58 protein-coding genes (2 of these 58 only partly in view) are annotated in these 56,512 nt (G+C 71.7%); 28 read left to right on the forward strand and 30 right to left on the reverse strand.

Going from position 1 to position 56,512, the window contains the following annotated elements; genetic code table 11:
* Positions 1-818, forward strand: partial view of an alpha/beta hydrolase gene (locus ACFHWU_RS14735; RefSeq protein ID WP_416555713.1) — the 3' portion only. 739 nt of this gene lie to the left of the window's left edge; 818 of the gene's 1,557 nt are visible here — the last part of the coding sequence; its start codon lies off the left edge, out of view; its stop codon occupies positions 816-818.
* Positions 819-855: 37 nt separating this feature from the next.
* Here ACFHWU_RS14735 and ligD read toward each other — a convergent pair whose 3' ends face one another.
* Entirely contained in the window at positions 856-1,893 is a 1,038-nt protein-coding gene (gene ligD, locus ACFHWU_RS14740; RefSeq protein ID WP_416555714.1) for a non-homologous end-joining DNA ligase, read from the reverse strand.
* 69 nt (positions 1,894-1,962) lie between these two features.
* On the opposite strand from ligD, the gene msrB reads away from it, so the two are divergent.
* The 3 genes from msrB to ACFHWU_RS14755 all read left to right on the forward strand — a co-directional run bounded on the left by msrB (position 1,963) and on the right by ACFHWU_RS14755 (position 3,298).
* Positions 1,963-2,385 (forward strand): peptide-methionine (R)-S-oxide reductase MsrB, encoded by a 423-nt coding sequence (gene msrB / locus ACFHWU_RS14745; protein ID WP_416555715.1) that lies wholly within the window; start codon positions 1,963-1,965, stop codon positions 2,383-2,385.
* 122 nt (positions 2,386-2,507) lie between these two features.
* Entirely contained in the window at positions 2,508-2,768 is a 261-nt protein-coding gene (locus ACFHWU_RS14750) for a Prokaryotic metallothionein (protein WP_278168181.1), read from the forward strand.
* 20 nt (positions 2,769-2,788) lie between these two features.
* A complete protein-coding gene (locus ACFHWU_RS14755; RefSeq protein ID WP_416555716.1) occupies positions 2,789-3,298 on the forward strand; it encodes a GNAT family N-acetyltransferase in 510 nt (169 codons plus the stop codon).
* A gap of 105 nt (positions 3,299-3,403) precedes the next feature.
* Here ACFHWU_RS14755 and ACFHWU_RS14760 read toward each other — a convergent pair whose 3' ends face one another.
* The 4 genes from ACFHWU_RS14760 to hemE all read right to left on the reverse strand — a co-directional run bounded on the left by ACFHWU_RS14760 (position 3,404) and on the right by hemE (position 7,219).
* Positions 3,404-3,784: a hypothetical protein gene (locus ACFHWU_RS14760; protein WP_416555717.1), complete on the reverse strand. Its 381-nt coding sequence runs from the start codon at positions 3,782-3,784 to the stop codon at positions 3,404-3,406.
* A gap of 115 nt (positions 3,785-3,899) precedes the next feature.
* A complete protein-coding gene (gene hemQ / locus ACFHWU_RS14765) occupies positions 3,900-4,607 on the reverse strand; it encodes a hydrogen peroxide-dependent heme synthase (RefSeq protein ID WP_416555718.1) in 708 nt (235 codons plus the stop codon).
* Positions 4,604-6,034, reverse strand: coding sequence for a protoporphyrinogen oxidase (hemG, locus tag ACFHWU_RS14770; RefSeq protein WP_416590805.1), 1,431 nt, complete (start codon positions 6,032-6,034; stop codon positions 4,604-4,606). The genes hemQ and hemG overlap by 4 nt, the downstream gene beginning before the upstream one ends.
* Positions 6,035-6,097: 63 nt before the next feature.
* Positions 6,098-7,219: a uroporphyrinogen decarboxylase gene (gene hemE / locus ACFHWU_RS14775; RefSeq protein WP_416590806.1), complete on the reverse strand. Its 1,122-nt coding sequence runs from the start codon at positions 7,217-7,219 to the stop codon at positions 6,098-6,100.
* A 170-nt stretch (positions 7,220-7,389) separates the two neighbouring features.
* Here hemE and ACFHWU_RS14780 point away from each other — a divergent pair, with 170 nt between their 5' ends.
* Positions 7,390-7,965 carry a DUF3000 domain-containing protein gene (locus ACFHWU_RS14780; RefSeq protein ID WP_416555721.1) on the forward strand — a complete coding sequence of 192 codons (576 nt, stop codon included), beginning with the start codon at positions 7,390-7,392 and terminating at the stop codon, positions 7,963-7,965.
* Between the two features lie 5 nt (positions 7,966-7,970).
* On the opposite strand, the gene ACFHWU_RS14785 is transcribed toward ACFHWU_RS14780, so the two are convergent.
* Entirely contained in the window at positions 7,971-9,002 is a 1,032-nt protein-coding gene (locus ACFHWU_RS14785) for a S1C family serine protease (protein WP_416568394.1), read from the reverse strand.
* Between the two features lie 229 nt (positions 9,003-9,231).
* On the opposite strand from ACFHWU_RS14785, the gene ACFHWU_RS14790 reads away from it, so the two are divergent.
* On the forward strand, positions 9,232-10,554 hold the full coding sequence (locus ACFHWU_RS14790; protein ID WP_416555723.1) for an HRDC domain-containing protein: 1,323 nt from the start codon (positions 9,232-9,234) through the stop codon (positions 10,552-10,554).
* 66 nt (positions 10,555-10,620) lie between these two features.
* Here ACFHWU_RS14790 and galE read toward each other — a convergent pair whose 3' ends face one another.
* Positions 10,621-11,622 (reverse strand): UDP-glucose 4-epimerase GalE, encoded by a 1,002-nt coding sequence (gene galE / locus ACFHWU_RS14795; protein WP_416555724.1) that lies wholly within the window; start codon positions 11,620-11,622, stop codon positions 10,621-10,623.
* A gap of 263 nt (positions 11,623-11,885) precedes the next feature.
* Here galE and ACFHWU_RS14800 point away from each other — a divergent pair, with 263 nt between their 5' ends.
* Both ACFHWU_RS14800 and ACFHWU_RS14805 read left to right on the forward strand, forming a co-directional pair.
* Positions 11,886-13,097 carry a thiolase family protein gene (locus ACFHWU_RS14800; RefSeq protein WP_416568395.1) on the forward strand — a complete coding sequence of 404 codons (1,212 nt, stop codon included), beginning with the start codon at positions 11,886-11,888 and terminating at the stop codon, positions 13,095-13,097.
* The gene (locus ACFHWU_RS14805; protein ID WP_416590807.1) at positions 13,097-15,163 is read left to right on the forward strand and encodes a 3-hydroxyacyl-CoA dehydrogenase NAD-binding domain-containing protein; all 2,067 of its coding nucleotides are present in this window, start codon (positions 13,097-13,099) and stop codon (positions 15,161-15,163) included. The genes ACFHWU_RS14800 and ACFHWU_RS14805 overlap by 1 nt, the downstream gene beginning before the upstream one ends.
* 95 nt (positions 15,164-15,258) lie before the next feature.
* Here the strand turns inward: ACFHWU_RS14805 and ACFHWU_RS14810 are convergent, their stop codons facing one another.
* The 4 genes from ACFHWU_RS14810 to ACFHWU_RS14825 form a co-directional block, all read right to left on the reverse strand.
* Complete coding sequence (locus ACFHWU_RS14810) at positions 15,259-15,561, reverse strand: DUF6342 family protein (protein WP_416555727.1); 303 nt, start codon at positions 15,559-15,561, stop codon at positions 15,259-15,261.
* 410 nt (positions 15,562-15,971) lie between these two features.
* The gene (locus ACFHWU_RS14815; protein WP_416555765.1) at positions 15,972-17,147 is read right to left on the reverse strand and encodes a sensor histidine kinase; all 1,176 of its coding nucleotides are present in this window, start codon (positions 17,145-17,147) and stop codon (positions 15,972-15,974) included.
* 68 nt (positions 17,148-17,215) lie between these two features.
* Positions 17,216-17,902 (reverse strand): response regulator transcription factor, encoded by a 687-nt coding sequence (locus tag ACFHWU_RS14820; protein WP_282230021.1) that lies wholly within the window; start codon positions 17,900-17,902, stop codon positions 17,216-17,218.
* A gap of 135 nt (positions 17,903-18,037) precedes the next feature.
* Positions 18,038-18,214 (reverse strand): substrate-binding domain-containing protein, encoded by a 177-nt coding sequence (locus ACFHWU_RS14825; protein ID WP_416590808.1) that lies wholly within the window; start codon positions 18,212-18,214, stop codon positions 18,038-18,040.
* Between the two features lie 7 nt (positions 18,215-18,221).
* On the opposite strand from ACFHWU_RS14825, the gene ACFHWU_RS14830 reads away from it, so the two are divergent.
* Positions 18,222-18,602, forward strand: a complete 381-nt coding sequence (locus ACFHWU_RS14830; protein WP_416590826.1) for a hypothetical protein — start codon at positions 18,222-18,224, stop codon at positions 18,600-18,602.
* Positions 18,603-18,727: 125 nt separating this feature from the next.
* On the opposite strand, the gene dxs is transcribed toward ACFHWU_RS14830, so the two are convergent.
* From dxs to ACFHWU_RS14845, 3 genes are all read right to left on the reverse strand, one after another.
* A complete protein-coding gene (dxs, locus tag ACFHWU_RS14835) occupies positions 18,728-20,719 on the reverse strand; it encodes a 1-deoxy-D-xylulose-5-phosphate synthase (protein ID WP_416555729.1) in 1,992 nt (663 codons plus the stop codon).
* Positions 20,720-20,909: 190 nt separating this feature from the next.
* The gene (locus tag ACFHWU_RS14840) at positions 20,910-22,235 is read right to left on the reverse strand and encodes a class I SAM-dependent RNA methyltransferase (RefSeq protein ID WP_416555730.1); all 1,326 of its coding nucleotides are present in this window, start codon (positions 22,233-22,235) and stop codon (positions 20,910-20,912) included.
* A gap of 4 nt (positions 22,236-22,239) precedes the next feature.
* Positions 22,240-24,366 carry an APC family permease gene (locus ACFHWU_RS14845; protein WP_416555731.1) on the reverse strand — a complete coding sequence of 709 codons (2,127 nt, stop codon included), beginning with the start codon at positions 24,364-24,366 and terminating at the stop codon, positions 22,240-22,242.
* A 175-nt stretch (positions 24,367-24,541) separates the two neighbouring features.
* On the opposite strand from ACFHWU_RS14845, the gene ACFHWU_RS14850 reads away from it, so the two are divergent.
* Positions 24,542-25,207, forward strand: coding sequence for a potassium channel family protein (locus tag ACFHWU_RS14850; protein WP_278168158.1), 666 nt, complete (start codon positions 24,542-24,544; stop codon positions 25,205-25,207).
* Positions 25,207-25,941 carry a potassium channel family protein gene (locus ACFHWU_RS14855; protein WP_416555732.1) on the forward strand — a complete coding sequence of 245 codons (735 nt, stop codon included), beginning with the start codon at positions 25,207-25,209 and terminating at the stop codon, positions 25,939-25,941. Before ACFHWU_RS14850 ends, ACFHWU_RS14855 begins: the two co-directional genes overlap by 1 nt.
* 29 nt (positions 25,942-25,970) lie before the next feature.
* Here the strand turns inward: ACFHWU_RS14855 and ACFHWU_RS14860 are convergent, their stop codons facing one another.
* From ACFHWU_RS14860 to dut, 4 genes are all read right to left on the reverse strand, one after another.
* Positions 25,971-26,651, reverse strand: a complete 681-nt coding sequence (locus ACFHWU_RS14860) for a DUF3159 domain-containing protein (RefSeq protein WP_416568396.1) — start codon at positions 26,649-26,651, stop codon at positions 25,971-25,973.
* Between the two features lie 49 nt (positions 26,652-26,700).
* The gene (locus ACFHWU_RS14865; protein WP_416590809.1) at positions 26,701-27,081 is read right to left on the reverse strand and encodes an OB-fold nucleic acid binding domain-containing protein; all 381 of its coding nucleotides are present in this window, start codon (positions 27,079-27,081) and stop codon (positions 26,701-26,703) included.
* 163 nt (positions 27,082-27,244) lie between these two features.
* Positions 27,245-27,883 (reverse strand): DUF3710 domain-containing protein, encoded by a 639-nt coding sequence (locus ACFHWU_RS14870; RefSeq protein ID WP_416555734.1) that lies wholly within the window; start codon positions 27,881-27,883, stop codon positions 27,245-27,247.
* Between the two features lie 31 nt (positions 27,884-27,914).
* Entirely contained in the window at positions 27,915-28,412 is a 498-nt protein-coding gene (gene dut / locus ACFHWU_RS14875) for a dUTP diphosphatase (RefSeq protein ID WP_278168153.1), read from the reverse strand.
* A 97-nt stretch (positions 28,413-28,509) separates the two neighbouring features.
* Here dut and ACFHWU_RS14880 point away from each other — a divergent pair, with 97 nt between their 5' ends.
* Positions 28,510-29,067, forward strand: coding sequence for a DUF3093 domain-containing protein (locus tag ACFHWU_RS14880; RefSeq protein WP_416555735.1), 558 nt, complete (start codon positions 28,510-28,512; stop codon positions 29,065-29,067).
* A 10-nt stretch (positions 29,068-29,077) separates the two neighbouring features.
* Here ACFHWU_RS14880 and ACFHWU_RS14885 read toward each other — a convergent pair whose 3' ends face one another.
* Together ACFHWU_RS14885 and ACFHWU_RS14890 are read right to left on the reverse strand one after the other, a co-directional pair.
* Entirely contained in the window at positions 29,078-29,902 is an 825-nt protein-coding gene (locus tag ACFHWU_RS14885; RefSeq protein ID WP_416590810.1) for a hypothetical protein, read from the reverse strand.
* Positions 29,903-29,997: 95 nt separating this feature from the next.
* The gene (locus ACFHWU_RS14890; protein ID WP_123600728.1) at positions 29,998-30,294 is read right to left on the reverse strand and encodes a DUF4193 domain-containing protein; all 297 of its coding nucleotides are present in this window, start codon (positions 30,292-30,294) and stop codon (positions 29,998-30,000) included.
* Positions 30,295-30,729: 435 nt separating this feature from the next.
* Between ACFHWU_RS14890 and ACFHWU_RS14895 the strand changes: the two genes are divergently transcribed.
* Entirely contained in the window at positions 30,730-31,248 is a 519-nt protein-coding gene (locus tag ACFHWU_RS14895) for a LytR C-terminal domain-containing protein (protein ID WP_416555767.1), read from the forward strand.
* 11 nt (positions 31,249-31,259) lie between these two features.
* On the opposite strand, the gene ACFHWU_RS14900 is transcribed toward ACFHWU_RS14895, so the two are convergent.
* Positions 31,260-32,072, reverse strand: a complete 813-nt coding sequence (locus tag ACFHWU_RS14900) for an inositol monophosphatase family protein (protein WP_416590823.1) — start codon at positions 32,070-32,072, stop codon at positions 31,260-31,262.
* 360 nt (positions 32,073-32,432) lie between these two features.
* Between ACFHWU_RS14900 and ACFHWU_RS14905 the strand changes: the two genes are divergently transcribed.
* The 3 genes from ACFHWU_RS14905 to ACFHWU_RS14915 all read left to right on the forward strand — a co-directional run bounded on the left by ACFHWU_RS14905 (position 32,433) and on the right by ACFHWU_RS14915 (position 34,978).
* Positions 32,433-34,121: an RNA polymerase sigma factor gene (locus ACFHWU_RS14905; protein WP_416568398.1), complete on the forward strand. Its 1,689-nt coding sequence runs from the start codon at positions 32,433-32,435 to the stop codon at positions 34,119-34,121.
* A gap of 242 nt (positions 34,122-34,363) precedes the next feature.
* Complete coding sequence (locus tag ACFHWU_RS14910) at positions 34,364-34,594, forward strand: DUF7455 domain-containing protein (RefSeq protein WP_123604458.1); 231 nt, start codon at positions 34,364-34,366, stop codon at positions 34,592-34,594.
* A gap of 177 nt (positions 34,595-34,771) precedes the next feature.
* Positions 34,772-34,978, forward strand: coding sequence for a hypothetical protein (locus tag ACFHWU_RS14915; RefSeq protein ID WP_416590811.1), 207 nt, complete (start codon positions 34,772-34,774; stop codon positions 34,976-34,978).
* A 16-nt stretch (positions 34,979-34,994) separates the two neighbouring features.
* Here the strand turns inward: ACFHWU_RS14915 and ACFHWU_RS14920 are convergent, their stop codons facing one another.
* Positions 34,995-36,707 (reverse strand): DEAD/DEAH box helicase, encoded by a 1,713-nt coding sequence (locus ACFHWU_RS14920; protein ID WP_416555769.1) that lies wholly within the window; start codon positions 36,705-36,707, stop codon positions 34,995-34,997.
* A 162-nt stretch (positions 36,708-36,869) separates the two neighbouring features.
* Positions 36,870-37,094 carry a DUF3039 domain-containing protein gene (locus ACFHWU_RS14925; protein ID WP_416555739.1) on the reverse strand — a complete coding sequence of 75 codons (225 nt, stop codon included), beginning with the start codon at positions 37,092-37,094 and terminating at the stop codon, positions 36,870-36,872.
* A gap of 90 nt (positions 37,095-37,184) precedes the next feature.
* Between ACFHWU_RS14925 and ACFHWU_RS14930 the strand changes: the two genes are divergently transcribed.
* A complete protein-coding gene (locus ACFHWU_RS14930; RefSeq protein WP_416555740.1) occupies positions 37,185-38,186 on the forward strand; it encodes a pseudouridine-5'-phosphate glycosidase in 1,002 nt (333 codons plus the stop codon).
* Positions 38,183-39,145: a carbohydrate kinase family protein gene (locus ACFHWU_RS14935; protein ID WP_416568399.1), complete on the forward strand. Its 963-nt coding sequence runs from the start codon at positions 38,183-38,185 to the stop codon at positions 39,143-39,145. Before ACFHWU_RS14930 ends, ACFHWU_RS14935 begins: the two co-directional genes overlap by 4 nt.
* Here the strand turns inward: ACFHWU_RS14935 and ACFHWU_RS14940 are convergent.
* Entirely contained in the window at positions 39,113-39,475 is a 363-nt protein-coding gene (locus ACFHWU_RS14940; protein ID WP_416555742.1) for a DUF3099 domain-containing protein, read from the reverse strand. The two genes, ACFHWU_RS14935 and ACFHWU_RS14940, sit on opposite strands and share 33 nt — an antisense overlap.
* 156 nt (positions 39,476-39,631) lie before the next feature.
* Positions 39,632-40,207 (reverse strand): HhH-GPD-type base excision DNA repair protein, encoded by a 576-nt coding sequence (locus ACFHWU_RS14945; protein WP_416555743.1) that lies wholly within the window; start codon positions 40,205-40,207, stop codon positions 39,632-39,634.
* Positions 40,208-40,318: 111 nt separating this feature from the next.
* On the opposite strand from ACFHWU_RS14945, the gene ACFHWU_RS14950 reads away from it, so the two are divergent.
* The 3 genes from ACFHWU_RS14950 to sigB all read left to right on the forward strand — a co-directional run bounded on the left by ACFHWU_RS14950 (position 40,319) and on the right by sigB (position 43,477).
* A complete protein-coding gene (locus ACFHWU_RS14950; protein ID WP_416590824.1) occupies positions 40,319-41,803 on the forward strand; it encodes a methyltransferase in 1,485 nt (494 codons plus the stop codon).
* Positions 41,804-41,857: 54 nt separating this feature from the next.
* Complete coding sequence (dtd, locus tag ACFHWU_RS14955) at positions 41,858-42,304, forward strand: D-aminoacyl-tRNA deacylase (protein WP_416555744.1); 447 nt, start codon at positions 41,858-41,860, stop codon at positions 42,302-42,304.
* A gap of 195 nt (positions 42,305-42,499) precedes the next feature.
* The gene (sigB, locus tag ACFHWU_RS14960) at positions 42,500-43,477 is read left to right on the forward strand and encodes an RNA polymerase sigma factor SigB (RefSeq protein ID WP_416568411.1); all 978 of its coding nucleotides are present in this window, start codon (positions 42,500-42,502) and stop codon (positions 43,475-43,477) included.
* A gap of 106 nt (positions 43,478-43,583) precedes the next feature.
* On the opposite strand, the gene ACFHWU_RS14965 is transcribed toward sigB, so the two are convergent.
* The 3 genes from ACFHWU_RS14965 to ACFHWU_RS14975 all read right to left on the reverse strand — a co-directional run bounded on the left by ACFHWU_RS14965 (position 43,584) and on the right by ACFHWU_RS14975 (position 48,342).
* Positions 43,584-46,130 (reverse strand): GNAT family N-acetyltransferase, encoded by a 2,547-nt coding sequence (locus tag ACFHWU_RS14965; protein WP_416555745.1) that lies wholly within the window; start codon positions 46,128-46,130, stop codon positions 43,584-43,586.
* 2 nt (positions 46,131-46,132) lie between these two features.
* The gene (locus ACFHWU_RS14970) at positions 46,133-47,350 is read right to left on the reverse strand and encodes an acetoin utilization protein AcuC (protein ID WP_416590812.1); all 1,218 of its coding nucleotides are present in this window, start codon (positions 47,348-47,350) and stop codon (positions 46,133-46,135) included.
* A gap of 137 nt (positions 47,351-47,487) precedes the next feature.
* Positions 47,488-48,342, reverse strand: a complete 855-nt coding sequence (locus tag ACFHWU_RS14975) for a sulfurtransferase (protein WP_416590825.1) — start codon at positions 48,340-48,342, stop codon at positions 47,488-47,490.
* Positions 48,343-48,449: 107 nt separating this feature from the next.
* Between ACFHWU_RS14975 and ACFHWU_RS14980 the strand changes: the two genes are divergently transcribed.
* Positions 48,450-49,175 (forward strand): metal-dependent transcriptional regulator, encoded by a 726-nt coding sequence (locus tag ACFHWU_RS14980; protein WP_416555748.1) that lies wholly within the window; start codon positions 48,450-48,452, stop codon positions 49,173-49,175.
* A gap of 76 nt (positions 49,176-49,251) precedes the next feature.
* On the opposite strand, the gene ACFHWU_RS14985 is transcribed toward ACFHWU_RS14980, so the two are convergent.
* Positions 49,252-49,863, reverse strand: a complete 612-nt coding sequence (locus ACFHWU_RS14985; protein WP_416555749.1) for a hypothetical protein — start codon at positions 49,861-49,863, stop codon at positions 49,252-49,254.
* Between the two features lie 124 nt (positions 49,864-49,987).
* The gene (locus ACFHWU_RS14990; RefSeq protein WP_416555750.1) at positions 49,988-50,236 is read right to left on the reverse strand and encodes a DUF5522 domain-containing protein; all 249 of its coding nucleotides are present in this window, start codon (positions 50,234-50,236) and stop codon (positions 49,988-49,990) included.
* Between the two features lie 79 nt (positions 50,237-50,315).
* Between ACFHWU_RS14990 and ACFHWU_RS14995 the strand changes: the two genes are divergently transcribed.
* The 6 genes from ACFHWU_RS14995 to ACFHWU_RS15020 all read left to right on the forward strand — a co-directional run.
* Complete coding sequence (locus tag ACFHWU_RS14995; RefSeq protein ID WP_416590813.1) at positions 50,316-51,416, forward strand: TRM11 family SAM-dependent methyltransferase; 1,101 nt, start codon at positions 50,316-50,318, stop codon at positions 51,414-51,416.
* A 267-nt stretch (positions 51,417-51,683) separates the two neighbouring features.
* A complete protein-coding gene (locus ACFHWU_RS15000) occupies positions 51,684-52,352 on the forward strand; it encodes a class I SAM-dependent methyltransferase (RefSeq protein ID WP_416590814.1) in 669 nt (222 codons plus the stop codon).
* Positions 52,349-53,839 carry a class I adenylate-forming enzyme family protein gene (locus tag ACFHWU_RS15005; RefSeq protein WP_416590815.1) on the forward strand — a complete coding sequence of 497 codons (1,491 nt, stop codon included), beginning with the start codon at positions 52,349-52,351 and terminating at the stop codon, positions 53,837-53,839. The genes ACFHWU_RS15000 and ACFHWU_RS15005 overlap by 4 nt, the downstream gene beginning before the upstream one ends.
* Positions 53,836-54,660, forward strand: coding sequence for an alpha/beta fold hydrolase (locus ACFHWU_RS15010; RefSeq protein ID WP_416555754.1), 825 nt, complete (start codon positions 53,836-53,838; stop codon positions 54,658-54,660). The genes ACFHWU_RS15005 and ACFHWU_RS15010 overlap by 4 nt, the downstream gene beginning before the upstream one ends.
* A 73-nt stretch (positions 54,661-54,733) precedes the next feature.
* Entirely contained in the window at positions 54,734-55,759 is a 1,026-nt protein-coding gene (locus ACFHWU_RS15015; RefSeq protein ID WP_416555755.1) for an ATP-grasp domain-containing protein, read from the forward strand.
* Positions 55,756-56,512, forward strand: the 5' portion of a protein-coding gene (locus tag ACFHWU_RS15020; RefSeq protein ID WP_416590817.1) for an AMP-binding protein. 407 nt of this gene lie beyond the right edge of the window; the window shows 757 of its 1,164 coding nt (coding positions 1-757); the start codon lies at positions 55,756-55,758; its stop codon lies beyond the right edge, outside the window. Before ACFHWU_RS15015 ends, ACFHWU_RS15020 begins: the two co-directional genes overlap by 4 nt.

The raw sequence follows: 56,512 nt of genomic DNA on the forward strand, positions 1-56,512 counted from the left end.
CGCACCTGTTCCCGCACCGGGTCCGCGCGCTGGTGCTCGACGGCGCGATCGACCCGGGGCAGGACCCGGTCGCCGGGTCACTGAGCCAGGCCGCCGGCTTCGAACGGGCGTTCGCCGCCTTCGGGCGGTGGTGTTCCGGCGCACCGGCGGACTGCCCGATCAGCGCCGACCCGGCCGGCACGCTGGCCGCGGCGATGGACCGGGCCCGGCAGGGCCCGGTCACCGGGGCGGACGGCCGGGCGGCCACCGCCGGCTGGATCTTCTACGCCGTGGTCGCCTCGCTGTACGACCGCAGCGGCTGGCCACGGCTGGGCCGGGCGCTGGCTGAGCTGGGCGACGGCGACCCGGGCCCGGTGTTCGACCTCGCCGACGGCTACACCGGTCGCGGCGACGACGGCCGGTACGGCAACCTGTTCACCGCCAACCTTGCGGTCAACTGCGCCGACGCCGCTGTGCCGCTGGGCACCGACGAGATCCGGCAGCTGCAGCAGCAGTGGCGCCGGCAGCATCCGACGTTCGGTCCGGCGCTCGCCGTCGGCCTGCTGGCCTGCGCCAACTGGCCGGTCGCGGCCGACCCGTACCCGGTCGGTCTTGCGGTCGGTGCCGCGCCGATCCTCGTCGTCGGCACCACCGGTGATCCGGCCACCCCGTACGAGCAGGCACCACGGCTGGCCGAGTCGCTCGGCACCGGCGTGCTGGTGACCCACGAGGGCGACGGGCACACGGCGTACCCGCACGTGGCTTGCGTGGCCGACGTGGTGGACGCGTACCTGATCGATCTGACGGTGCCCGACGACGGCCTGAAATGCTCGTCCTGACCTCAGACCCGGGCGGACGTGGCCGGACCTGGGCGGGTCAGCCGCCGGGCACCGGGCGGGCCCGGGACGGCTGCACCCGCATCGGCTCGCCGGGCATCTTCGGATGGTCCGGCGGGTACGGCAGGTCACCGGCGCCGTCGCGGTCGTCCCGGTCGGCCCACTCCAGCAGCGGGGTGATGTCCCACGGCGAGTCGTCGATCCCGGCGTGCGGGTCACCGACGGCGGCCAGCCGCGGCGGTACGGTGCGCAGGTCGAAGTCGTCCGGCTCGGCCCGGGTCAACTCGTCCCAGGTGACCGGGGTGGAGACGGTGGCGCGGGGGTTCGCCCGCAGTGAGTAGGCACAGGCGATGGTCCGGTCCCGGGCCATCTGGTTGTAGTCGATGAAGACCTTCCGCCCTCGCTCCTCCTTCCACCAGGACGTGGTGACCAGGTCGGGCCGACGGCGCTGCACCTCGCGGGCGAACGCGATCACCGCCCGACGGACCTCGGTGAACAGCCAGCGCGGCTGGATCCGCAGGTAGACGTGCACCCCGCGGCCGCCGGAGGTCTTCGGGTACCCGGTGGCACCGAGCTCGTCGAGGATCGCCCGGACCTCGCCCGCCGCCGCCACCGCGTCGGCGAAGTCGGTACCCGGCTGCGGGTCCAGATCGATCCGCAGCTCGTCCGGCCGGTCCACGTCACCGGACCGGACCGGCCAGGGGTGGAACACCACGGTGCCCATCTGCGCGGCCCAGGCGACGTGGGCCAGATCCGCCGGGCAGAGTTCGTCGGCGGTACGGCCACTGGGAAACTTGATCTCGGCGGTACGCAGCCACGGCGGCACGCCCCGGGCCGGCACGCGCTTCTGGAAGAACATCTCGCCGTCGACGCCGTCCGGGAACCGCTGCAGCGTGGTGGGACGGTCGCGCAGCGCGCGCAGGATGCCGTCGCCGACGGCCAGGTAGTAGTCGAACACGTCCCGCTTGGTGTACCCCGGCCCGGGGAAGCACACCCGGTCCGGGCTACTCAGCCGCACCTGGTGGCCGGCCACTTCGACGGTGGTCGCGGCCCGGAAACTCCGGCTCTGCCCTGTCACCCCTCGACCTTAGGCCAGCCGGCCGGTGATCGGCGGCCGGCGGTGCCGTACCGCCGTACCGTAGTGACCATGACAGACGAGATGACGTCCCTGCCCCGTACCGACGAGCAGTGGCGGGCGCGGCTCAACCCCGAGGAGTTCCGGGTGCTGCGTCAGGCCGGCACCGAGGCACCCTGGTCCGGCGAGTACGTCGAGACCACGACGGTCGGCACGTACCACTGCCGGGCCTGCGACACGCCGCTGTTCACCAGTGACACCAAGTTCGACTCGCACTGTGGCTGGCCGAGCTTCGACGAGGCGCTGCCCGGGTCGGTGCGCTACATCGAGGACCGCTCGCACGGCATGGTCCGCACCGAGGTGCGCTGCGCCACCTGCGACTCGCACCTCGGGCACCGGTTCGACGGCGAGCGGTACACCCCCCGCAACGCCCGCTACTGCATGAACTCGGTAGCGCTGCGGCTGGAGCCGGCGACCGACGCCACCCGGAGTTGACGGCCCACCCCGCTCCCTCGCGCATGTCCCAGCATTTCGGTCACAGCATTTCGGCGATTCGCCCGTTCCGGGCCTCCCCGATGCCGCACCCTGCGAATGAGGCTGACGTTGGGAGGAGCACGATGGCGACCTGTGAGGTCTGCGGCAACGACTACTGGCTGGCGTTCGACATTCGGACGGTCAGCGGGGACACCTACACCTTTGACTCGTTCGAGTGCGCGATCCAACTGCTCGCGCCGATCTGCGAGCACTGCCAGTGCAAGATTGTCGGGCACGGGGTCGAGGTGTCCGGACGGTTCTTCTGCTGCGCCCACTGTGCCCGGGCAGTTGACCAGGAGCAGGGTGCCGAGGTCCGCGACGCGGTCGGCAGCCGGCCGGGCTGAGCCGCGTATCATCCGTCGGCGTGCCCCCCAAAACTGGCCTGACGCAGCACGTCGCGCACACCGCCGAACTGCCGCCGTTGGTGCTGTACCAGCTGCTCAAGCTACGGGTCGACGTGTTCGTGGTGGAGCAGCGGTGCGCGTACCCGGAGCTGGACGGCCGCGACATCGAGCCGGACGCCCGCCAACTGTGGCTGTCCCGGGGTGACACGGTGGTGGCCTGCCTACGGCTGCTCGACGAACCAGGCGGCGGCGCGGAGCCCACGGCCAGGATCGGCCGGGTGGCCGTCGCCGCGACCGAACGCGGCCGGGGTCACGCCGGTCGGCTCGTCGAGGCGGCGTTGCGGCTCGCCGCCGGACGGCCCTGCGTGCTCGACGCCCAGGCCCACCTGACCGGGCTGTACGCGCGGTACGGGTTCGTCGTCGTCGGACCGGAGTACCTCGAGGACGGCATCTGGCACGCACCGATGCGCCGTGCGGCAGATCCGGTCGGTGCGGTGCACTCGGCGGGACCTGACCGACGCGGGACCTGACCGACCGGGCGGTCCACGCGAAGACCGGCGACCGGATGGACGTGTCCACCGCGGCCGCCGGCCCGGTCCGCCATACCCGTCACCGGGTCGGCGGCCCTGCACGGGTCAGCGCTGTCGCTCACCCGAGTTCCGCCAGGCGCTGCCGGCCTTGGCCAGCCCTCGGCTGACCACGTAACCGATGGTCAGCAGCGCGACGTACAGCCATGCGGTGCTGGCCGGGAAGGGGTCCCCGCCACCGGCGGTACCCTGCACGCCATCGATGTCCGGGTTGATCACCTGGGAGGCCAGCAGTACGCCGGCGACCGCGATCAGGTAGACGTAGAACTCGGTGCTGCGGAACGCCGACTTCGTCTCGGTGCCCGGGGTGATCGCCGGGCGCGTCCCGGCGTTCATGTCCATCTGGTGTGCCTGGCCGTCGGCCATCGGCTGCCCGGTCATCGGCCGGTTCACGGCGGTGGTGTTGCGGGTCGGAGCTTGCGTACTCATCACACCCTCCTCCGGATCAGATGAGTGGTCCTTCTCCGGTCCGGTCGACCCGGTCGGCTGACCGGGCAACCTCGGGGGGCAGTTGATAGGTACCCGGGCCGGCCCCCGGGAAACGTCAGGGCAGATTTGCGACCAGGTCGGCGACGGTACGGTTCCGTCCGGTGAAGAACGGCACCTCCGCGCGGACGTGCCGCCGCGCCGACGAGGCCCGCAGGTCGCGCATCAGATCGACGATCCGGTGTAGTTCGTCGGCTTCGAAGGCGAGTATCCACTCGTAGTCGCCGAGTGCGAAGGATGCGACGGTGTTCGCCCGGACGTCCGGATACGGCCGGGCCATCTGCCCGTGCTCGGCCAGCATCGCTCGCCGCTCCGCCTCCGGCAGCAGGTACCACTCGTACGAGCGAACGAACGGGTACACGCAGATGTACGCCCGGGCCGGCTCGCCCCCCAGGAACGCCGGCACATGACTCTTGTTGAACTCGGCCGGGCGGTGCAGCGCCAGCTGGGACCAGACCGGAGCGAGGTGGCGGCCCAACGCCGTACGGCGCAACCGCCCGTACGCGTCCTGCAGCTCGTCGCTGTCCGCCGCGTGCCACCAGATCATGATGTCGGCGTCGGCCCGCAGCCCGGCGACGTCGTAGGTGCCCCGGACCGTGACGTCCTTGGCGGTCAGCTCGCCGATCAGCGACTCGACCTCACCGATCATGTCGCCGCGCAGCGCCGGCAGCCGCTCGGCGACCCGGAACACCGACCACATGGTGTACCGGATCGTCGAGTTCAGCTCACGCAACCGTGCCGCATTGGTCTGCTCGTCGCCGCTCATCGGCGTTCCCCTTCCAATTTAGTCAGGATCTCATCGGCGGCGTTCTCGCCGGACCGCACGCACACCGGGATGCCGATACCGTCGTACGCCGCGCCGGCCAACGCCAGCCGGTGCCCGGCGGACCGCAGCGACCGACGGGCCGCAGCCACCCGGCTCGGGTGTCCCGGCGGGTACTGCGGCAGCGCGCCACCCCACCGCTGCACGTGCGACTGCACGGAGGCCGGCTGCCGGACACCGGTGAGCCGGGTCAGCTCCGCACGCACGGCGTCGACCAGTTCGTCGTCGGAGCGTTGCAGTAGCCGCTCGTCGCCGTGGCGGCCGACCGAGGCACGGACCACGGCCAGCCCGTCCGACCGTCGCAGCTGGGCCCACTTGGTGCTGAACAGGGTGACGGCCTTGGTAATGGTCCGCTCGGTCGCCGGCACCAGGAAGCCGGAGATCTCCGGCAGCTGCAGCTGCGGCACCGCCAGGGTGACCAGGGCGATGCTGGCGTACTCGAGCGCACCGACCCGGACCGCCGCGGCGGCGTCCACCGCAGCGAGCAGCCGGGCCGCCGGCCGGGCCGGCACCGCCAGCACCACCGCATCGACGTCCACCCGCTCGGCGCCGCGGGTCGGCCCGACCGTCAACCGCCAGCCGGCCGCCGAGGCGGCCAACTCCCGTACCACCGCCGAGGTCCGCAACCGGACCTCGGCTGCCCCGTCGGCGGCCGACAACGCGGCCCGAACCGCCGCCACCAGCCGGCTCAGCCCGCCGTCGACGGTGGCGAACACCGGCGCGCCGGCCGCCGGTGGCCGGGCGGCCAGCGCCGCCCGGACCGCCGCGACCAGGGTGTGTTCCGTGCGGGCCGCCGTCGCCAGTCCGGGGATGGTGGTGGCCAACGACAAGGTGTCGGCCCGACCCGCGTACACCCCGCCGAGCATCGGGTCGACCAGTTGCTCGACGACCTCGTCACCCAGCCGCCGACGGACCAGCTCACCGACGGCGACGTCCTCGTCCGGCTGCAGCAACGGCCGGCCCTGGTCGGCGTCGCGCTCCGGTTCGGCGCGGGCCACCCGGGCCACCGCCGCGAGGTCGCCGGGCACGCCGATCAGCGTCCCGGCGGGTAGCGGAACGAACCGTCCGTCCCGGGCCAGCGCCGCCTGGCCGACCGCCGGGTGCCGCAGGTGGCCGCCGAGGCCGACCCGGCGGGCAAGCGCGACCGCGGCGGAGTCGCCGCCGGCCGGATCCCGCATCAGGAACGCCTCGGCGCCGCGTTCCACCGGCAGCCCGGCGAATTCACTGGTACGCAGCTTGCCGCCCAGCTCGTCGGACTGCTCGTAGACCGTGATCCGGGTCCCGGCGGGTGCCCGGTCGCGCAGCCGCAACGCCGCGGCCAGCCCGGCGATCCCGCCACCCACCACGGCGATCCGCCACGGTTGCTGCATACCGTCACCTTGCCACCCGGGCGGTCGGGCCCGCCGGCCGGGCCTACCCGGGTGTGACGCGGGTCAGCGCTGCGACGTCTCGTGCACCAGGTCGACGACCCTGGTCAGCACGTCGGGGTCGGTCTCCGGCAGCACCCCGTGACCGAGGTTGAACACGTGTCCGGGGGCGGCGAGCCCGTCGGCCAGTACCCGCCGGACCTCGGTGCGCACCACCGGCCACGGCGCTAGCAGCAGACACGGGTCGAGGTTGCCCTGCACGGCACGGTCCGGGCCGATCCGCGCGGTCGCAGCGTCCAGCGGGGTACGCCAGTCCACCCCGACCACGTCCGCGCCGGCCTCGCCCATCGCTTTGAGCAGTTCGGCGGTCCCCACTCCGAAATGGATCCGGGGCACTCCGGCGTCGGCCAGGCCGTGCAGCACCGCCGCGGAGTGCGGCAGGACGTGCCGACGGTAGTCGGCCTCGGAGAGCGTCCCGGCCCAGGAGTCGAACAGCTGGATCGCGGCGACGCCCGCCGCGACCTGCACCCGGAGAAACTCCAGGGTGATCTCGGCGAGCCGGGCGCAGAGCGCGTGCCAGGTCTTCGGATCGCCGTACATCAGGGCCTTGGTCCGCCCGTGGGTACGTGACGGTCCGCCTTCGACCAGGTAGCTGGCCAGGGTGAACGGCGCACCCGCGAACCCGATCAGCGGAGTCTCACCGAGCGCGGCGACGAGCAGCCGAACCGCCTCGTCGACGAAGCCGATGTCATCCGGGGTGATCCGACGAAGCCGACCGACGTCGGCGGCGCTGCGGACCGGTTCGGCGATGACCGGCCCGGTGCCGGCGACGATCTCCAACTCTACGCCGGCCGCCGCCACCGGGACGACGATGTCGCTGAACAGGATCGCGGCGTCCACGCCGTGCCGCCGTACTGGCTGCATGGTGATCTCGGCGACCAGGTCCGGCCGCCGGCAGGACTCCAGCATGCCGATGCCGCTGCGCAGCTGGCGGTACTCGGGCAGCGAACGACCGGCCTGGCGCATGAACCACACCGGCGTGTGCGGCACCGGTTCCCGGCGGCAGGCCCGGACGAAGGCGGAGGTGGCCAGCGGTCCCGCCGGGTTCGGGGCCCGCGCGGGTGTGTCCCGCGCGGGTGTGTCGGGTGTCGCGTCGTGGGCGGCGTTGCCCGGCGTCGTCGTGGTCATCGGCGCCTATGGTGTCACGGCTGCACGGCTGTTTTGCAGCCGCCGCCCCGATCCGGTCCGGCCGCCCCGATCCGGTCCTTGGCCGGCGAAACGCTGTCGTCGCGGTCACCGCCACTGGACCCCGGCGCGCCGATCCCCATCTGGTGGGAGCGCGGCCTAGGCTTTTGGCCATGGCCCCCCTTACCGCGTTGCCCGAGGCGTTCCACCGCGCCGTCGCCGGACTGCGCGCGGTGACCCCCCGGGAGGAAATCCAGATCGAGGAGGTCGGCGCCCCCCAGCGGCTGGCCCCCTACGCGTTCGCGTTGAGCGCCACGGTGCTACGTGGCTCGGACGAGGTGGCCACCGGGCGGTTGGTCCTGCTGCACGACCCGGACGGACACGACGCCTGGCAGGGCACTCTGCGCCTGGTGACCTACGTCACCGCGGACTTGGAGGTTGACCTGGTCGCGGACCCGCTGCTGCCGACCGTCGGCTGGACCTGGTTGACCGATGCGTTGGAGGTCCACGGGGCGGCCTACGGCGCGCTGGGCGGCACGGTCACCCAGACCTGCTCCACCCGGTTCGGCGAGCTGGCCGGCCCGCCTGCGGGTGGCGACATCGAGATCCGCGCCTCGTGGACGCCGTCGACCACTGGGCTCGATGCCCATCTGAGGGCCTGGTGTGCCCTACTGGCGTCGACCGCCGGTCTGCCACCGCCGGGGGTGACGGTGCTGCCGGGCCGGCGGCGGTCGGCCGGCACGGCCTGACCCGGTCAGCAGATCTCGAACACGTCGCAGGCGGTACTGATAGGCACAGCCAGTCCGATCCCCTCTGCGTCGCGGGCCTTCGCGGTGGCGATGCCCACCACCTGCTTGCCGCTGTTGATCACCGGCCCGCCCGAGTTGCCGGGGTTGATCGGAGCGTCGAACTGGATGACCGGGCCGGTGCTGTCGTCGGCGTCCCGCAACGCGCTGACCACCCCGGTGGTCACCGAGTCGACGAGCCCGAGCGGGGCCCCGACGACCACGATCTGCTGACCGGACTTGACCTCGTCGGGAGCTGGCGGCAGGCCGGGGAAGGAACGGTCGGTCCGCAGCTGCGCCACGTCGCTGTCCTCGTCCACCGCGACGACCGCGGCCTCAATTCGTTCACCGTCGCGCTCCAGGAAGACCCGCCGGTTGCCGGCCAGATAGCTGGGCTCGACGACGTGATAGTTGGTCAGCAGATTGGTGCCGCCGTCGGCTGACTCGCCCACTGCGAAGGCCGTGCCGGTGAACCGCCCGGCGCTGACCCGGAAGACGCTGGGCAGCACCGCCGTGGCGATCGCCTCGGGGTCGAAGGCCGCGCCGACCTGCCGTTCCAGCTCGGCGGCGCGCGCCTCGACCAGATCGAAGCGGTCGGCGTCGGCTCCCTGCGCCCGGGTCAGCCGCTGGTCGACCTCGGCGAGTCGGGTGGTCAACTGGCGGATCTGGTACGTCTGGAAACCCGCCAGGCCGGCCAGGAGCAGGACCAGCAGCAGCGCGGTCGCCCCTGGCCATCCCCGCCGGGCCGAGGTGACCCGGCGGAGCTGGTCGGCCGGCGGCGCCCACGAGCCCGGGCGGTCCGAGGTCGCGCCGGCCGGCGACCAAGACATCGACGCCTCGGGAGCGGATGGCGGCTCGCCGGCGGCAGGAGCCTTCTCGGCGACGTAGGCGTCCTCGACGGTGCGGGCCGCCGGCGGCGTATGCGCCTCCGGCGCGGCATGTCGCGGGCCCGCGTCGTCGGGGACAGCGACGGAGCGTGGATCGTCGTACCCACTGGTCATATCGTGGCAGCCTCTCCTTCACCGCGGCAGCCGGCCCACCTGCCGCTGAGCGGCGATACGACCGTACCGGGCAGTACGGTGTTTGTCGTCACCTCTCGCCCGGTGATACACGATTGCCATCCGCTGGACACCTCACCGGGGTGTCGCCGGTCAACTCGGCCCGGCTCGGAGCCGACGCGCCGGTGACACCTCGTGCGGCCGGCGGCAGGCCGGGCACTAGGGTTGTCAGGTGACCGACGAATCCCCCCTGCGCCGTCGGACCGCGCAACGCCCAGCAGGGAGCGAGCCGCACCACCCGCTGGCGCAGCCGCCGGCGTCCGATGGCGGGGGGTCCGACTCCTCGCCCGGCGGGCCCGTTGCGCTGACCGCTCCCCGCGACGGCACCCCTGCACCGGTGGCCGACGACGACGCTCTCGCCGAGGCCGTTGCCCGGTTCGCTGCCGGCTCCGGTCCGGTCGCCATCGACGCCGAGCGCGCCTCCGGATACCGATACACCCAACGCGCCTATCTGCTGCAGCTACGCCGGGCGGGTGCCGGTACGGCGCTGATCGACCCGCTGCCGCTGCCTGAGCTGGGCGTGCTCGACGCCGCGATCGCCGATGCCGAATGGGTGCTGCACGCCGCCAGCCAGGATCTGCCCTGCCTGGCCGATGTCGGGTTGCGCCCACGCCGGTTGTTCGACACCGAGTTGGCCGCCCGGCTGGCCGGCTACGAGCGGGTGGGGTTGGCCGCGCTGACCGAGGCGCTGCTCGGCTTCTCGTTGGAGAAGCATCACTCCGCCGCCGACTGGTCGACCCGCCCGCTTCCGGAGTCGTGGCTGACCTACGCGGCGCTCGACGTCGAACTGCTGGTCGAGCTGCGGGACGTACTCGCCCTGGAGTTGGAACGCCAGGGCAAGCAGCAGTGGGCGGCCGAGGAGTTCGCCGCCCTGGTCGCCTGGGGCAGCCAGCCGACCCGGGTGCGGCCGGAGCCGTGGCGGCGGACCTCCGGCATCCACCGGGTGCGCGGAGCGCGGGCCCAGGCCCGGGTACGCGCGTTGTGGCAGGCTCGGGACAACGTCGCCGCCCGCCGCGATTCGGCACCGGGCCGGGTGCTGCCGGATTCGGCGATCATCGCGGCGGCCGAACTCGACCCCCGGGACGAGCGGGCCCTGCTGGCGTTGCCTGGCTTCAACGGCCGCTCGGTCCGGCGGTTGGCGGGGATCTGGCTGGACGCGCTGGACGTCGCCCGCGCCCTGCCCGACGACGCCCTGCCGACCACGCCCCCGCTCGACGGCCCTCCCCCGCCGCACCGCTGGGCGGAACGGGATCCGGCGGCCGCGGCACGGCTGGCCCGTTGCCGGGAGGTGGTGATCCGCACGGCCGCGGCGAACCTGCTACCGCCGGAGAACCTGATCGCGCCGGACTCGGTCCGCCGGCTCGCCTGGACTCCGCCAGAGGAGATCAGCGACGAGTCGGTGGCGGCGACGTTGCAGGGGTTCGGTGCCCGCACCTGGCAGGTGTCGCTGATCGTGGCGGAGCTGAGCGCCGCGCTGCGGGACCCGCCGCGGTAGGCCGCCGCGGCGGGTCGCCAGGAACGTCACGATTAAGGTCGCTGTCGACGCGGCCGGACGCCGTGCTCAGTCGTCGAGCACCTGGTCCCGCCGCGCCGACCAGGCCAACGAGTGCCGGATGCCGTCGGCGATGGACAGCTCGGGCTTCCAGTCGAGCAGCCGACGCGCCCGTACGCTGCGGGTGTACGAGCCGGCGGCGTCCCCGGGGCGGGGCCCGGTCTCCCGGACCCGCAGCGGCTGGTCGACCACTGAGCGGAAGGCCTCGACGAACTCACGCACCGTGGTGCCGTCGCCGGTGCCGAGGTTGAGCACCTCGTAGCGGCGGTCGGCGCCGACCGGCAGAATCTCGTCGAAATGGCGCAACGCCTGCACGTGCGCCCGGGCCAGGTCCCAGACGTGGATGTAGTCGCGGATTCCCGAGCCGTCACGGGTGGGCCAGTCGACCCCGGTGATGGTGAACTCGGCCCCGGTCTGCACGGCGGTGATCAGCTTGCCGAGGACGTGGGTGGGCTGGCGGATCTGCAGGCCGGTGCGCAGCTGCGGGTCAGCGCCGATCGGGTTGAAGTAGCGCAGCGACAGCGCCCGCAGCGGCATGGCGGCGGCGCAGTCGGCGAGCAGCATCTCCATCACCGCCTTGGTCCGCGCGTACGGGCTGGTCGGCTCGAGCGGCGAGGACTCGTCGACGGAGAAGTCCGCACCCGGCCGGTAGATCGACGCCGAGGAGCTGAACAGGTACCGCTCGGCTCCGTTGCGGGCCACGTGCTCGATGAAGTCGATCGACTTCGCGACGTTCTCCCGGTAGTAGCGCAGCGGTTCGGCGACCGATTCGGGCACCACGATCAGCGCCGCGGCGTGCACCACCGCACGGATGTCCGGGTGTTCGGCGAAGATCCGGTCGATCAGGGCACCGTCGGCGATGTCGCCCTGGTAGAAGATCCGGTCGCGGGTGAACTCGATTCGCCCGGTGCTCAGGTTGTCCAGCACCACCGGCTCGATGCCGTCGTCAAGGCACGCGGAGGCGATCGTACTGCCGATGAAGCCCGCGCCTCCGGCGATCAGAACCTTCACCGTGTCTCCTCTGTTGGATTGTCGTCCGTCTGGGGTTGGTCGTCCGTCGCCCGTCCGGCGGGTCGCGAATGTCCGGTGCGGGCGGTGGCACACGATTGACAATCACGGTACCGGAGCCGGATCGGACCGATCCGCCGGAGGAGACTCCCGACCGGTGCCCCTGGTGTGGCCCGGGCCACACCAGGGGCACCGGTCGACATTTGTTACCGACAAGTAGCATGGAGGTCTGCCCCGCGTATCCAGGCCGGCAAGGAGGCCCCATCGTGCCGCGTGAAGTCCGGGACGTCGTCTTCGTCGACGGCGTCCGTACCCCGTTCGGCAAAGCCGGCGGGATGTACGCCCACACCCGCGCCGACGATCTCGTCATCCGCTGCATCCGCGAACTGCTGCGGCGCAACCCGCAACTACCCCCCGACCGGGTCGAAGAGGTAGCCATCGCGGCGACCACCCAGACCGGGGACCAGGGGCTCACCATCGGTCGCACCGCCGCGCTCCTGGCCGGGCTACCCAAGACGGTGCCCGGCTTCGCCATCGACCGGATGTGCGCCGGCGCGATGACTGCGGTCACCTCGGTGGCCGGCGGCATCGCGATGGGCGCCTACGACGTGGCGATCGCTGGCGGGGTCGAACACATGGGCCGGCACCCGATGGGCGAAGGCGTCGACCCCAACCCGCGCATCCTGGCCGAGAAGCTGGTCGACCCGTCCGCGCTGATCATGGGCGCGACCGCAGAGAACCTGCACGACCGGCTGCCCGGCATCACCAAGGCACGCGCCGACGCCTTCGCCCTCGCCTCCCAGGTCAAGACCGCCAAGGCGTACGCCAACGGCAAGCTGCAGCCCGACCTGGTCCCGGTGGCGGTCCGCGACCCGGAGGCCGGCTGGGGGCTGGCCACCGTCGACGAGGCACCCCGGGAGACCTCCCTGGAGAAGCTGGCCACTCTCAAGACCCCGTTCCGGCCGCACGGGCGGGTCACCGCCGGCAACGCCGCCGGGCTCAACGACGGCGCGACCGCCAGCGTGGTCGCCGCCGAGGACGTGGCCCGTGAGCTGGGTCTGCCGGTGGCGATGCGGCTGGTCTCGTACGGCTTCGTCGGCGTGGAGCCGGAGGTGATGGGCGTCGGCCCGATCCCAGCGACCGAGAAGGCCCTGCGGCTGGCCGGGCTGGGCATCGACGACATCGGCCTGTTCGAGCTGAACGAGGCATTCGCCGTCCAGGTGCTGGCCTTCCTCGACCACTTCGGCGTCGACGCCGACGACCCACGGGTCAACCCGTGGGGTGGCGCCATCGCCATCGGGCACCCGCTGGCCTCCTCCGGCGTACGGCTGATGACCCAGCTGGCCCGGCAGTTCGCCGAACATCCCGAGGTGCGCTACGGGCTGACCGCCATGTGCATCGGCATCGGCATGGGCGGCTCGGTCATCTGGGAGAACCCGGCCTGGACCGGCCCGGCAGAGCAGGGAGACGAGAACTGATGCTGCACAATCCCGACGAGGTGGTCACCCGGGCGCTGGTCCGGCAGGTGCACGTGCCCGGACTGGACCGGCCCGCCGCGCTGATCACCCTGGACAACGGTCTGGACCACCGCAAACCCAACACCCTCGGGCCGGCCGGGCTGGCCGGTCTGGATGCGGCGATCACCGAGGCGCTGGCCGGCGAGCCGGCCTTCGTGGCGGTCACCGGCAAGCCGTACGTTTTCTGCGTCGGCGCCGACCTCACCGCGATGCCGCAGCTCGTCGACCGTGAGCAGGCGCTGGAGATCGGCCGGACGGGCCACCGGATCTTCGCCCGGCTGCGCGACAGCGCAGTGCCGACCTTCGCCTTCGTCAACGGTGCCGCGATGGGTGGCGGGCTGGAACTCGCCCTGCACTGCCACTACCGGACGCTGTCCGGCGGAGCGGGTCCGCTGGCCCTGCCGGAGGTGTCCCTCGGTCTGGTGCCGGGCTGGGGAGGCACCCAGTTGCTGCCGAACCTGATCGGCATCCCGGCCGCCGCGCAGGTGATCATCCAGAATCCGTTGACCCAGAACAAGATGCTCAAGCCGAAGCAGGCTGCGGAAATGGGCATCGCCGACATCCTGCTCGAACCGGCCGATTTCCTGGAGCAGTCCCTGCAGTGGGCGGCCAGCGTGGTAGCCGGCGTGGTGACCGTCGACCGCCCGGAGGTCGACCGGGACATGTGGGACGGGGTGCTCTACTTCGCCCGCCAGCTGCTCGACCAGCGGTTGCACGGCGCGGTACCGGCCGCTTACCGGGCCCTCGACCTGCTTGCGCTGGCCAAGGAGACCCCGTTCGCCGAGGGCACAGCTGCCGAGGACGAGGCCCTCGCCGACCTGATCCTGTCCGAGGAGCTGCGCAGCGGGCTGTACGCGTTCGACCTGGTCCAGCGACGCGCCAAGCGGCCGGCCGGCGCTCCCTCGGCGGACCTGGCCCGGCCGGTCACCAAGGTCGGCGTCGTCGGGGCCGGGTTGATGGCCTCCCAGTTGGCGCTGCTGTTCGCCCGCCGACTGCAGGTGCCGGTGGTGCTCACCGACCTGGACCAGGCCCGGGTGGACGCCGGGCTGAGCTACGTGCACTCCGAGATTGAGAAGCAGGTGGGCAAGGGCCGAATCGACACCGGAACGGCGGCGAAGCTGCTGGCGCTGGTGAGCGGGTCGGTCGACAAGAGCACCTTCGCCGACGCCGATTTCGTCATCGAGGCCGTCTTCGAGGACCTCAAGGTCAAGAAGCAGGTGTGGGCCGAGGTTGAGTCGATCGTCGGCCCCGAAACGATCCTGGCCACCAACACCTCGTCGCTGTCCGTCTCCAACATGGCCGCCGACCTGGCCCACCCCGAACGGGTGGTCGGCTTCCACTTCTTCAACCCGGTCGCCGTCCTGCCCCTGTTGGAAATCGTTCGCGGGGAGCGGACCGACGACGTGGCCTTGGCCACCGCGTTCGCCATTGGCAAGCAGCTGCGCAAGTCCTGCGTGCTGGTGTCGGACGCCCCGGCCTTCGTGGTCAACCGGCTGCTGACCCGGTTCCTCGGCGAGATCTTCGCCGCAGTGGACGCCGGCACCCCGCCGGAGGTCGCCGACGCCGCGCTGGACCCGCTCGGCCTGCCGATGCGGCCGCTGGCCCTGCTGCAGCTGGTCGGCCCGCCGGTGGCCCACCATGTCGGCGGTACGTTGCAGGCCGCGTACCCCGACCGGTTCACGGTCAGCGACAACCTGCGGCGGATCGCCGAGTCCGGGCTGCCGCTGATGGTGGACGACGAGATGAATCCCGAGATCGGCAAGCTGCTGGAGGTCGGGTCGCAGCCGTTGACCGCCGAGCAGGTCCGGCAACGGGCCCTCGACGCGTTGGCGCAGGAGGCCCGGCTGATGCTCGACGAGGGTGTGGTCGCCGAACCACAGGACATCGACCTGTGCATGATCCTCGGCGCGGGGTGGCCGTTCCACCTCGGCGGGATCACCCCGTACCTGGACCGGACCGGCACCGCGCAGCGGGTGACCGGCCGGCGGTTCCTACCCGCCGGGGTGGCCAGCAGCCCAGCCGTTTGACCGGACGAAACGGAACGGGATGTCGAGGCCGCCGCCTCGGCCTCGACATCCCGTTTGCCGTCTGAGCTGGCCTACCTGCAGGACAAATTCCAGACCTACCGGTAGGACAAGTTCCTCTGACCCTCAATCACCCGGCCGGCGATGTACAGATCGCCATTCGAGTCGAGAACCGCAATGATCTTCTTTTGACTCCCGTAATGGGTCGTGAAGTAGATCTTGTCCGCTTCCTGCGAGGTCGAGTAGTTCGTGTTGACCGAGAGCTCGATACTGACCGGCGAACTGATCAGGACGTCCTTCTTGGGCGAGCTCTCGTAGACCTGGTTCTGCCGGAGCCGGATGCGCCCGTGAGTGTCACCCTCGTTCCAGTCCGTTGCGAGTCCAAGATCGACGTCGGGCATCGGATCTCCTTTCGTTTGCCCGGAATCCCTCCGGAAGGTCGACTTCCCTGGACGACCGAATCGGAGTCGATACACCTCAGCCAACGTGGCCTATTTCTCCCACCCGATCCGGCGCCAATTCAATGGTAGGACAGCCCCAACTACCTTGGCTAGACACAAAATTTGCCAGCAAGACTGACCAACATCTCTACCTCGATGCAATTTCCACGATGCCCGACCCAACCAACCGACCATTTCGCCACAAATGACTGACCCCCACCGCAACACCCGTTAATTCGAGAAGATGATTCACATAGCCAGTTCCGACAAAACATATTCATCGAACCGAAAGTCAAACCGGTGGAGTGAAGTGAACATTGCTGACACCGGTCCTCGGCAAGCGGGCCGCAGGGTCAGGGCGCGGTGGCAGGTCAGTTCCGACGTATCGGCGAGGCAGCCACCGGCAGTGGCGTGTCAGCAGCCGGCAGCATCAGGGTGACTTCAAGGCCGCCCCCGGGCTGGGCCACCGCGGACACCGTGCCGCCGTGCGCGTCGGCCACTGCCCGCACGATCGACAGACCCAGGCCGGATCCGCGCGCTCCGGTCCGTTCCCGGCCGCCCCGGCGGAACGGCTCGAACAGGCCCGGCACGTCGGCCTGGTCCACCTCGAAGCCGGTGTTGCCGACCAGCAGGTAGACGTGCGAGCCGTGGCTGCCGGTTCGCACCCACAGCCGGCCGTGCAGGTGGTTGTAGCGCACCGCGTTCTCGATCAGGTTGCCGGCCAACCGGTCCAGCAGGCTCGGGTCACCCACCACCACTGCCGGGTCCAGGGCGGTACGCACGTCCAACTTCAACCGGCGGGTCTCAGCCTGGACGGCCGACAACGCCGCGCAGACCCCCTCGGCCAAGTCCCGGGGCACCTTACGAACCAGCCGCCGGCCGGACTGCGCCTCGCTGCTGGCCAGCACCAGCAACGCGTCGAACAGCCCGTTGGCCCGCTCCGATGCGTCCCGGACCACCGTCGCCATCCGCTTGTACTCGGCCAGGTCAGCGGTGTCGTCGGCCATCGTCACGTCGATCTCGGTGCGCATCACCGCCAGTGGGGTACGCAGCTCGTGGGAGGCGTTGGCGACGAACCGCTTCTGAGCCTCGAACGACGCGCTGAGCCGGTCCAGCATGTCGTCGAAGGTCGCGGCAAGCTCGGCCACCTCGTCACCGGTGCCGGAGTAGCCGATCCGCTGGTCCAGGGTCTGTTCGCCGAGCCGCCGGGCGGTCGACGTCACTTGCTGCAGTGGACGCAGCGCCCGACCGACGACGGCGTACGCACCGACCACCCCGACCACGCTGATCGCCAGCAGCGCGACCAGCGCCTTGGCCAGCAGCTCACGGGATGCCCGCTCGACGATCCCGTCCTGCCAGGCGGCCGCGTCCAGTTCGCGACCGTCGGCGAGCACCACGGTGGTCCCGGGCACGAGCTGGTCCGCCGGGCGCAGCGCGTCGGTGACCAGCAGCCAGGCGAGTAGCACGAAGACGGCCAACGAGCCGACCAGCAGGACGGCGTTGAACAAGGTGAGCCGCAGCCGCAGGGTCGGCCGGGGGGTGCGCAGCGTCGGCCAGCGTCGACCCGGCGAACCCGTCGTTGACGCCGCCGGGGCGGCGGGTCCGGGCAGCCGGATCACTGGTACGCCTCGTCGGGCAGCTCCGGTCCGGCGACCCGGTACCCGGCACCGACCACGGTCTCGATCAGCGGAGGTTCCCCGAGCTTGCGGCGCAGCGTCATCACCGTCACCCGTACGGTGGTGGTGAACGGATCAGTGTTGGCGTCCCAGACCCGCTCCAGCAGCTCCTCGCTGGACACCACCGCGCCGCGCGCCTTGACCAGCTCCTCCAACACGCCGAACTCCTTGCGGGTGAGGTCGACCGGCTGGCCGTCCCGGGTGGCCACCCGGCGGGCGGGGTCAACGGTCAGGTCAGCGATGGTCAGCACCGGCGGGGCCGCCGGGGTGGCCCGCCGACCAAGGGCCTGCACCCGGGCGACGAGCTCGGTGAACGCGAACGGCTTCGGCAGGTAGTCGTCGGCGCCCAACTGCAGACCTTCGACGCGGTCGGCGACGGTGCCGCTGGCGGTCAGCATCAGCACCCGGGTGAGAGCGCCGGAGCTGACCAGGTCCGCGCAGATCTGGTCACCGTGCACGCCGGGCAGGTCGCGGTCGAGCACCACCACGTCGTATCGGGTCACGAAGGCCATCTCATGTCCGGCGGAGCCGTCGTACGCCACATCGACCGCCATGCCCTGCCGACGCAGCCCACGGACGATCGCGTCGGCGAGGTTCCGCTCGTCCTCGACCACCAGTACCCGCACCGCGACCTCCTGTACCCGTCCGGTCCCACCCTGCGCAGGCCGGCGTTAAGCCTGTGTGAAGCAGCTGGGATGAATTACAAACCAGTCGAATCGTGCCCGTCGACGGTGGGTACCCGTGGCGAACGCATGGACAGCTCAGGGCGCCGGCGGTGCGGTGCTCTGCCGTACCGTCGGGGTCGTCGCCAGCGCCAACCCGACTTGCCTGGTCTTCTCGCCACGCGCCAGCGCGAGAGCCAACTCGGTGGCGGTGGTGGCCATCGCAACCAACGGTTGGTCGATGGTGGTCAACGGAGGATCCACCAGCTCAGCCAATGGCTAATTGTCGAAACCCACCACGCTGAGGCCGACGGGATGCGCAGGCCGGCCTTTCACCCGGTACGACAGCAAGGTCGAGCAGGACCTCCTCAACACCTTCGATCGGGCGTACGACACCTTCATCTCCCGCGACATCCCGGTGGTCATCGGCGAGTGGGCCCTGCTCAGCTACGACTCAACCCCTTCGCCGGCAAAGCCAACAGCGGCGCCACCTGGACCTCCAACTCCTCTACCAAGGCCGCTCCCCAACTCCGGCGGCGACTACGGACTCCTGCCCTACCGGCCGGGCGTGCTGACCCTACCGGTGGTTCTTCCGCTGCTACCGACGTTGGCGGTCGGCGTCGACGACCGCACGACACCGGCCAGTGGATCCTCATCGCGTTGATCCAGCTTCTTCGTCCTGGACGGTACGTCCGGCCCGAACCGCTTCGGTCCCGACCCGAAGGACCCGCCGCAGTCGGCTGACGCGGGTACGACTCCCGTTGCCTCCGATGTGGTCAGACCGGATACTCAGCTGCGCCGGCCGACACCACGTCGGGTGGTGGACCGTCCGCCGGGAACGTCACCGACAAAGCCCGTGCCGCCCGGCGGATCGTTGTCCGGATCGTCCAGCCCGGAAATCCAGCCGGTCACGTCGCGCGCCACGTCCTGCGCGGTCAGCCGCAGCTCGGCGAGGATCTGCGTCCGGCTGCCGTGCGGATGCCAGTCGGCCGGTACACCGAGATCACGCAGCGGCACCGGCACGTCGGCATCGCGCAGCGCCTTGGCAACGGCGTCCCCGACACCGCCGGTACGTACCCCGTCCTCGACGGTGACCACCAGCCGGTGCGCGGCGGCGAGCTCGACCAGCTCGGCGGCGACCGGACGGACCCAGCGCGGGTCAACCACGGTCACCCCGTAGCCCTGCTCGGCGACCCGGGCCGCCACGTCGACGCCGAGGTGTCCGAACGCGCCGACGGCGACCAGTAGCACATCGTGCCGGTCGGACTCGACCAGCACGTCCACCCCGCCAACCCGACGTAGCGCCGGCAGGTCGGCGGCGACCGAACCGGTCGGGAAGCGCACCAGGGTCGGGCCGTCGTCGACCGCCACCGCCTCGCGTAGCTCCTCACGCAGGGTCGCCGCGTCCCGGGGAGCGGCGATCCGCAGCCCTGGCACCACGCCGAAGACCGACATGTCCCAGATGCCGTAGTGGCTAGGCCCGTCCGGGCCGGTCACTCCGGCCCGGTCCAGCACGAAGGTCACCGGCAGCTTGTGCATCGCCACGTCCAGCAGGACCTGGTCGAACGCCCGGTTGAGGAACGTCGCGTAGACCGCGACGACCGGGTGCAGTCCGCCCATCGCCAGCCCGGCGGCCGAGGTGGTGGCGTGCTGCTCGGCGATACCGACGTCGTACACCCGGTGCGGGTACTTGCGGGCCAGCGACGCGATGCCGGTCGGCTCGGCCATCGCCGCGGTGATCCCGACGACGTCGGGCCGCTCGTCGGCGACCGCCACCAGCTCGTCGGCGAAGACGTGGGTCCACTTCACCGCCGGGGCGGCCAGCAGCTTGCCGGTCTCCACATCGAAAGCGCTGCTCGGACCATGCAGGCAGTCGGCCTCGTCCTCCTCGGCCGGCCGGTAGCCGTACCCCTTGCGGGTCACCACGTGCACAATGACCGGACCGCCGAAACCCTTGGCCCGCTGCAACGCCGACTCGACGGCGGCCAGCTCGTGGCCGTCGATCGGGCCGACGTACTTGATGCCGAGATCCTCGAACATGGTTTGCGGCGCGACCGCGTCCTTGATGCCCTTCTTGACCGCGTGCAGCACCTCGTACATCGGCCGGCCGACCATCGGGGTGGCGCCGAGGGTGTCCTTGACCAGGTCGAGGACCTTCTCGTAGCCGGGGTTCAGCCGTAGCGCCGCCAGGTGGTCGGCCAGACCACCGATGGTCGGCGCGTACGACCGGCCATTGTCGTTGACCACGATGACCAGCGGGTTGCGGGCACCGGCGATGTTGTTCAGCGCTTCCCAGCACATGCCGCCGGTCAGCGCCCCGTCGCCGACGACGGCGACCACGCTGCGCGCCTCGCCGCGCAACGCGTACGCCTTGGCCAGACCATCCGCATAGGACAGTGCGGTGGAGGCGTGCGAGTTCTCGATCAGGTCGTGCTCGCTCTCGGCCTGGCTCGGATAGCCGGACAGGCCACCGCGCTGGCGGAGCTGGTCGAAGGCGGCCTGCCGGCCGGTCAGGATCTTGTGTACGTACGCCTGGTGACCGGTGTCGAACAGGAACCGGTCCCGAGGTGAGTCGAAGACCCGGTGCATGGCGATGGTCAGCTCCACCACACCGAGGTTGGGTCCCAGGTGCCCGCCGGTGCGGGACACCTTGGCGACCAGGAAGTCGCGGATCTCGGCGGACAGCACCGCCAACTCGTCGGCGGAGAGCCGCTTGACGTCCTGAGGTGTGCGGACGGTGGCCAGCAAGCGGCCGTCGGATCCTGCCTCTGCCTGGCTCAATTTCGCTCCCAACTGCCCGGCGCGCGCCGATGTGCGGCGCTGGGCGGCTACCCGGCGGCGGCGTACGCTCCGGCCCGCGTACTGCGTCCGCCCATGACCGCAGAGTCTATCGGGATCGCGCCGCTGCGCAGCGCCGCCGACCAGTCGACGTGCGACCTGCCGGCCTGCCGGCGGATCCGGCCGACCGGGGTCATCGACCGGCGGCCGGGGTGAGCAGGGCGACGCACTCGACGTGCCGGGTCATCGGGAAGCAGTCGTAGCCGTGCAACGCCGTCAGCGACCAGCCGAGGTCGCGGAAGGTGCGCACGTCCCGGGCGAGCGCGGCCGGGTCGCAGGCAACGTAGGCGATGGCCCGCCGGGTGGCCGCTGCGATCCCGGCGACCACCCGGGCGCCCGCACCGGCCCGGGGTGGATCGAGCACCACCAGGTCGACCGGTCCGGTGATCCGGCGGCGGGTCAGCGCCGTCTCCACCCGGGCCGCGACCACCTCGATCCGGGGCAGGTCGGCCAGGTTGAGTCGGGCCGCAGCCACCCCGGCGGGCGACGATTCGACCATCGTGACCCGCCCGTGCGGCCCGGTCCGGCCGGCCACCGCGGCGGCGAACAGACCGGCACCACCGTACAGGTCCCACGCCGACTCGCCGGGACGGGGACGCAGCAGGTCCAGCACCGAGGTGACCAGGGTATCGGCGGCCGCCGGGTGCACCTGCCAGAACGCCCCGGCCGGCAACTGCCAGCGGCGGCCGGCGGCGGATTCGGTGATCTGCGTCACCGGACCGGGCAGCGCGTCGGACACCGCGTCGGGCAGGTCCGACTGCGCACCGGACCCAGCGCCGGACGTCCCCGCCGACCGGGGTGACGACCCGCCGACCGGGGTGACGACGACCTCGCCGGCGGTCGAGGCGACCACCTCGACCGCGTCGACACCCGGCCACCGACGTCCGCTTGCCGGCACCACGGGTGCCGCCTGCACGGTCGGGTGGGCGATCAGGCAGCGGTCCACCGGTACCACCTCGTGTGACCGGTGCTTGAGCAGGCCGGCCCGGTCCGCGGCGTCGACGGTGTAGCGCACCCGGGTCCGCCAGCCGAGCGGTCCACCCGGCAGCGGCCGGACCTGCGGCGCCAACCCGTCGACCTCGGTTTCGGTCAGCCCACCGAGCCGCCGCAACTGCTCCCGGACCACCGCCTCCTTCCAGGCCAGCTGACCGGCCACGGTGACGTGCTGCAGATCGCAGCCACCGCAACGGCCGGCGCCGGCGTACCGGCAGGGCGGCTCGACCCGGTCCGGGGCCGGTTCGTGCACGGTCACCGCGTCACCGCGCAGGTAGCCCCGGTGCGTCTCGGTGATCTCGATGGTGACCAGTTCGCCCGGCAGGGCGTGCCGGACGAAGACCACCTGGCCGTCGACCCGGGCGACGCAGTGCCCGCCGTGCGCCACAGCGCCCACCCGTACCGTCGTCCGATTGCCTTCCGCCAGGTCGGCCCGTGCTGGACTCCCGGCCCCTGCTGAACTCACGGCGTCACCTGTCACCGCGTACCTGCCCCTCCGACGCCGGCCGTTGGCCCCTTGGCCCGGCGGGATCCGCCGGCACCGTCGGCCCGGCCGGATCGGACGCGACAGCCAGATCGTCCGGGTCGACCGGGTCGACCGGATCAGTGGGCATCGGGCGCGGACCGCGCGCCGGGCCGCGACTGAGCGACTCGTCGTACCGGCTCAGGTCCCGGCCGACGCTCGATGCCAGCTGCCATGGGACGCTGGTCACCATCACCCCCGGTTCGAACAGCAGCCGGCCCTTGAGCCGCAGCGCGCTCTGGTTGTGCAGCAGGTTCTCCCACCAGTGGCCGACCACGTACTCGGGGATGAACACGGTGACCACGTCGCGTGGCGCGTCGCGACGCACCGACTTGACGTAGTCGATGATCGGCCGGGTGATCTCCCGGTACGGCGAGTCGACCACGGTCAGCGGCACCGGCAGCTCACGGCGGTCCCACTCGGCCTGCACCGCGCGGGTGTCCGCGTCGTCCACCCGTACGGTGAGCGCGGCCAGCGAGTCCGGGCGGGTGGCCTGGGCGTACGCGACCGCCCGCAGTGTCGGCAGGTGGACCTTGCTGACCAGCACCACGGCGTGGTTGCGGGCGGGCAGCACCGGCCGGCCCTCGACCGGGGTGAGTTCCCGGGCCACCGTGTCGTAGTGCCGGCGGATGCCGAGCATCAGCGCGTACACGCCGGCCATCGCGGCGATCGCGATCCACGCGCCGAGGGCGAACTTGGTGACCAGCACGACGACCAGGACGGCGCCGGTCAGCGTCATGCCGAACCCGTTGATCGCCCGCGCCCGGTGCATCCGACGGCGTACCGCCGGGTCCCGCTCGGTACGCAGTCGCCGGTTCCAGTGCCGCAGCATGCCGGCCTGGGACAGGGTGAACGAGACGAACACCCCGACGATGTAGAGCTGGATCAGCCGGGTCACCTCGGCCTGAAGCACCACGGTCAGCACGATCGCGAAGCCGGCAAGGAACAGGATGCCGTTGCTGAACGCCAGCCGGTCGCCCCGGGTGTGCAGCTGGCGGGGCAGGTACCGGTCCTGGGCGAGGATCGAGCCGAGCACCGGGAATCCGCTGAACGCGGTGTTCGCGGCAAGGAACAGGATCAGCGCGGTCACCCCGGCGGCGACGAAGAGCAGCACACCGGAGCCGAAGACGGTCTCGGCCAGCTGGGCCACCACCGTCTTCTGCACGTAGCCGTCCGGGCCGGACTCGATCTGCAGCGCCGGGTTCTCCACGAACTGCAGCCCGGTGAGCTGGGCCAGCCAGATGATCCCGGCGATCATGGTCACCGACAGCGCGCCGAGCAGCACCAGGGTGGTGGCCGCGTTGCGGCTCTTCGGTGGGCGAAACGCCGGCACGCCGTTGGAGATCGCCTCCACCCCGGTCAACGCCGCGCAGCCCGACGAGAAGGCCCGCAGCAGCAGGAACGCCATCGCGAAGCCGGTCAGGTCGACCCACTCGGCGGCGATGACCAGGTCCGCGCTGGCCGCGCGCAGGTCGTGCCCGAGGATGAAGATCCGGATCAGGCCGGTGGCGATCACCGCGGTGATCACAATGACGAAGCCGTACGTCGGGACGGCGAACATCCGCCCGGACTCCCGCACCCCGCGCAGGTTGAGGGCGGTGAGCGCCACGATGGCGGCCACCGCCACCGGCACCTTGTGCTCGGCCACGAACGGCAGCACCGAGCCGAGGTTGGCCACCCCGGAGGCGACCGAGACGGCGACAGTGAGTACGTAGTCGATCAGCAGGGCGCTGGCCACTGCGACGCCGAACCGAGGACCGAGGTTGACGGTGGCCACCTCGTAGTCGCCGCCGCCCGACGGGTAGGCGTGCACGTTCTGCCGATAGCTGGCGACCACGGTGACCATCACCACCGCCACCGCCAGAGTGACCCACGGCGAGTAGACGAACGCGGCCGCCCCGGCGATGGACAGGGTCAGCAGGATCTCGTCCGGCGCGTACGCCACCGAGGAGAGCGCGTCGGACGAGAAGACCGGCAGCGCCACCCGCTTGGGCAGCAGGGTGTGCTGGAGCCGGTCGGACCGGAACGGCCGGCCCAGCAGCAGCCGTTTGATCAGGGAGGTCGGACTGGCCACAAGCGCTAAGGGTACGGCCGTCCGGCTCCCGACGAATCCGGGTGGCTGATCACGCGGCCCGCCCGCCGGCACGGTACGGTCGGCGCGTCATCCGGCCGCCGCGTGGCAGGCTGGCAGGTGAACGTGGCGACCGAACCGGCACTCGTCCGACGGATCGCCCGGCGGGAGGGCTCAGGTGCACGTGGTGATCATGGGTTGCGGCCGGGTCGGCTCGACCCTGGCACACAACCTGGAGGACCGCGGCCACTCGGTCGCGGTGATCGACAAGGACGCCAACGCGTTCCGTCGGCTACCCAACGACTTCGCCGGCACCCGGGTCACCGGCTCCGGCTACGACCGCGACGTGCTGCAGTCCGCCGGAATCGAGCAGGCCGACGCGTTCGCCGCGGTCTCCAGCGGAGACAACTCCAACATCATCTCGGCCCGGCTGGCCCGCGAGACGTTCGGCGTGTCCCGGGTCGCCGCCCGCATCTACGACCAGCGGCGGGCCGAGGTCTACGAACGGCTCGGCATCCCGACGGTGGCGACCGTACGGTGGACCGCCGACCGGATGCTGCGTCACCTGGTCCCCGAAGGGCACGTGGAGATCTTCCGAGACCCGACCAGCACGGTCTCGATCGTCGAGGTGCCACTGCACCGGGAGTGGATCGGGCGGCCGCTGCAGGCGCTGGAGCGGGCGGCCGGCACCCGGGCGGCGTACCTGATGCGGTTCGGAATCGGCACGCTGCCGACCCCGTCCACCGTGCTGCAGGAGGGTGATCAGGTCTTCATGCTGGTCACCGACGACATCGCCGACGCCGTCACGTTGACCGCCAGCAGCCTGCCGGAAGGAGCGCGGTGATGCGGGTGGCCATCGCGGGTGCCGGCAACGTCGGCCGGTCCATCGCCCAGGAGCTGATCGGCAACGGCCATCAGGTGACCCTCGTCGAACGTAATCCCGCACTGGTCCTGCCGGACCGGGTGCCGGAGGCCGACTGGGTGTTGGCCGACGCATGCGAGGTGGCCAGTCTGGAGGACGTCGAGCTGAGCACGTACGACGTGGTCGTCGCGGCCACCGGTGACGACAAGGTGAACCTGGTGGTCTCGCTGCTGGCCAAGACGGAGTTCAGCGTGCCCCGGGTAGTGGCGCGGGTAAACCGGGCCGAGAACGAATGGCTGTTCACCGAGCAGTGGGGCGTCGACGTGGCGGTCAGCAAGCCACGGGTGATGGCGGCGCTGGTCGAGGAGGCGGTGACGGTCGGCGACCTGGTCCGGCTGATGACCTTCCGGCAGGGTGAGGCGAACCTGGTGGAGATCACCCTGCCGGTCGACGCCCCGTACGTCGGACATGCCGTCCGCACCGTGCCGCTGCCCCGCGACTCCGCCCTGGTGGCGATCGTCCGTGGCAAGCGGGTACTGACCCCCGGCCCGGACGACCCACTCGAACCCGGCGACGAACTCGTCTTCGTCTGCACCGCTGAGGTGGAGGACGAGGTCCGGGCGGTGGTCCTCGGGGCGGACAGCGTGGCCCGCACCCGGCGCGGCGGGCAACCGCCACCGCCGGTCCGCGGCGAGCAACCGCCACCGCAGGACTGAACCCCAGCCAGCGGACGGGCGGGCGGGCGTCAGTTCGACGCGGCCAGCACCGGTCCGGAGTCGTGGCGATCACGGTTGACCCGACGGACCACCCAGATGGTGATTGCCAGCAGCACTGCGTACGGCGGATAGCCGAGCAGCAGCCGGGAGACGCCCAGCGCGGTCTCCATCGACGCGACGTAGAAGCCGGCCTGTACACCGACTTTGAGCAGCCAGACGACGCCCCAGAGCACGGTCAGCCGGTTGAAGGTGCGGATCAGCACCGGGTCGGCGCGCCACTTGGAGCGGCCACCTGCCGCGAGCACCGACCAGATCCAGCCGACCAGCGGTTGGCGGATCACCACCGAGCCGAGCAGGGCCAGTCCGTAGCCGATGCCGTACAGGATGCCGGGCAGGTAGAAGTCGCGTTCCTCGCCGGTCCGCCAGGCGAGCAGGGCACCGATGCCGATGCCGAACAGCCCGTTGACCGCGTGCCGGATCGGACGGCGCTGCAGCAGCCGGACCACCGCGATACCGACCGCGACACTCACCGCCGCGATCAGCGCCACCGACAGGTCCCAGATGACGTTGCAGACCACGAAGACGGCGATCGGCACGCTCGACTCGACGAGCCCGCGCCAGCCGCCGAGCTGCTCGGCCATCTGCTCGGTGATGCTCGGCAGGCGTTCCTCGTCATTGCCGGCTGCCGGGGGGTGCTGTCGAGAAATCATTGGCACCGCCTTCCTTTGTTGGTGGCGGCGCCGGACGTGACCGGCCGGCTCACCGGGGGAATTCCAACTCGTAGTGCGGGTTGTAAATCACCTTACGGTCGTCGCGGACCGCGACCCGGCCGCGGGCGGTGAGCTGGCGGCCCGGTTCGATACCGGCGATCCGTCGCCGGCCCAGCCAGACCAGGGTGACGACGTCGCTACCGTCGTAGAGGTCGGCCTCCAGGCTCGGCAGGTTGGTCCGAGGGCAGTAGACCACGGTACGGAGCCGACCAGAGACCGAGACAACCTCGCCGCGGTGACACTGCCCGGCGGGGGTAGCTCCGCACTCGGCGCTCTCCCGCTGCAGCTGTTCGGCGTCCAGCTCGGCTTCGGTGGCGGCGAGCCGGCGCAGGAACCGGCGCAGCGACGGACGGCGTTCATCGATCGCCATGACCGTCTGCCCTCCTCGGCGTCGCCGGTGCGGCGCGGATCCACGTCGGGTGCGGACCGCCCCACCAGGGTACGCCGCGACCGGCACCGGCAAACTGGCCGGTGCCGCCCGGCCCATCGGTGCGCCCGGCCCGCCAGTGCCGCTACGGCGGGGCGGCGGCGCGCTACGGCGTGGCCGGCGGCGACTGCCGCGCCTGCTCGGCGAGTTCGCGGGGCAGCCGCAGCGGCAGCGGTTCGCGTACCGGCTTGGCTTCCTGACCGCGGTCGACGACCAGACCGTGCAGCACCTCGGTGAGCGTCGCGGCGGCCGACGGATCCACGGCGGCCGGGCCCTGGAACAGCGCCCGTACCATCCAGCGTGGTCCGTCGATGCCGACGAACCGCAGGTCGGTGCCGCCATCCGGGGTACGCACCTGGGCCAGCAGCTCAGGGCCGTACTCGCCGGTGGTCTCCCGGACGGTCGCCCCGTCGCGGCGCAGCGATTCGGTGATCTCGACGCGCACCTCGTCCCAGATGCCCTCGGTACGCGGTGCGGCGAAGGCCCCGAGCTGCAGCGCGCTGCCCCGGTTGGCGAGGACCACCTGCTGGATCGCCCCGTCCGGGTTGGCCTGGACCCGGACCTCGACCCCTTCGATCGCGGGGACCTGCAGGCTGCCCAGGTTGAGCCGGCGGACGCCGGTCGGGGCCTCGGTCACGTCGTACGGGCCCTGCGTCGGGTTGCCGGGCGCCAGGTCGTCGGTCTCGGGACCGACGGGTCCGTCCTGCGCGTGCCGGCCGCGCCCGCGGCCGCGGGAGAAGACCACGATGCCAACCTTCCGTATGCGCTGTCGTTGGTCAGCGGGCTGCCGGTTCGGCCGGGGTCGGCTGGGCCACGACGGACAGGCCGGCATGGCCGCCGGTCGAGCCGTGACCGGCGGAACCTCGCGCCGAGTCGGGCAACTCGTCAACGACAGAGAACTCTGCTGTTTCGACGCGTTGTATCACAAGTTGCGCTATCCGGTCACCTCGACAAATCCGTGCCGGCCGGGACAGATCGTGGTTGATCAGGTTCACCAGGATCTCACCGCGGTAGCCCGCGTCGACCGTACCGGGGGCGTTCAGCACGGTGACGCCCAGCCGCGCGGCGAGGCCGGAGCGGGGGTGGACCAGCCCGACGTACCCGGCCGGCAACGCGACCGCCACCCCGGTACGCACCAGCGCCCGCGCGCCGGGCGCCAACTCGGCGTCCTCGGCGGCGTACAGATCGGCTCCGGCGTCGCCGGGATGGGCGTAGCCCGGCACCGGCAGACCCGGATCGAGTCGGCGTACCGCCACCCGCACCGTGTCAGACATGAACCCCCACCCTCTCCGCCACCACCGACCGGGACGACTCCTGCGGACCACAGGCCGCCGAACACACCCCGCTGCCGGGTCCGTACCCTCGGATGACGTGGCATCCGCTTCCGCCGAACCCGACACACCGTACCGGGCCGTCGTGCACTACCGGGAGCGACTCCGCCTGCCGTGGTGGCTCTGGGTGGGCGGGTCGGCGCTCGCCGCCTTCCTGGCGGCCGAGATCTGGATGGGCACCTCCGGGGTCCGGGCCTGGCTGCCGTTCAGCGTGCTGCTGCCGTCGACCGTCGCCGGCCTGTGGTGGCTGGGGCGAATCCCGATCCGGGTCACCTCGGACGAGCTCCAGGTCGACGACGCCCGACTTCCCCTGCGGTACGTGGCCGAGGTCGTCGCTCTGGACGGGGACGGGCGCCGGGAACTGCTCGGAGTAGGCGCCGACCCACTGGCGTTCGTCATCCAACGGCCGTGGATCGCCGGCGCCGTACAGGTCGTACTGAATGATCCGGCGGACCCCACGCCGTACTGGGTGGTGAGTACCCGGGATCCGGTCCGGTTGGCCGGCGAGATCCGCGCCGCCCAGCAGAGCCAGGCAGCCGGCGCGACCGGTGACCGCGCGACGGATGGCGGCGCCGCTGCCGACCCGCCGGCCAGCTGAGACGCCCGGATCATTCGGGCCGTGGGCGCACGCCTCCGATCGCCGGTGGGGCCGGCGGATGCATCAGACCGAGCGCCCGCCGCTGGCTACGCAGGTCGGCGCGGACGCGGTCGGCGAGTGCCCGGGTCGCCCGACGGTTGAGGTAGCTGGCCACCGCCGCGCCGGTCAGAAACGGGCCGAGGGTGGTGAGGTTGCGGCCGAACCGGCGAAGCAGCAGCTCACCCAGCTCGCGACGGGCCGCGGTGCCGAGCACCGCGGCCACTCCGACACCGGGCACCATCGGGTTGACGCCCCGCTGGTTGGCCCAGGCGTGGATCATGTTGACGGCGCGCTCCGTGCCGGCGCCGGGCACCGGTACGCCGTACACCTGGTGCAGCTCGCCGACCAGTTTGAGCTCCACGGCCACGACGGCGACCGTCTCGGCCGCCAGCAGTACCGGCGCGGACAGCAGGGTCGGGGTGACGGTCCACTGGACCGCCGAGACGCCGCCACCCGCCGCGCCGATCCCGGCGCTGACCCGGCTGGCGTTGCGAATCAACCGCTCGGCCAGCTCCTCGTCGTCGAGGTCCGGATGGTGCCGGCGCAACGTGGCCAGGTCACGGACCGGGAGGTACGGGGCGACGTCGGCCACCGCCTGGACCAGCCACCGGCCCGCCGCCGCTGGCTTGAACAGCTCGGTCACGCCGCGCCGACGCAGTTGTTCCACGAGCCGCCCCAGCAGGCGTCGCCGGTCGACCGGCGGAGTAGCGTCCCCGGTCAGTTCCGCCACTGTGGCGGCGAACCGGTCGGTCCCGGCCGAGTCGCCGTCCAGCGCGGAACGGTCGGGATCGGTCATGCTGCCTCCAGAGCCGACGGCCGGACGCGGTCACGGCGACTGCGGCGACCTCGTGTCGAGGTCGCCGCGTGTCCCCCTCTTCCCCCCATTTGTCGTCAGGTGCACTCGCGACAGATCAGCTCGTTGTTGCGCTCGACGGCGAGTTGGCTGCGGTGGTGGACCAGGAAGCAGCGCGCGCAGCGGAACTCGTCCGACTGCATCGGCAGCACCTTCACCGTCAGTTCCTCGTCCGCCAGGTCGGCACCGGGCAGCTCGAAGCTCTCGGCCACCTCGGCTTCGTCCACATCGACGGCGCCCGACTGTGAGTCGACGCGCCGTGCCTTGAGCTCCTCCAGGCTGTCCTCGCCGAGGTCGACCTCGTCGCGACGCGGAGCGTCGTAGTCGGTGGCCATCGGTTCACTCTCCCGTATCGTTCAGTCGCTTCCGGTGATAACGCCGGACGACGGTATTTCGGTTCCCGTGCGAGCCTTGGTGGGACCACGTCCCGGCGAAACGTCCCGTTTAGCGCCGTTTTGCGGTTGCCGCAGGAAACTCCCCCCGCGAGCGCGGTACCTTACCCCTCTCTGGCCGACGCATGTATACCGCCCTTGTGGGACTGATGTACGCCCAGACACCGGAAGTTGTTCCCAGTGTGACTCAGGCGACACGAAAATAGGGGTACCCGCAGGCCGATCGGCGCCGGCACGCCGGCCGGACGGCGAGCTGTTTACCGTGCCGTCCGGACAACCGCTAACCTCGGCGGGCATACTCGGTACTCGCCAGTGCGGCGGGCCGACACCCGGCACCGCCACACCTCGCAGGGGGCCAGATCCATGAGCTTTGCGCGCGTGCGAGCGCTCGTCGTCATCGGCGGACTTGTCGTGTTCGCCCTGGTCTTCGTCATCGTCGCGATGGTCCGCGACAGCCAGGGGGGCGAGGCCACCGCGACCACCTGCCCGGACGGCTGGGCCCTGGCCGACGTCCAGCTCCGGGAGGCCAAGGACGTCCGACTCAATGTCTACAATGCGACCGACACCAGCGGGCTCGCCACCAACATCGCCGACGATCTGAGCAACCGCAACTTCCAGATCGAGGAGGCGGCCAACGACCCGGAGGGGCGGCGGATCGACGACGTGGCCGTACTACGGTACGGCCCCGAGGCGGTCGGCTCCGCCCACCTGATGCGCGCGTACTTCCTCGACCAGGCCAGGACCGAGTACGACCCGGCCCGCGAGGACAACATCGTGGACGTGGTCATCGGCAACGCGTTCCGGCAACTGGCGACCACCACCGAGGTGAACCAGTCACTGGCGGCACTGGGCAAGCCGGTGCTGCCGCCGCAGACCTGCGCCGCGCCCGAGGACTGACCGACCGGCCCTCACGGCCCGCCGGCGGCGTCCAGCCGGATCAGGTGCCCCTGCAGCGCCGGAAACAGCGCCGGTGGGGCGGCCACCACCATCTGCGGGCCGGCCGGAGCCCCGGCCAGTCCAGCGACCAGCAGACCCGCTTCCGCCGCCACCAGACCCCCCGCCGCGTGGTCCCAGGGGTTGAGCCCCTTCTCGAAGTACGCGTCGACCTGGCCCTCGGCGGCCAGGCACAGGTCGATCGCCGCCGCGCCGAACCGGCGGATGTCCCGCACGTGCGGGATCAGGCCGACGAGCACCTGCGCCTGGTGCACCCGACGCGCCGAGTGGTAGCCGAATCCGGTGGCGACCAGCGCCTGAGCCAACTCCGACTGATCTGAGCCGGTTAGCCGCCGCCCGTCGCGGTAGGCACCGCCGCCCCGCACGGCGGTCCACTCGGCCCCGGTGGCGGCGTTGTGAACCACTCCCGCGACCACTTCGCCGTCCACCTCAGCGGCGAGCGACACGGCGTAGTTCGGCAGCCCGTACAGGTAGTTCACCGTGCCGTCGATCGGGTCGAGGATCCACCGCACCCGACCCCCGGCCGGGACGGAGTCTCCGTACTCCTCACCCAGCACGGAGTCGGCCGGGCGCCGCTCGCCCAGCGCCGCGACGGCCTGCCGTTCGACCGCTCGGTCCGCGGCGGTGACCGCGTCGGTCGCGGTGCTCTTGGTGGCCAGCCCGGATACCCCGGCCCGGCGCATCTCGGCCGCGGTACGCGCCGCCGCCCGCGCGACGTCGACCGCGATTTCCAGCAGGTGGTCCGGTTCGGGTGTCCGCTCCGCCATCGTCTCCCCTTCTCCGCCGTACGCCCGGTCGCCGACCCCGCTGACGGACCCGCGAGGGGCGGCCGGGGACCGGGTGGCCGCCTCGGCCGGGTGGTCAGCGACAAACACCCGTACGGCAGGGGTAACATCCTGTCAAAGTCCACGTTCGTTCCATGTCGGTGGCCCCCGACCGGCGGCTGGCTCGCGCGTGGCGGGATGATCCCCACAAACGGCGTTACAATTCACGCCTGCCCTCGTGTCACGGTCAGCCGGTCCGGCCGGTGGAGCGGTCGCGGGGGGACACAATCACAACCGGCACGTCGCTCCGCGCTGCGGTGGCCGGTCCGGCCGTGCTCGTTCATCGCCTCCGGAAGGTCATTCGTGACAGAACTCCGCCACACCGGCGCCGACGTACGCTCGCTAACCGACACCCTGATCGCCCATGCCGAACAGGCCGGCGGTCAGCTAACGTCGGCCGAGGTCGCACGGACGGTTGAGTCCGCCGAAGTGACTCCGGCCCAAGCCAAGAAGATTCTCCGCGCGCTCGCCGACGCCGGAGTCACCGTCGTCGTGGACGGCTCGGCCAGTACCCGACGCCGGGTCGCCGCGGCCCGGTCCGCCACCCCGGCGTCCAAAGCCACCACGGCCAAGACCACCCGTCGGGCCCCGACCGCCCCGAAACAGGCGCCGGGCCCCGACGAGCCGGCCCCGGCGGTGGCCGTGCCGGCGAAGAAGGCCACCACCCGCAAGGCCACCACGGCGGCGGTGCCAGCCGCAGCGCAGAACGGCACCCCGGCCCCGGAGCCGGCGGCCAAGCCCGCCGCGAAGCCCGCGCCGAAGAGCACCCGGACCCGGGCCGCCAAGGCGGCCGGTGGTGGTGCCCCGGCCAAGGCCGCCGGCGCCACGCCAGCCGGCAAGGCCCCGGCCAAGGCGGGCAAGGCCACCGCGAAGGACGGCAGCAAGCCGGACGCGCCGGACGAGGAGATCGATCCGGAGACACTGGCGGCAGAGATTGAGGACGTCGTGGTGGAGGAGCCGGCCGAGCTCGCCCAGGCGGCCGAGGCCGACGCCACCCGGGACAACGACTTCGAGTGGGACGACGAGGAGTCCGAGGCGCTCAAGCAGGCCCGCCGGGACGCCGAGCTGACCGCCTCGGCCGACTCGGTCCGGGCGTACCTGAAGCAGATCGGCAAGGTGCCGCTGCTCAACGCCGAGCAGGAAGTCGAGCTGGCCAAGCGGATCGAGGCCGGGCTGTACGCGGCGGAGCGACTGCGGGCCGCCGACGAGAGCGACCAGAAGATGCCCACCCAGCTGACCCGGGACCTGGGCTGGATCTCCCGAGACGGGGAGCGGGCCAAGAACCACCTGCTGGAGGCAAACCTGCGACTGGTGGTCTCGCTGGCCAAGCGGTACACCGGTCGGGGGATGGCCTTCCTCGACCTGATCCAGGAGGGCAACCTCGGCCTGATCCGGGCCGTCGAGAAGTTCGACTACGCCAAGGGCTACAAGTTCTCCACCTACGCCACCTGGTGGATCCGCCAGGCCATCACCCGTGCCATGGCCGACCAGGCCCGCACCATTCGGATCCCGGTGCACATGGTCGAGGTGATCAACAAGCTGGGTCGTATCCAACGCGAGCTGCTGCAGGACCTGGGCCGTGAGCCCACGCCGGAGGAGCTGGCCAAGGAGATGGACATCACACCGGAGAAGGTGCTGGAGATTCAGCAGTACGCCCGGGAGCCCATCTCGCTGGACCAGACCATTGGCGACGAGGGCGACAGCCAACTCGGTGACTTCATCGAGGACTCCGAAGCCGTGGTGGCGGTGGACGCGGTCTCCTTCTCGTTGCTGCAGGACCAGCTGCAGCAGGTGCTGCAGACCCTGTCGGAACGCGAAGCCGGGGTGGTCAGGTTGCGGTTCGGTCTCACCGACGGGCAGCCGCGGACGCTGGACGAGATCGGACAGGTCTACGGGGTAACCCGGGAACGGATCCGCCAGATCGAGTCCAAGACGATGTCCAAGTTGCGACACCCGTCACGTTCACAGGTGCTCCGGGACTACTTGGACTGACCGATTCAGGACAACCGAATGTGTAACTTTGGTCACTTGGTGTCTACCAAGCCCAGGTCATCACAACGTTACCCGGCGGTGATCGTTGACGTGGCACCCTTGGTTCACGGCACACTGTGCCTACCAGGTGTGAGCCCGGTCCCCCGGGGGCACATCGGGAAGGCGGGGACCCCCGCCGGTGTTGGACGATGGGTGACAGACCGAAGAGTGTGTTCATCGGTGACGACCAGAGGAGGAAGGCGATGACCCCGACTCTCACGCCTCCGGAGACGGTGGATGCCCTAGGCGCCGATGAACGGTGCGACCGGTGCAACGCGGCCGGCAAACTACGGGTGACCTTGGCGGGCGGCAGCGAGTTGGTGTTCTGCGGACACCACGCCAACAAGTACGCCGACGATCTCGTCAAGATCGCGGTGCAGTTCAAGGCCGACCCTGAGTTCACTTGGCGTGGCGCCGATCTGATGGCCAACTGACACGACGAGACCACCTGGACAGCGACGACGGCTGGGCCCCACCGGACGGTGGGGCCCAGCCCTTCTTTTGGCCACGCCAGCCAGGACGCCCTGCGGCGGCCCTGCCACCTGGAAGCCGAGGTCTTCGACCTGGTGTCCCGGTGACTCGACCGGTACCGCCAACGCGCGGAGGAGCTGGTGCAGACTTCCACCTACGACGGGGTGCCCGACGGGGTCAGCCTGGACACCGCCACCTTCGAGGACCTGCCGGACGGCGGCACCCGGATCACCGTACTGTCGCTGGTCGAGAACCTGGTCACCCGCGACCAGATGCTGGCCAGCGGGATGGAGCACGGCGTCCGCGAGGGATACGAGAATCTCGACCACCTGCTGGTGACCGGCTGACCGGGACCTACCCGGGTCACAGCGTCTGCACCATCGCGATCCGCTCCTCCAGCTGCTCGATGGTGGCCTGCGCGCTCGGCGGGCCGCCGCACCGCCGCCGCAACTCGGCGTGAATTTTGCCGTGCGGCAGCCCGGTGCGGTGGTGGTGCGCGGCGACCAGGGCGTTCAGCTGACGGCGCAGGGTGATCCGACGCTCCCCGGCGGTCGGTGGCCGTTCCGCCGGCCGGGCGGCGGGTACCGGTTGCTCCGTCGACCGGGCCCGCCGCTGCGCCGCGACCTGCTCGGCCTGCCTACGGTTCAGCAGCACCGTGACCTGATCGGGGGTGAGCAGGCCGGGCAGGCCGAGGTACTCCTCCTCCTCGGCGGTGCCGGCCTGGGCCCCGGTACCAAACGAGGCGCCGTCGAAGATCACCTGGTCCAGCTCGGCGGTGGCCGACAACGCCTCGAACCGCTTTTCCAGCTCCCCGCTGGCCTGCTCGTTGCGCTGGGCACGCTCCAGCAGGTCGTCGTCGAAGCCCTCCCGCTTCTTGGCCGCCCCGATCACATGGTCCCGCTCGGCCTCCATCTCACTGGCCAGCCCGAGCAGGTGCGGGACGCTCGGCAGGAACACCGTCGCCGACTCCCCCGGCCGGCGGGCCCGGACGAACCGGCCGATCGCCTGGGCGAAGTACAGCGGCGTCGAGGCGCTGGTCGCGTACACGCCGACGGCCAGCCGGGGGACGTCCACCCCTTCGGAGACCATCCGGACCGCCACCATCCAGCGCTGCTCGGACCGGGCGAACGTGGCGATCCGGGCCGACGCGCCGGCGTCGTCGGAGAGCACCACCGCGGCCTTCTCCCCGGTCAGTCGCTCCAGCAGTCGGGCGTACGAGCGGGCCGCCGCCTGATCGCTGGCGATGACCAGACCACCGGCGTCGGACATGCCGCCGTCACGCAGGAAGGTGAGCCGGGCGTCGGCCGCGCGCAGCACCGCCGGCATCCAGTCGCCGGCCGGATCCAGCGCGGTCCGCCAGGCCTGGGCGATGAGGTCCTGGGTCATCGGCTCGCCCAGCCGGGCGGCGAGTTCGTCCCCGGCGCTGGTCCGCCACCGGGTCTCCCCCGAGTAGGCCAGGAACAGCACCGGCCGGACCACCCCGTCGCGCAGCGCGTCGGAGTAGCCGTAGATGCTGTCCGCCCGGGACCTCGGCAGGCCGTCGCCGCCAGCTTCGTAACGCACGAACGGGATCGGGTTGTCGTCCGAGCGGAACGGCGTACCGGTGAGCATCAGCCGGCGGACGGCCGGCTCGAACGCGGCCTTGATCCCGTCGCCCCAGGACCGGGAGTCACCGGCGTGGTGGATCTCGTCGAGGATGACCAGCGTCCGCCGGGTCATCGTGCGCCGCCGGTGCACCTGGGGGGCCATCCCGACCTGGGCATAGGTGACCACCGCGCCGTGAAAGTCGGCGGCCGAGTGCAGGTCGGCGTTGCGGAACGCGGCGTCGAGCTGGATGCCGACCCGGCCGGCCGCCGCCGCCCACTGGGTCTTCAGGTGCTCGGTCGGTGCGACCACGGTGACCGCCTCGACGGTGCCGTCGGCCAGCAACTCGGCCGCGATCCGCAGCGCGAACGTGGTCTTACCGGCACCCGGCGTGGCGACGGCGAGGAAGTCCTCGCTGCGCCGGCGCAGATACTCCACCAGTGCCCGGCGCTGCCAACCGCGCAGCGCCGGGAACGTGTCGACCGTCGGCATGGTGGTCGGCACGCGAACCCCTTTCCCCCGTGATCGGGTCCAGACCAGCCGGCGATCACGGAACCGTCTACCCGCCCGGCCGGCGGCCGTGACCGGAGTGCAGTCGACGGCCACGAAAAGGCCCTCGCGGCCGGTGGACGCGAAGGCCGATCGGAGTCCGACTCAGCCGGTCATCAACTCGTAGATCTCCTTGCACCGGGGGCAGACGGGTGATCCGGGTCTCGGCGTACGGGTCACCGGGAAGCGTTCGCCGCACAGTGCGATCACGAAGGTGCCCATGACGGCGCTCTCGGCGATCTTGTCCTTGCGGACGTAGTGGAACATCTCCGGGCCGTTGTCGGCGTCGGCATCCTTGACCTCGGGACGCTCAAGAACCTCGGTAGTCACGTCGTCTCCCACCTCCAGGCTGAGAGTTTGGCAGTTTGTGGCGTACGGGTCCAACGTCCGGCGCGACCCCCGCCCCGTACCGTGGTGATCATGGCAGAAACCGCAGGCCGTATCGGGCCGTTGCACTACGACATCCAGTACGGCGCCGAGGTGGCCGACGCCCGCCGGGACGGACGGGCCATCGTCGCCCTGGAAAGCACCATCATCGCACACGGCCTGCCGCGACCCGACAATCTGCGGGTCGCCCGCGAGATCGAGGCCGCAGTACGGGCAACCGGCGCGGTGCCGGCGACCATCGGCATGCTCGGCGGGCGGCTGGTGGTCGGGCTGGACGACGCCGAGCTCACCCGGCTGGCCGGCTCCGACACCGTCGCCAAGCTCTCCGCCCGGGACCTGGCGCTGGCCGCGGCGAGCGGCGTGGACGGGGCGACGACGGTCGCCGCCACCAGTGTGGTCGCGGCGGCGGCCGGGATCGGCGTGTTCGCCACCGGCGGGCTCGGCGGGGTGCACCGGGAGGCGGCGCAGACCTTCGACGAGTCGGCTGACCTGGTCACCCTGGCCGGTACGCCGATCACCGTGGTCTGCGCCGGGGTGAAATCGATCCTGGACGTGGCGGCCACCCTGGAGCGGCTGGAAACCCTCGGCGTGGCCGTCGCCGGCTACCGCAGCCGGCGGTTCCCCGGCTTCTTCGTCACCGACAGCGGCCACGACCTGCACTGGTCGCTCGACTCGCCGGAACACGTCGCCGAGGTGATCCGGGCCCGGCGTCGACACGGCTTCGGCGGGGGCGCGCTGGTGGTGGCGAATCCGCTGCCGCAGCAGGAGCAACTGGATCCGGGTCTGCACGACACCACGCTGGCCACCGGGCTGGCCCGGATGGCCGAGGCGGGCGTCACCGGCAAGGAGGTCACCCCGTTCCTGCTGGCGCACTTCCACTCGGCTACCGCCGGTGCCAGCCTGGCGGTGAACATCCGGATCATCCTGCGCAACGCCGACCTCGCCGGGCGGATTGCCGTGGCGGCGGCGGTGGCGGAGGCCGCCCACGCGGCGGAGTTCGTCGGCGCCGCAGAGCCGACCGGCACGGCGGGGTGACCGGCCGCAGGCTGACCGACGTCGGCCCGGCCACTGGTCGGCCGAGCCCGGGCCGGGTCCTGGTCGTCGGCGACCTGGTCACCGACGTGGTGGCTGTGCTCACCACACCGCTGGCGGCCGGCACGGACACGGCGGGCGGGATCCGGTTCACCGGCGGTGGCCAGGCCGCCAACACCGCAGCCTGGCTGGCCTCGCAGGGCGTACCAGTGACGTTGGTGGCGGCGGCGGGCGACGACGACCTCGGAGACATCCGGCTGGCCGAGCTGGCCGAGGCCGGGGTCGACCTGGCGGTACGGCGCTGCCCGGGCACAGCGACCGGCACGGTGATCGTGCTGGCCCACGGTGAGCAGCGGTCGATGGTCGCCGACCGAGGTGCCAACCTGTCGCTGCGAGCCGGTGACGTCGACGATGCCGTGGCGCTGTTTCCCGACGCGACACACCTGCACCTGTCCGGCTACCCGCTGCTGCACCCGCACAGCCGGGAGGCCGGCCGGCACGCGCTGGTCGCCGCCCGGTCGCACGGCATGTCGACCAGCGTCGACGCGGCGTCGGCGGCTCCGTTGCTGGACGCCGGACCGGCGAGGTTCCTCGACTGGGTACGCGGGACTGACCTGCTGCTGGCCAACCTCGACGAGGCCACGGCGCTGGGGCTGGCCGACGGACTGCCGACCCCGGCGCCGGTCCGGCGGCTCGTGGTCAAGCGGGGCTCCGGCGGAGCCGTCTGGCACGAACCGGCAACGGTGGTGTCGGCGGCGGCGACGACCGTGCCGGTGGTCGACCCCACCGGTGCCGGTGACGCCTTCGCCGCAGGGCTACTCGCCGCCTGGCTCGCCGGCGATGATCCGGTGACCGCACTGGCCGCCGCCGGACGGGCGGGCGCGACAGCGGTCGGGGTGATCGGTGCCCGGCCGGTTCGCCGCGGCGGGTCAGGGTTCGACGTCGATGACGCGGACCGGTGACGGCGTGGTCGGCACCGCGCCGACCTGCGGTGGGCCGCCCCGTGGAGTGTGCTGAAGCCACTGGTTGCGCATCCGGTGCCGGTCCTTCGGCGGCCGGTCGTTGGCGAGCAGCACGGCCAGCCACGGCACCAGGATCATCCCGACCGCGCAGATCGGCAGCCACAGCCAGAGCAACGGCGCCTCGCTGGTCACCAGGACCGCGCCGACGATCAGACAGATGCCCCGGATCGACATCATCAGCACATACCGACGTTGCCGGCCGCGCAGTTGGTCTCCCGGGCTAGGTTCGGCGTCGGTGATCACGGTCGGTTGCCCAGCAGTCCGTCGCACCGTGCCTCCTCGTGTCGCCTGCTGCCATCGTCGCACCTGCCGGCGTACGTCGCCCAACGCCCGGCCGCAGACGTGACCGATTACCGGCAAGTGGATGGCCCGCATACCGGCCGGCGAACGTGACCGGCGGGGCGCGGCTGATCAGCCCTTGGCCGCTCAGCCCTTGGCCGCCTTCGCAGCCGCCTTCATCTGCTGCTTGTGCTCCCGTACCCGGACCAGGGAGTCCTCGTCGACGATGTCGGCCACCGAGACGTGCACCCCGTCCCGACCGAACTCGCCGGCCGCCTCCCGCCAGCCTGTCGGCTGAACGCCGTACCGCTTGCCCAGCAGCGCCAGGAAAATCTGCGCCTTCTGCTTGCCGAAGCCGGGCAGCCCGCTGATCCGGGCCAGTGCGGTCGCCCCGTCCGGAGCCTCGGTCCAGATTCGGGCCGGGTCGTTGTCATACCGGTCGACGACGATCCGGCAGACCTGCTGCACCCGGGCAGCCATCGCCTTCGGGAACCGGTGCAGCGCCGGGCGCTGGGCGAAGACCGCGATCAGCTCCTCGGGGTCGTACTCGGCGATTTCGCGGGCGTCCGGCTGGTGCCCCAGCCGCAGACCCAGGTCGTACGGCGCGGAGAAGGCGCGCTCCAGCGGCACCTGCTGATCCAGGACCATCGCGACGACCAGCGCCAGTGGGCTGCGCCGCAGCAATTCGTTGGCGTCCGCGTCGATGGGCAGCGAAAGGCTCATCCGCGTATCCTGCCGGATCGGAGCAGATCGCCCGGCGACGACCCGCCCCGCCGGGCAGGATGGGCCAGGATTAGTCAGGTGACCGGGCAGGATGGCAACGTGACCGACGACATGACCAATTTCCCCGCGCTGCTCGACGCGGCCGGGATCGACCAGTTGCGGACCGCGCTGACCGCGGCCCGGTTCACCTCGACCGGGATCGCCGAGCGGTTGGGGCCGCAGGCCACCTCCGCAGTGGCCCGCAACGACCACCGGGAAGCGCTGCGGCGCACCGCCGACGGTGATCCGCTCGCCACCCTGATCCGCCTGTTCGTCTGCGCCCAGACCGAGCCGGCCGACACGGTCGCCGCCGCACTGGCGCCGCTGCCGCTGGCCGACGCGCTCGCCGCCGGGCTGGTGGAGCAGTCACCGGACGGACCCGGACTGCGGCAGGGCGTCGACCTGGAGCCGTACGGCGACGCCTGGTGGGTGATTTCGGACGTGCCGTCGCACCTGCGGGCGGGCCAGCCACTCGCCGCCGATCACGTCCTCGGCGTCGGGGGCTCGTCGACCACCCTGGCCGGTGCGGTGCACCGGCGGTCGGTCGGCGCGGCGCTGGATCTCGGCACCGGCTGCGGCGTACAGGCGCTGCACCTGGCTGGCCACGCCGACCGCGTCACCGCGACCGACCTGTCGGCCCGGGCGCTGCGGTTCGCCGCCACCACCGCCGCGCTCAACGGCCAACGGTGGGAACTGCTGCACGGTGACCTGACCGCGCCGGTCGCCGGTCGCCGGTTCGACCTCGTGGTCAGCAACCCGCCGTTCGTGGTCGGGCCGGGCACCGCCACCCACACCTACCGCGACTCGGGCCGGATCGGCGACGGAATCTGTGCCGAGCTCGCGGCCGCCGCCCCGGACCTGCTCACCGACGGCGGTACGATGCACTACCTGGCGAACTGGATGCACGTCGCCGGGGAGGACTGGACCGAACGGGTCGCGGGCTGGTTGGCCGGTACCGGGCTGGACGGCTGGGTGATCCAGCGGGAGGTGGCCGACCCGGTCTCCTACGTCAATCTCTGGCTGGCCGACGCCAGCGAGGGCCCGGACGCGCACCGGGCGGCCGCCTGGCTCGACTGGTTCGACGCGCAGAAGGTCGAGGCAGTCGGCTTCGGCCTGGTCACCCTGCGCCGCAGCGGACACGCCGACCCGGTGGTCCGGGTCGAGGAGCTGCGCCAGCAGGTGGCACCGCCGCTGGGCGACCGGGTCGACGAGTGGTTCACCCGGCAGGACTGGCTGCGCGCCCGTGATGCCTCCGGTCTGCTCGACGCCCGCTACCGGACCGCCGACGGGCTGCGGCTGCAGCAGGAGGCCGGCATCGGCGACGATGGCTGGGCGGTCGACCGGCAGACCGTCACGTTGACCGGTGGGCTGCGCTGGACCGAGGAGATCGATCCGCTGGTGCTGGCGGTGGTCGGCGGGTGCGACGGCCGGTTGCCGATGCGCGAGCAGTTGTCGCTGCTGGCGCTCGCGCACGACGTACCCGAGCAGGAGCTCGCCGACGCCGCCGTGCCGGTCCTGGCCCGGCTGGTCGAACGCGGCATCCTGCTGCCGGAGTAACCGGCGGCGGGTGTGACCGGCTGACCGGCTGACCGGTCTGGCAGGCTGGCCGGTATGCGGGCGGTGGTACAGACGGTCGGTCGGGCCTCGGTGACGGTCGACGGCGAGGTGGTCGCGGCGATCGGCCCCGGCCTGCTGGTGCTGCTCGGGGTGACCCACACCGACACGGGCTCGACCGCCGCCGAGATGGCCCGCAAGGTCTACGAGCTGCGGATCTTCCCGCCGGACCCGGCCGGCGAAGGCTCCGCCGAGCGCTCTGCCGCGCAGCTGGCCGCGCCGGTCCTGGTGGTCAGCCAGTTCACCTTGTACGGCGACGCGCGCCGGGGACGACGGCCGAGCTGGTCCGCCGCCGCCCCGGCGGAGCTGGCCGAGCCGCTGGTCACGGCGGTGGTCGAGGCGCTGGCCGCGCGCGGCGCGACGGTACGCACCGGACGGTTCCGGGCGCACATGCAGGTGGAGAGCGTCAACATCGGACCGCAGACCATCCTTCTGGAACTGTGACGTCACTGTCAGCAACCGCCAAGCGGTGTGCAGCAACGGTCAGGTCCCGAATTCATGCCACCTGGCCCCCGGCTAACCGTGACTTCACGCCCTACCCGGCAAGCTGGTTGTCACCAGCGGCACTCCGCTGCTGGCTCACCACTTGTCGACGCGGGGAGGCGACTGAGAGTGGTCACGCGTACCATCGAAGACGACATCGACACCACCGTCCAGGTCACCACCGACGGTCAGCACGACCTTGACGCCACCGACGACCGCGGCGCTTCGGCCGATCTGGTCCGCGCATACCTGAACGGGATCGGACGCACCAAGCTGCTCACCGCCGTACAGGAGGTGCTGCTGGCCAAGCGGATCGAGGCCGGGCTGTTCGCCGAGGAGAAGCTCGCCGGGCCCGACCGGCTGTCCGCGCAGTTGCGCGCCGACCTGGACGTCGTCGCCGCCGAGGGCCGCGCCGCCAAGGACCACCTGCTGGAGGCGAACCTGCGGCTGGTGGTCAGCATCGCGAAGCGGTACACCGGTCGGGGGATGGCCTTCCTCGACCTGATCCAGGAGGGCAACCTCGGCCTGATCCGGGCCGTCGAGAAGTTCGACTACGCCAAGGGCTACAAGTTCTCCACCTACGCCACCTGGTGGATCCGCCAGGCCATCACCCGTGCCATGGCCGACCAGGCCCGCACCATTCGGATCCCGGTACACATGGTCGAGCAGGTCAACCGGATGGTACGGGCTCGCCGTGACCTGTCGGCGACGCTGGGGCGGGAGCCGACGATCGGCGACATCGCCGCCGCCATGTCGGTGCCCGAATTCCAGGTGATCGAGCTCATCTCCTACGACCGGGAGCCGGTCAGCCTGGACCAGACCGTCGGCGAGGACGGCGAGAGCGCCCTCGGCGACTTCGTCGCCGCCGTCGACCCGCGCGAGCAGGGCGGGGAATCCGCGTCCGAGGGCAAGCTGCGCAACGAGGTGGAGATCGTCCTGTCCACCTTGTCCCAGCGGGAGCAGGCGGTGATCCGGCTGCGGTTCGGGCTGGACGACGGCCGGCAGCGCACCCTCGACGAGGTGGGCCGGGAGTTCGGCCTGTCCCGGGAGCGGATCCGACAGATCGAGAAGGTCACGCTGCTCAAGTTGCGGCATCCGTCGCGGGCGCAGCGGCTGGAGACGTACGCCGGCTGACCGGGGGGACAGCCGGCGCATCGGGGGCGGCGGCCGGTCGGAGCAGGGGCTCCGACCGGCCGCGCGACGTCAAGACGGTCACCGCCGGCGCGGCCGTCTGGTGCGGTCACAGCCGGCGCGGGCCGGTGTCCGGGCGGGCGTCCGGCGGACCGGCCACGACGCTGGCGTGCAGCACCGCCAGCCCGTCCGGCCGGGCCAGCACCGGGTTGAGCCGTAACCGGTGAACCTGCGGCTGTTCGTCGGCGAGCCGCCCCACCCGTAGCAGCAGATCGACCAGGGCGGCCCGGTCCACTGGGCCGGCTCCCCGATAGCCGGACAGCAGCGGTGCCGCCCGAGGTTCGTCGACCAGCCCGGCCGCGTCCCGGTCGGTCAGCGGCGCGGCCCGCCAGGCCCGGTCACCCAGCAGATCGGTCGCTACGCCGCCCAGCCCGAAACCGACCACCGGGCCGAAGGTGGGGTCGGTGGTCGACTCGACCACGCAGGCAACGCCGGGTGGCACCATCCGTTGGATCAGCACCTGCGCGCCGAACTGGGCCGCGACGTCACGGTACGCCCGTTCCACCGCGTCCACGTTGGCCAGATCGAGCCGTACCGCGCCGAGGTCCAACCGGTGTCGCAGTCCGTCCGCGGCGGCCTTGAGCACGACCGGCAGGCCCAGCCGCAGCGCGGCGGCCACCGCCTGGTCGACCGAGGCGGCCGGGATCGAGTCGACCACCTCGATGCCGTACCCGGCGAGCAGCCCGACCGGGTCGGCCGGGTCGACGGTCAGCGCGGCACCGGCCACAGCCGGGTCGATCCCGGCCAGGTCCGGCACCGTACCGGGCGGCTCGCGCAGCCAGTCGGCGTAGTCGGCGACCCGGGCCAGCGCCCGGACCGACTCCTCCACCGACGGGTAGGTCGGCACTCCGGCCGGCGGCTGGCCGACCAGCAGCGTCGCGACCGTCGGCTTGTCACCGGCGAGTGCGACGCTGGCCAACGCCGAGGTGAAGTCGGCGTCCTCGTCCGCCAACTGGTTGGGCAACGGCGGCGCGAACACCACCACCAGGGCGTCCACGGCGGCATCGACGGCAGCGTCGGCGAGCGCGTCGGCGAACTCGTGCGCGCCGGCTTCGGGCGCAACGGTACGTGGGTAGTCGGCCGCCACGGTGAGCCGCTGCGCCCGGCAGGCCGCCGCAGCCAGCATGGTCAACGCCGACGAGTTGCCGACCACGGCCACCCGCCGGCCCACCGGCAGCGGCTGATTGGCCAGCAGGGTACCGACGTCGAACATCTCCGCGACCGTGTCGACCCGGATCACCCCGGACCGGGCGAACAGCCGGGTCACCGCGGCGGCGTCCGGGCCCAGCTCGACGGGTGCCACCGGGCCGGCGCCGGGGGCCAACGCCACCACCGGCTTGGTGCGCCCGATCCGGCGGGTCAGCCGGGCAAACTTGCGGGGATTGCCGAACGTCTCCAGGTACAGCAGGATCACGTCGGTGCCGGGGTCGTCCTGCCAGTACTGCAGCAGGTCGTTGCCGGAGACGTCGGCCCGGTTGCCGGCCGACACGAACGTCGACAACCCGAGCCCACGCCGGTCCGCCTCGGCGAGCAACGCCACGCCGAGCGCACCGGACTGGCTGAAAAAGCCGACCCGGCCGGCCGGCGGAAGCTGCGGCGCCAGCGTCGCGTTGAGCCGGATCCGAGGGTCGGTGTTGGCCACGCCGAGACAGTTCGGTCCGACCACCCGCAGCCCGGCCACGTGCGCCGTACGGATCAGTTCCCGCTGGGCGGCGGCGCCGGCCGGGCCGGACTCGGCGAAGCCGGCCGAGATGACCACGACGCCGTGGGCGCCGGCGGCGGCGGCATCGGCGACCACGGCCGGCACCGCGTCCGGCGCCACCGCGACGACCGCCAGGTCGACCGGGTTGCCGGCGTCGGCCGCCCGACGGTGAGCGGGCAGCCCGCCGATGCGGTCCACCGCCGGATGTACCGGGACCACGTCCCCGGTGAACCCGCCGTCGCGCAGATGGCCGAGGACGGCCGCGCCGACCCCCTGGCCGGTGGCGCTGGCGCCGTAGACGGCGACTCCCCGCGGGGTCAGCAGCCGGGCGATCGACCGGGCCTCGGCGCTGTGTTCCCGGCTCCACTGCACCTGCAGGGACGCCTCCGTCGGGGCGATCGGAAAGCTCAGGTGGACCACGCCGTCGGCGTACCGGCGGCGGACCTGGAAGCCGGCGTCGGCGAAGACCCGCAGCATCGGCGCGTTGACCGGCAGCACCTCGGCGACGAACGAGGTGACGCCCTCGGATCGGGCGGCGGCGGCGAGATGCTCCAACAGCACCGAACCGACGCCCCGGCCCTGGTGGGTGTCCTCGACGACGAAGGCGACCTCGGCTTCGGCTGAGCCCGGACCCATCCGGTCGTAGCGGCCGACCGCGAAGATCCGGTCACCGGAGACCACCACGAACGCCTCCCGGTCGTGGTGGTCGACGTTGACGAAGCGCGCCAGGTCGCGGTCGGGGATCCGCGGGTACGGGGAGAAGTACCGCAGGTAGCGGGTGCGGTCGGAGAACCGGGCGTGCATCGCGACGATCGCGTCGGCGTCGTCCGGGCGGATTTGCCGCAGGTGGACGGTGGTGCCGTCGCGCAGCAGCACGTCAGCCGATCGGTCCATGGTCAGTCCCGGGGGTCGTGCGGATCGAGTCCGTGCAGGGGGAAGACGGCCCGGCGGGTCGCCATGATCGCCCGGTCGATCGGGTCCGGGTCACCGGCCGGCTGCCACGGCTGGAAGTTCAGGTCGGCCTCGTCGGTCATCCGCAGCGGGACCTGTCGGCCGGGGCAGCGGGCGGCGGCCAGCTCCCGCCACCGGGGTGGGGTCAGCGTGGCCAGGTCGATCGGCGCGCCGGTGGCGATCGCCAGCAGATGGGTCCAGGCCCGGGGCACCACCTCGACCAGCGCGTACCCGCCGCCACCGGTGGCGACCCAGCGGCCGCCGCAGTGCTCATCGGCGAGGGCCCGCAGCGCCAGGTACGCGGCCCGCTGACCGTCGACGCTGAGCCCCAGGTCGGCCAGCGGGTCGAGCCGGTGCGCGTCCGCCCCGCACTGGGTGACGAGCAGCTGCGGCCGGAAGGCCCGCAGCAGCGACGGCACCACGGCGTGGAACGCGCGCAGCCAGCCCCGGTCGGCGGTGCCGGACGGCAGCGCGACGTTCACCGCACTGCCCTGCGCGCCGGGGCCGCCCACCTCGTCGGGGAATCCGGTGCCGGGGAACAGCGCCAGCGGCGTTTCGTGCAGGCTGACGGTGAGCACCCGCGGGTCGTCGTAGAAGATCTCCTGCACCCCGTCGCCGTGATGCACGTCGATATCAACGTACGCGATGCGTTCGGCGCCGAGGTCCAGCAGCCGGGCGATCGCCACTGCCGGGTCGTTGTAGACGCAGAACCCGGCGGCCCGGCCGGGCATCGCGTGGTGCAGCCCGCCCGAGACATTGACCGCCCGCCGTACGTCGCCGCGCCAGACCGCCTCGGCGGCAGCCATCGTGGCACCGGCGACCAGCGCGCTGGCGTCGTGCATCCCGGCAAACGTCGGATTGTCGGGGGTGCCGAGGCCGTACCCGGAGAAGAACGGGTCGTCGTGCGCGACCCGGACGGCGTCGAGGTAGTCAGCCCGGTGCACCCGGGTGAGCGCCACGTCGTCGGCCGGCTCCGGGGCGCCCAGCCGCACCCCGGGGCGGTCCAGCAGGCCGTACTCGCGGGCCAACGCGATCGTCAGCTCGACCCGTACCGGGTCCAGCGGATGGTCACCGAGGTCGTACGCCAGCAGGCGCTCGTCCCAGACCACCAGCGTCGCGTCGGTACCGCCCGCCGCCCGTGCCTGGTCCGTCCCGTCCGACATCTGCCTCGTCCCGTCCGACATCTGGCCATCGTCGCACGCACCTGCCGACCCCGTGCCCGCGTGCCCGGCCGCCCGGCCCGGCCAGTCAGCCCGGCAGGCAGCGGACCCCGGGTCAGCCCGGCCGGCAGCAGACCGGGTCAGCCGGGGTCCGCGCCGGTGGCGACCGGTCGGGCCGGGTCGGTGATCCACTCGCTCCACGATCCGGGATACAGCGCCGCATCGGTGCGGCCAACGCGGTGCAGGGCGAGCACCGTGTGCGCGGCGGTCACCCCCGACCCGCAGTACGCCGCGACCGGGTCCTGCGGGCGCAGCCCGGCACCGGTGAACCGGTCCCGCAGCATCCCGGCGTCGCGCAGCAGCCCGGCATCGTCGAGGTGCAGCGTGGTCGGCAGGTTGACCGCGCCGGGGATGTGCCCGGCCACCGGGTCGACCGGCTCATGCTCGCCCCGGTACCGGGCGTCGACGCGGACGTCGATCAGCAGCCCACCCTGCCGGGGTAGCCGGCCGGCGGCGGCGGCGTCGAGCACCGGCATACCTCCCGGGCGTACGGTCACGTCGCCGGGCGGCGGTGCCGGCACGTCGGCGGTGACCGGTCGGCCGGCCGCCAGCCAGGCGGGGTAGCCGCCATCAAGCATCCAGGTCGGCCGGTGCCCGGCCCAGCGCAGCGTCCACCAGGCGCGGGCGGCGGCGAGACCGTCGCCACCGTCGTAGACGACGACCGGCCACCCGGCGCGCACCCCGGCTCGGCGCAACGTCCGCTGCAGCGGTGCCGGGTCGGGCAGCGGGTGCCGGCCACCGGCGCCCGGTGGGCCGCACAGGTCGGCGTCCAGGTCGACGAAGACCGCGCCGGGCAGGTGGGCGGCGACGTAGTCGTCGCGGCCCGGCGGGCCGACGAGCCGCCAGCGCACGTCCAGCAGGGTCGGCGGTCGCCCACCGGCCAGCGCGGCGGCGAGTTCGGTGACGGCGACGGTAGGGTCTGCGGTATCGAACACCATCCCAGTCAACACCATGCGGGGCTACTCCTGTCCCTTGCCGATCGTCCGTTCCGGCTGGTTATCGGTGCTGCAAGGTAGGATTGAACACTGGAGGGCAGCTGACCGTGAATGATCTTGTCGATACCACAGAGATGTATTTGCGCACCATACTTGAGCTCGAGGAAGAGTCGGTGCCGCCGCTGCGTGCCAGGATCGCCGAGCGGCTGCACCAGAGCGGCCCCACCGTCAGCCAGACGGTCGCCCGGATGGAGCGCGACGGGCTGCTCACCATCGAGGACGACCGAAACTTACGACTCACCGAGCTGGGCCGGGCCCAAGCGGTCTCGGTGATGCGTAAGCACCGGCTCGCCGAGCTGCTGCTGGTCAACGTCATCGGCATGCCCTACGAGGAGGCCCACGAGGAGGCCTGCCGTTGGGAGCACGTGATGAGCGACGCGGTCGAGAAGAAGGTCTACGACCTGCTCAACCGGCCGACCCGGTCGCCGTACGGCAACCCGATCCCCGGCCTGGACGCGCTGGGTGACGGACCGACAAAGCTGACCAATCCGGACATCGGCCCGGACACCGAGCGCAATCTGGCGTTCCCCGGCCTGACCGGCACGGTCGTGGTCCGCCGGATCTGCGAGAGCGTGCAGACCAACGCCGACGTGCTCCGCCAGTTGCACGCCGCCGGGGTGGACCCAGGGGCGACGGTCACCGTCGCGCAGGAACGCGACGGGGTGACCATCGACCGGTCCGGCGACAAGATCCACCTGCCGCGCGAGGTCGCGTCCCGGGTGTTCGTCGCGGCCGCCGACCACGGTCGGTCGCTGGCCGGCGCGGCCGCCTGAGCAACCGGCGCTCCGCCGGTCGGCGCGACCGCCCTGGGCGCGACCCGGCCGGCGGTGCCCCGGCACGGCCGGCCGGTCACTTCTTGCGGTTGTCGTGCACCACCCGGGCCAGCTCGACCATCTTGGGCGCCAGTTCCACGGCGGACAGTTCGTCGTCACCGGGGGCGAACGTCCAGCGCAGGCTGATCAGTTTCGGGTCCCCGGTGATCCAGTTGACCTCCAGCGCCGCCCCGTACCCAGTGTCGGGGTCCGGCTTGACCGGGATCCAGTAGGCGGCCTTGCCGAGATCCTTGATCTCCTTGGCACCGACCGGGGCGACGTCGTCGGCGAAGACCGACGCGCTCGCCCTGGTGTCCGAGATGGAGACCATCAGGTCCGGCAGTGGCTCCTCGGCCGGCCGCAGCACGCACGACTGCGTCTTGTCGTGCTTGTTGGCCGCCGCCACCTCGAACCGGAACCCGACGGTCTGCTCGACCACGTCGAAGTCGAACACCCGGCATGCCCCGCCGGACTCGGCAGCCGGCGGACGGGGCACCTCCGGGTACGGCTCGACCGGGCTCGGCGACGGACTGGCCTGGGCCGGATCGTCCGGGGCGGGGTTCTCGGTGGCCACCGCCCGGTCGGAGCAGCCGGCGGCGAACAGCAGCAGGATCAGCCCGGCGCCGGACAGGCGCAACCGAACGCCCACAGTGACCTCCCACGGTCAGGCCGGCCGAAAAAGGCGGATTGTTCGTCGCACACCGTACGGGTTCCGCCGCCGCCGCGAAAGCCCGCCACCCGCACCGACCGCGCCGCGTAGGAATTCCCCGGAATCACCCCAGATACGGGCAGTGCCGGCAACCCTGGCCACAGCAGGTGCCCCGGTGGGCCAGGAACGCCGCGGTCAGCACGAACAGCCCGGTGCCCGGATCCAGGTAACCGGCCTCGCCGGCGTCGAGCGCTGCCGCGTGTGCGGCCAGCACCGCCGCCCGGTGCGGGTGGTCGGCCGGCAGCCGCGCCAAATGCGGTTCAGTGAGCGGGCGGTCCGCCAGCGGCAGACGCCGCCCCCGCTGCCGTGCCATGCCGGTGACCTTACGCAGGCCGCCGGTGTGGTAACACTCGTGGGTCCCACCCGCACCCGCCTGACCGAATGGACCGCCGATGACCGCGTACGCCCTGCTGATCCACCCGTCGGCGAACCGGGTGTACGCCGAGTCGGCGGTCGGGCTGGCCGCCGCTGAGCTGACCGTCTTCGGCGACAGAGCTCTCGACGGCCGGCTCGCCGACATCACGATCACCACGATCGGCGGGCTGCCGTACGTCACCTTCACCGGTGTCGATCTGACCGACCGGGACCTGTCCGTGCTGGCCAACCTGTCCGCCCGGTACGCGTTCTTCGCCCGCGACGGCGACCTGCTGCGGCCACTGGAGGTGACCGGCCGGGACCGCTTCGACAGCGACCTGATCACCATCCCGAAGTACGCCGGCAAGACCAATGAGCAGTTCACCAGACTGCTGTTGAACGTGACCGCGCTGGCCACGACCGACCGGGCCGGTGCCGCTGGGACCGGCGGGACCAGCGGGACCGCCGTTACCGTCGGAGCGGCGGCCGGGCCGCTCGGCCCGGACTCGCCGCCGCTGCGGGTCCTCGATCCGATGTGCGGCCGGGGCACCACGCTCAACCAGGCGATGATGTACGGCTGGCACGCCGCCGGGGTGGAGATCGACGGCAAGGACTTCGAGGTGTACGCCAACTTCATCCGTACCTGGTTGAAGCACAAGCGGCTCAAGCACTCGGCCGAGATCACCCCGGTGCGGCGCAACCGGGCCGTACTGGGCCGACGGCTGGCGGTCACCCTGGCGGCCAGCAAGGACGACCACCGGGCCGGGCGAATCGTCGACCTGACGATGGTGCACGCGGACACCCGCCGCAGCCGGCAGGTGTTCCGGGCCGGCAGCTTCGACGCGATCGTCACCGACGCGCCGTACGGGGTGCAGCACGGCACCCGCGGTCAAGCGGGCCGGTTGACCCGCGATCCGTTGGGTCTGCTGGCTGAGGCGTTGCCGGAGTGGGTGGCCCTGCTGCGCCCCGGCGGGGCGCTCGGTATCTCCTGGAACACCCTGGTCGCCGCCCGCGACGATCTGGCCGCGCTGCTGGTCAAGGCGGGCCTGGAAGTGGCCGACGGTCCGGGGTACGGCGGCTTCGCCCATCGGGTCGACCAGGCGATCGTCCGGGACCTGATCGTGGCCCAAAGAGCCTGACAAACGCAGATTACTGACACGATCGACAGTTCGTCAAAAACGGACAACACGATCGACAATGTGACCAGCATCACACTTTGATATTGACCGATCTCTTCATTGCTCCGCCACTCCTTGATACTTTCTGAATAGCGCATGCCGGCAAGCAGATACGCGCACCACAGGAATCACCATCCGACAATGTGTCGGCTCAGCAGAACACCGTATATCCAGCATCCGATGCCAGTGCCACAAAAACGTCGACCGGTGACCCACGGGGGGATTATCGTGACCTTCGAGCTGTGGAATCCCACTACCTACGATGCACTGCGGCGTCAACTCATCCCGTCGTTCGACCTGTTGTACGACAGCGCGTCCAGCGCGGTACAGATGTCGGTGCCGGGCCACGCACGGATCCTGGATCTGGGCGCAGGGACCGGGCTGCTCAGCGCAGCGCTGATCGCCCGCATCCCCGAAGCAACGATCACTCTCGTAGACCATTCCGAGCGGATGCTCGCACAGGCAAAACAACGGTTCAACAGTGCTCATCAAGTCAGTTTTTCCGTTCAGGGACTGATGGATCCGCTGCCGATAGGACCATACGACGCAGTTGTTTCCGGCCTAGCTATCCACCACCTCGAGCATCACGAAAAACAAACGCTGTTCGGTCGCCTACCCGGCATTTTGCGGCCGGGTGGGATCTTCGTCAACGTCGAGCAGGTCCTCGCGCCCACACCGCGACTGGAGCAGATGTACGACCGGCAGCACGAAGACCACGTACACGCCGCCGGAACGCCTGCCGACGAATGGGCGGCCGGCCGCGAACGGATGAAGCACGACATCTGCATCGACGTCGAAACTCAACTCGGCTGGCTCCGCGCCGCCGGCTTCGACACCGTGGACTGTCTGACCAAGGACTGGCGATTCGCCACCTACGCCGGGTGGCTGGCGTCGTGACCGCTGCCGGGCTCTACCAGGCCGTCCGCGAGGTGGCCAGCCGTCGACCCGAGGCCGTGGCGGTACGCACCACCGGCGGCGCGTTTGTGACGTACCGCGAACTCGTCGAGACGACCGACCGGGTCGCCGCCGGCCTCCCCGCGCACGGCGTCGCGGCTGGCGACACCGTCGCCGTGGTGCTGCGCAACAGCATCGGGTACGTCTGCCTGATCCTGGCGGTGGCCCGGCTCGGTGCCCGCTACGTACCGCTGATGGCGAACTTCGACGACGCCGGGGTGCGGACCGCTCTCGACCGGGCACGCCCCGCCCTGCTGGTCACCGACGGGCACCGCCGGATCCCCGCCGACGGCCCGGCCACTGTCGACCTCGACACGCTGACCGCCCCGACGCCCCGGCCAGAGCCCACCGCGCAGCCCACCGCGGACTCCACCGCCTCGGCGGCCACCGCCATCTTTCGGCTACTGTGGACCTCCGGTTCGACTGGCTTCCCGAAGATGATGGCCTGGCGGCAGGACCGCTTCGTCGCCGAACGGCGCCGCTGGCTGGCCGACACCGGGATCCGTCCCGACGACGTCTTCTTCTGCCGTCACACCCTCGACGTGGCACACGCCACCGACCTGCACGTGTTCGCGGCACTGCTGTCCGGCGCGCAACTGGTGCTCGCCGACCCGCACGCGCCGACCGGCACGCTGCTGACCCAACTAGCCGCCCACCAGGCGACCGTGACCAGCGCCCTGCCGCAGCACTACGCCGACCTGGTCGCCGCCGCCCGGCGCCAGGGCCGGTTCCCGCTGCCGGCGCTGCGCCGCCCGCTGTGCGGTGGTGCCTATCTCAGCCCGACGATCGTCCGGGACGCCGCCGACGTGCTCGGCGTACACATCCGGCAGATCTACGGCTCGACCGAGTTCGGCCTGGCGCTGGGCAACATGGACGACGTACCGCAGACCGGCACCGCCATGGTCCCGGTCCGTGGGGTCGGCACCCGGCTGGAACCCTTCATGCCCGGCCACCCCGACGTCGGGGAGCTGGTCCTCTACTCGGACTGCACCAGCGAGGGGTACGTCAACGCGCCGCAAGCCAACGCCCGTACCTTCCGCCGGCCCGAGTTCTGGACCGGGGACGTTGCCGAACGCACCCCACGGGGCGGCTACCGAATCCTGGGCCGGGTGTCCGAGACGCTGGCCACCCGGGACGGGCCGATGCTGGCACCGGTGCTCGACGAGCAACTCGCCACGGCCGAGGCAGTGGCACAGGCCGTCAGTCTGGCCGTGCACCCCGGCGACTACCGCGACGCGGTCGCCGTGGCCGTCGCCCCGGCAGACGGGCACTCCGACGACGAGGCCGTCAAGGCCGTCGAGGAACTGCTCGCCCGGCACGGGCTGACCGGATCGGTGCACCTCGTCGCCGCGATGCCCCGTACCCCGGTCGGCAAGATCGACAAACCGTTGCTCCGCACCCGGCTCGGGCTGGCGGGGGGCAGCCGATGACCCGGCACCCGGACCGCGGTCACGGACCGGCCCTGGTCACGCGCGGACACGGACCGACCCTGGTCATGGTGCCCGGGCTGGCCGCCACTGCCGGGTTCTTCGCCGAGGCGGTGGCCCGGCTCGCCACCCGGCACCGGGTGGTCGTCGTCGAACTGCCCGGACACGGCGACAACGCCACCGCCGACCGACCGGCCAACCTCACCCGCGCCGCCGAGGACCTGCACACCACCATCGAGAAGCTCGACCTGACCGACGTCACCCTGCTGGGCTGGTCGCTCGGCGCGACCGTGGCCTACGGCTACCTGGAGCAGTTCGGGGTTGCGCGGATCCGGGCCCTGGTGTCGGTCGAGCAGACCCCACGGCTGCTGCGTGACGACGACTGGCCGTACGCGGCCTTCGGCAACCTCGACGCCGCCGGGGCCGACGCCGTCCTGGCCAGCGTGACCGGCGACTACCCCGTCTTCGCCGCCGGGCTGATCCGCGGCTCGTTCGCCGCCGGCACCGAGCCCGACCCGGCGACGCTGGCCGGCCTCATCGACCAGACCCGCCGGTGCGACCCGGACGCCGTACGGGCGCTGCTCGCCGAGGCGCTCACCGTGGACTGGCGCGAGCGACTGCGCCGGATCAGCGTACCGACCCTGCTCGTCCACGGAGCGCACAGCCAGGTCTACCCCGGCGACGTCGGCGAGTGGCTGCGCTCGGCGATACCGGCGTCCCGGCTGGAGGTGTTCACCGGCAGCGGCCATCTGCCGTTCGTCGAGGAACCTGACCGGTTCGCGGACCTCGTGTCGACCTTCGTCGACCACCCGGTGGCCACCTGAGCCATCCGCCCGGGACCCAGCCGACGCGGACCCACCGGCCGAGGACCCGCACCACACCGCAAGGGAGAGGGCATTGACCGATCGCACGGCCGCGCCCAGTACGGCGCGGCGCCTCAGCTGGATCTACCCCGACCGGGGCACCGCCTGGCTACGGCAGGCCGAGCAGGACGCGGTCTGGGGGCCGTACCAGGAAATCGCCGCCGACCTGGGCCTTGAGTTCACGGTGAACAAGCCCGAGGAGGTCGCGGTCGACGCGACCGACCCGGGCCAGCCCAGAGTCTGGCTCAACGGTGCGCCGGTCACCCCGGCCGACACCATCTTCGTCACCTCGCTTTACTCCCTGCCGCACCAGACCCAGGACGTGTGCAACCAGGTGTTCCTGTTCACCATCCTGGACCGGCTCGGCTTCTACCTGCCGATCCCACCAGCACTGTCCTACATCGGCGAGGACAAGCTGGCCAGCGTGGTGCACCTGGCCGGCAGTCCGATCCCGCTGCTGCCGACGATCCGGGTGGGCAGTGGTCGAGAGGCGATGGTCGGCCGCAGCGACGCCGCGCTCGCCGCGCTGCCGTTCCCGTTGATCGTCAAACCCGCCTACTGGGGCATGGGCCTGGGCATCTCGGTGGTGCACAACATGAACGACCTGAAAGGTCTTATCGGACTCGCCGGTGGCTCGGACACCGCGCTGGTCGCCCAGCCCTACCTCAAGGTGGTACGCGAACAGCGGGTGTACGTCGTCGACGGGCAGGCACACACCGTGCTGTACGGCTACAAGGACGGCTACTGCCTGGCCGTCACCAAGGCCAGCGGCGGCCGACACGAACGCGGCTACTCCGCTCTGCCGCCGGAGCTCGCCGACACCGTCGCCTACGTCGCCGAACGGCTGCCCACGCCGTACTTCACGCTGGACTTCCTCTTCGACGGCGAGCGGCACTGGGTATCGGAGATCGAACTCGACGGCGCGGTCGCGTTCAACGGCATTCCCGAGCAGGACGCCGCCGCCCGGGCGATCGTGCGGGCCCGGTTCGAGGCGTACCTCGCCGGATTCGCCCGGTGGCACGCCGCCGGTGACGACCAGTCGCGCCGGCGGCCGGGGTGATCGGCGCGGTGCCCTGGGACGCGCTGCGCGACCAGGCCCGACGCAACGCCGCCGCCGGTGCCCCGGCCGTGCCGGACACCGCCGCCGGACTCGCAGACCTGCCGGTCACCGGACCGGACGAAATCTTCGCCGTCTCGCACGCGGTGACCCGACGGACCGGTGCGCTGCTGCTGTCCAGCGGCGGCACCACCGGGCAGCCGAAGCTCACCTATGTGGCGTACCACCAGGCCCTCGACCGGCTGCTGCGGCAGTGGCGACCGCTGGTCGGCGGTGACCTCCTGCTCAACCTGTTCACCCCCGGCCGGCTATGGGCGTCGCACTACTACATGCAGGAGCTGGCCGGACGCTGCGGCGCCGACGTGGCACCGTTCGGTCCGATCACCCCGGAGGAGGTCGACGGCTGGCTGCCGACCCTGCGTCGGCTCGGCGGCAACGCGGTAGCCGGCACCCCGACGGCCCTGGCCGACCTGGCCCGGGGCGTACTCGACGCGGGCGCGGCCACCCCGATCGAGAAGATCATCTGGATGGCCGAGCCGTGGACCGAGGAGAAGGCGACCATCGTGCGGAAGGCGTTCCCGCAGGTCCAGCTCTGGGGCAACTACGGCTCGGTCGAAACGTACGTCATCGCCACGAACACCCCGGCCTGCGACCCCTCGGTGCTGCACCTGATGCCCGACCAGGTGCTCGAGCTCGACGACGCCGGCGCCCTGCTGTCCAGAGTTGGTGACGGCTGGACGGTGCCGACTGTGCGGT

The organism is Micromonospora sp. LOL_015 (assembly GCF_048060275.1).
In the GTDB taxonomy this organism is placed as follows: Bacteria; Actinomycetota; Actinomycetes; order Mycobacteriales; family Micromonosporaceae; genus Micromonospora_E.

Bases quoted from the DNA above. Each gene is read 5' to 3' on its own strand.
- msrB (WP_416555715.1), top strand. From the start codon at position 1,963: ATGACAGACGAGATGACGTCCCTGCCCCGTACCGACGAGCAGTGGCGG.
- ACFHWU_RS14750 (WP_278168181.1), top strand. From the start codon at position 2,508: ATGGCGACCTGTGAGGTCTGCGGCAACGACTACTGGCTGGCGTTCGAC.
- ACFHWU_RS14760 (WP_416555717.1), bottom strand. From the start codon at position 3,784: ATGAGTACGCAAGCTCCGACCCGCAACACCACCGCCGTGAACCGGCCG.
- hemQ (WP_416555718.1), bottom strand. From the start codon at position 4,607: ATGAGCGGCGACGAGCAGACCAATGCGGCACGGTTGCGTGAGCTGAAC.
- hemG (WP_416590805.1), bottom strand. From the start codon at position 6,034: ATGCAGCAACCGTGGCGGATCGCCGTGGTGGGTGGCGGGATCGCCGGG.
- hemE (WP_416590806.1), bottom strand. From the start codon at position 7,219: ATGACCACGACGACGCCGGGCAACGCCGCCCACGACGCGACACCCGAC.
- ACFHWU_RS14780 (WP_416555721.1), top strand. From the start codon at position 7,390: ATGGCCCCCCTTACCGCGTTGCCCGAGGCGTTCCACCGCGCCGTCGCC.
- ACFHWU_RS14785 (WP_416568394.1), bottom strand. From the start codon at position 9,002: ATGACCAGTGGGTACGACGATCCACGCTCCGTCGCTGTCCCCGACGAC.
- ACFHWU_RS14805 (WP_416590807.1), top strand. From the start codon at position 13,097: ATGCTGCACAATCCCGACGAGGTGGTCACCCGGGCGCTGGTCCGGCAG.
- ACFHWU_RS14810 (WP_416555727.1), bottom strand. From the start codon at position 15,561: ATGCCCGACGTCGATCTTGGACTCGCAACGGACTGGAACGAGGGTGAC.
- ACFHWU_RS14855 (WP_416555732.1), top strand. From the start codon at position 25,207: ATGCGGGTGGCCATCGCGGGTGCCGGCAACGTCGGCCGGTCCATCGCC.
- ACFHWU_RS14860 (WP_416568396.1), bottom strand. From the start codon at position 26,651: ATGATTTCTCGACAGCACCCCCCGGCAGCCGGCAATGACGAGGAACGC.
- ACFHWU_RS14865 (WP_416590809.1), bottom strand. From the start codon at position 27,081: ATGGCGATCGATGAACGCCGTCCGTCGCTGCGCCGGTTCCTGCGCCGG.
- dut (WP_278168153.1), bottom strand. From the start codon at position 28,412: ATGTCTGACACGGTGCGGGTGGCGGTACGCCGACTCGATCCGGGTCTG.
- ACFHWU_RS14885 (WP_416590810.1), bottom strand. From the start codon at position 29,902: ATGACCGATCCCGACCGTTCCGCGCTGGACGGCGACTCGGCCGGGACC.
- ACFHWU_RS14890 (WP_123600728.1), bottom strand. From the start codon at position 30,294: ATGGCCACCGACTACGACGCTCCGCGTCGCGACGAGGTCGACCTCGGC.
- ACFHWU_RS14900 (WP_416590823.1), bottom strand. From the start codon at position 32,072: ATGGCGGAGCGGACACCCGAACCGGACCACCTGCTGGAAATCGCGGTC.
- ACFHWU_RS14910 (WP_123604458.1), top strand. From the start codon at position 34,364: ATGACCCCGACTCTCACGCCTCCGGAGACGGTGGATGCCCTAGGCGCC.
- ACFHWU_RS14920 (WP_416555769.1), bottom strand. From the start codon at position 36,707: ATGCCGACGGTCGACACGTTCCCGGCGCTGCGCGGTTGGCAGCGCCGG.
- ACFHWU_RS14930 (WP_416555740.1), top strand. From the start codon at position 37,185: ATGGCAGAAACCGCAGGCCGTATCGGGCCGTTGCACTACGACATCCAG.
- ACFHWU_RS14945 (WP_416555743.1), bottom strand. From the start codon at position 40,207: ATGAGCCTTTCGCTGCCCATCGACGCGGACGCCAACGAATTGCTGCGG.
- ACFHWU_RS14950 (WP_416590824.1), top strand. From the start codon at position 40,319: ATGACCAATTTCCCCGCGCTGCTCGACGCGGCCGGGATCGACCAGTTG.
- dtd (WP_416555744.1), top strand. From the start codon at position 41,858: ATGCGGGCGGTGGTACAGACGGTCGGTCGGGCCTCGGTGACGGTCGAC.
- ACFHWU_RS14965 (WP_416555745.1), bottom strand. From the start codon at position 46,130: ATGGACCGATCGGCTGACGTGCTGCTGCGCGACGGCACCACCGTCCAC.
- ACFHWU_RS14970 (WP_416590812.1), bottom strand. From the start codon at position 47,350: ATGTCGGACGGGACGGACCAGGCACGGGCGGCGGGCGGTACCGACGCG.
- ACFHWU_RS14990 (WP_416555750.1), bottom strand. From the start codon at position 50,236: ATGGCACGGCAGCGGGGGCGGCGTCTGCCGCTGGCGGACCGCCCGCTC.
- ACFHWU_RS14995 (WP_416590813.1), top strand. From the start codon at position 50,316: ATGACCGCGTACGCCCTGCTGATCCACCCGTCGGCGAACCGGGTGTAC.
- ACFHWU_RS15010 (WP_416555754.1), top strand. From the start codon at position 53,836: ATGACCCGGCACCCGGACCGCGGTCACGGACCGGCCCTGGTCACGCGC.